At 41.1% G+C, this 57,671-nt stretch carries 53 protein-coding genes and 1 riboswitch (1 of these 54 running past the window's edge); of the genes, 24 read left to right on the top strand and 29 right to left on the bottom strand.

Going from position 1 to position 57,671, the window contains the following annotated elements; translation table 11 throughout:
* Window positions 1-109: 109 nt before the first annotated feature.
* Window positions 110-1,618 (top strand): tryptophan halogenase family protein, encoded by a 1,509-nt coding sequence (locus ABKW31_RS06840; protein ID WP_348615539.1) that lies wholly within the window; start codon window positions 110-112, stop codon window positions 1,616-1,618.
* An 18-nt stretch (window positions 1,619-1,636) separates the two neighbouring features.
* Here ABKW31_RS06840 and ABKW31_RS06835 read toward each other — a convergent pair whose 3' ends face one another.
* The 7 genes from ABKW31_RS06835 to ABKW31_RS06805 all read right to left on the bottom strand — a co-directional run bounded on the left by ABKW31_RS06835 (window position 1,637) and on the right by ABKW31_RS06805 (window position 7,711).
* On the bottom strand, window positions 1,637-2,092 hold the full coding sequence (locus ABKW31_RS06835) for a thioesterase family protein (protein ID WP_348615538.1): 456 nt from the start codon (window positions 2,090-2,092) through the stop codon (window positions 1,637-1,639).
* A gap of 30 nt (window positions 2,093-2,122) precedes the next feature.
* A complete protein-coding gene (locus ABKW31_RS06830) occupies window positions 2,123-2,809 on the bottom strand; it encodes a rhomboid family intramembrane serine protease (RefSeq protein WP_348615537.1) in 687 nt (228 codons plus the stop codon).
* A gap of 95 nt (window positions 2,810-2,904) precedes the next feature.
* On the bottom strand, window positions 2,905-3,501 hold the full coding sequence (locus tag ABKW31_RS06825; RefSeq protein ID WP_348615536.1) for a nucleotidyltransferase family protein: 597 nt from the start codon (window positions 3,499-3,501) through the stop codon (window positions 2,905-2,907).
* The gene (locus tag ABKW31_RS06820) at window positions 3,501-4,508 is read right to left on the bottom strand and encodes an XdhC family protein (RefSeq protein ID WP_348615535.1); all 1,008 of its coding nucleotides are present in this window, start codon (window positions 4,506-4,508) and stop codon (window positions 3,501-3,503) included. The genes ABKW31_RS06825 and ABKW31_RS06820 overlap by 1 nt, the downstream gene beginning before the upstream one ends.
* 3 nt (window positions 4,509-4,511) lie before the next feature.
* Entirely contained in the window at window positions 4,512-5,681 is a 1,170-nt protein-coding gene (locus tag ABKW31_RS06815; protein WP_348615534.1) for an RDD family protein, read from the bottom strand.
* A gap of 12 nt (window positions 5,682-5,693) precedes the next feature.
* On the bottom strand, window positions 5,694-6,875 hold the full coding sequence (locus tag ABKW31_RS06810; RefSeq protein ID WP_348615533.1) for a hypothetical protein: 1,182 nt from the start codon (window positions 6,873-6,875) through the stop codon (window positions 5,694-5,696).
* Window positions 6,875-7,711, bottom strand: a complete 837-nt coding sequence (locus ABKW31_RS06805; RefSeq protein ID WP_348615532.1) for a MoxR family ATPase — start codon at window positions 7,709-7,711, stop codon at window positions 6,875-6,877. The genes ABKW31_RS06810 and ABKW31_RS06805 overlap by 1 nt, the downstream gene beginning before the upstream one ends.
* 186 nt (window positions 7,712-7,897) lie before the next feature.
* Here ABKW31_RS06805 and cysK point away from each other — a divergent pair, with 186 nt between their 5' ends.
* Both cysK and ABKW31_RS06795 read left to right on the top strand, forming a co-directional pair.
* Complete coding sequence (gene cysK, locus ABKW31_RS06800; protein ID WP_348615531.1) at window positions 7,898-8,860, top strand: cysteine synthase A; 963 nt, start codon at window positions 7,898-7,900, stop codon at window positions 8,858-8,860.
* Window positions 8,861-8,962: 102 nt separating this feature from the next.
* Window positions 8,963-9,406 (top strand): hypothetical protein, encoded by a 444-nt coding sequence (locus tag ABKW31_RS06795; protein WP_348615529.1) that lies wholly within the window; start codon window positions 8,963-8,965, stop codon window positions 9,404-9,406.
* An 86-nt stretch (window positions 9,407-9,492) separates the two neighbouring features.
* On the opposite strand, the gene ggt is transcribed toward ABKW31_RS06795, so the two are convergent.
* Window positions 9,493-11,220: a gamma-glutamyltransferase gene (gene ggt / locus ABKW31_RS06790; RefSeq protein WP_348615662.1), complete on the bottom strand. Its 1,728-nt coding sequence runs from the start codon at window positions 11,218-11,220 to the stop codon at window positions 9,493-9,495.
* A 202-nt stretch (window positions 11,221-11,422) separates the two neighbouring features.
* Here ggt and rrtA point away from each other — a divergent pair, with 202 nt between their 5' ends.
* Window positions 11,423-12,034 carry a rhombosortase gene (gene rrtA / locus ABKW31_RS06785; RefSeq protein WP_348615527.1) on the top strand — a complete coding sequence of 204 codons (612 nt, stop codon included), beginning with the start codon at window positions 11,423-11,425 and terminating at the stop codon, window positions 12,032-12,034.
* A gap of 14 nt (window positions 12,035-12,048) precedes the next feature.
* On the opposite strand, the gene ABKW31_RS06780 is transcribed toward rrtA, so the two are convergent.
* Window positions 12,049-14,541, bottom strand: a complete 2,493-nt coding sequence (locus ABKW31_RS06780; protein ID WP_348615526.1) for a prolyl oligopeptidase family serine peptidase — start codon at window positions 14,539-14,541, stop codon at window positions 12,049-12,051.
* 147 nt (window positions 14,542-14,688) lie between these two features.
* On the opposite strand from ABKW31_RS06780, the gene ABKW31_RS06775 reads away from it, so the two are divergent.
* Complete coding sequence (locus ABKW31_RS06775) at window positions 14,689-15,228, top strand: glutathione peroxidase (protein WP_348615525.1); 540 nt, start codon at window positions 14,689-14,691, stop codon at window positions 15,226-15,228.
* A gap of 45 nt (window positions 15,229-15,273) precedes the next feature.
* On the opposite strand, the gene ABKW31_RS06770 is transcribed toward ABKW31_RS06775, so the two are convergent.
* The 5 genes from ABKW31_RS06770 to ABKW31_RS06750 all read right to left on the bottom strand — a co-directional run bounded on the left by ABKW31_RS06770 (window position 15,274) and on the right by ABKW31_RS06750 (window position 20,381).
* On the bottom strand, window positions 15,274-15,873 hold the full coding sequence (locus tag ABKW31_RS06770) for an NAD(P)H-dependent oxidoreductase (RefSeq protein ID WP_348615524.1): 600 nt from the start codon (window positions 15,871-15,873) through the stop codon (window positions 15,274-15,276).
* Between the two features lie 100 nt (window positions 15,874-15,973).
* A complete protein-coding gene (locus ABKW31_RS06765) occupies window positions 15,974-16,738 on the bottom strand; it encodes an SDR family oxidoreductase (RefSeq protein ID WP_348615661.1) in 765 nt (254 codons plus the stop codon).
* 39 nt (window positions 16,739-16,777) lie between these two features.
* Window positions 16,778-17,545, bottom strand: a complete 768-nt coding sequence (locus ABKW31_RS06760) for an SDR family NAD(P)-dependent oxidoreductase (protein WP_348615523.1) — start codon at window positions 17,543-17,545, stop codon at window positions 16,778-16,780.
* Window positions 17,542-18,546 carry an NADP-dependent oxidoreductase gene (locus ABKW31_RS06755; protein ID WP_348615522.1) on the bottom strand — a complete coding sequence of 335 codons (1,005 nt, stop codon included), beginning with the start codon at window positions 18,544-18,546 and terminating at the stop codon, window positions 17,542-17,544. Before ABKW31_RS06755 ends, ABKW31_RS06760 begins: the two co-directional genes overlap by 4 nt.
* Window positions 18,547-18,575: 29 nt before the next feature.
* The gene (locus ABKW31_RS06750; RefSeq protein ID WP_348615521.1) at window positions 18,576-20,381 is read right to left on the bottom strand and encodes an acyl-CoA dehydrogenase; all 1,806 of its coding nucleotides are present in this window, start codon (window positions 20,379-20,381) and stop codon (window positions 18,576-18,578) included.
* A gap of 163 nt (window positions 20,382-20,544) precedes the next feature.
* Here ABKW31_RS06750 and ABKW31_RS06745 point away from each other — a divergent pair, with 163 nt between their 5' ends.
* The gene (locus ABKW31_RS06745) at window positions 20,545-21,519 is read left to right on the top strand and encodes a helix-turn-helix domain-containing protein (protein WP_348615520.1); all 975 of its coding nucleotides are present in this window, start codon (window positions 20,545-20,547) and stop codon (window positions 21,517-21,519) included.
* A gap of 430 nt (window positions 21,520-21,949) precedes the next feature.
* Entirely contained in the window at window positions 21,950-22,258 is a 309-nt protein-coding gene (locus ABKW31_RS06740; protein ID WP_348615519.1) for an isoamylase early set domain-containing protein, read from the top strand.
* Window positions 22,259-22,317: 59 nt separating this feature from the next.
* Here ABKW31_RS06740 and ABKW31_RS06735 read toward each other — a convergent pair whose 3' ends face one another.
* From ABKW31_RS06735 to ABKW31_RS06725, 3 genes are all read right to left on the bottom strand, one after another.
* The gene (locus ABKW31_RS06735) at window positions 22,318-24,279 is read right to left on the bottom strand and encodes a beta-galactosidase (protein ID WP_348615518.1); all 1,962 of its coding nucleotides are present in this window, start codon (window positions 24,277-24,279) and stop codon (window positions 22,318-22,320) included.
* 177 nt (window positions 24,280-24,456) lie between these two features.
* On the bottom strand, window positions 24,457-25,383 hold the full coding sequence (locus ABKW31_RS06730) for an FAD-binding protein (RefSeq protein WP_348615517.1): 927 nt from the start codon (window positions 25,381-25,383) through the stop codon (window positions 24,457-24,459).
* Window positions 25,383-26,132, bottom strand: coding sequence for an electron transfer flavoprotein subunit beta/FixA family protein (locus ABKW31_RS06725; protein ID WP_348615516.1), 750 nt, complete (start codon window positions 26,130-26,132; stop codon window positions 25,383-25,385). Before ABKW31_RS06725 ends, ABKW31_RS06730 begins: the two co-directional genes overlap by 1 nt.
* A gap of 441 nt (window positions 26,133-26,573) precedes the next feature.
* On the opposite strand from ABKW31_RS06725, the gene ABKW31_RS06720 reads away from it, so the two are divergent.
* The 6 genes from ABKW31_RS06720 (at window position 26,574) to fldA (ending at window position 31,423) form a co-directional block, all read left to right on the top strand.
* Window positions 26,574-28,211, top strand: coding sequence for an electron transfer flavoprotein-ubiquinone oxidoreductase (locus tag ABKW31_RS06720; protein WP_348615660.1), 1,638 nt, complete (start codon window positions 26,574-26,576; stop codon window positions 28,209-28,211).
* Window positions 28,212-28,308: 97 nt separating this feature from the next.
* Window positions 28,309-28,704: an H-NS family nucleoid-associated regulatory protein gene (locus ABKW31_RS06715; RefSeq protein WP_348615515.1), complete on the top strand. Its 396-nt coding sequence runs from the start codon at window positions 28,309-28,311 to the stop codon at window positions 28,702-28,704.
* A gap of 80 nt (window positions 28,705-28,784) precedes the next feature.
* The gene (locus ABKW31_RS06710) at window positions 28,785-29,570 is read left to right on the top strand and encodes an alpha/beta fold hydrolase (RefSeq protein WP_348615514.1); all 786 of its coding nucleotides are present in this window, start codon (window positions 28,785-28,787) and stop codon (window positions 29,568-29,570) included.
* Between the two features lie 203 nt (window positions 29,571-29,773).
* Window positions 29,774-30,547, top strand: a complete 774-nt coding sequence (locus ABKW31_RS06705; RefSeq protein ID WP_348615513.1) for a transporter substrate-binding domain-containing protein — start codon at window positions 29,774-29,776, stop codon at window positions 30,545-30,547.
* Between the two features lie 88 nt (window positions 30,548-30,635).
* On the top strand, window positions 30,636-30,845 hold the full coding sequence (locus tag ABKW31_RS06700; RefSeq protein ID WP_348615511.1) for a DUF2788 domain-containing protein: 210 nt from the start codon (window positions 30,636-30,638) through the stop codon (window positions 30,843-30,845).
* 53 nt (window positions 30,846-30,898) lie between these two features.
* The gene (gene fldA, locus ABKW31_RS06695) at window positions 30,899-31,423 is read left to right on the top strand and encodes a flavodoxin FldA (RefSeq protein ID WP_348615510.1); all 525 of its coding nucleotides are present in this window, start codon (window positions 30,899-30,901) and stop codon (window positions 31,421-31,423) included.
* A gap of 60 nt (window positions 31,424-31,483) precedes the next feature.
* Here the strand turns inward: fldA and ABKW31_RS06690 are convergent, their stop codons facing one another.
* A complete protein-coding gene (locus ABKW31_RS06690) occupies window positions 31,484-33,493 on the bottom strand; it encodes a methyl-accepting chemotaxis protein (RefSeq protein WP_348615508.1) in 2,010 nt (669 codons plus the stop codon).
* 271 nt (window positions 33,494-33,764) lie between these two features.
* On the opposite strand from ABKW31_RS06690, the gene fur reads away from it, so the two are divergent.
* A complete protein-coding gene (gene fur, locus ABKW31_RS06685) occupies window positions 33,765-34,184 on the top strand; it encodes a ferric iron uptake transcriptional regulator (RefSeq protein ID WP_348615507.1) in 420 nt (139 codons plus the stop codon).
* 61 nt (window positions 34,185-34,245) lie between these two features.
* Here fur and moaE read toward each other — a convergent pair whose 3' ends face one another.
* The 6 genes from moaE to moaA all read right to left on the bottom strand — a co-directional run bounded on the left by moaE (window position 34,246) and on the right by moaA (window position 37,634).
* A complete protein-coding gene (moaE, locus tag ABKW31_RS06680; RefSeq protein WP_348615506.1) occupies window positions 34,246-34,719 on the bottom strand; it encodes a molybdopterin synthase catalytic subunit MoaE in 474 nt (157 codons plus the stop codon).
* Window positions 34,719-34,976 carry a molybdopterin converting factor subunit 1 gene (gene moaD / locus ABKW31_RS06675; RefSeq protein WP_348615504.1) on the bottom strand — a complete coding sequence of 86 codons (258 nt, stop codon included), beginning with the start codon at window positions 34,974-34,976 and terminating at the stop codon, window positions 34,719-34,721. The genes moaE and moaD overlap by 1 nt, the downstream gene beginning before the upstream one ends.
* Window positions 34,970-35,494, bottom strand: a complete 525-nt coding sequence (gene moaC / locus ABKW31_RS06670) for a cyclic pyranopterin monophosphate synthase MoaC (RefSeq protein ID WP_348615503.1) — start codon at window positions 35,492-35,494, stop codon at window positions 34,970-34,972. The genes moaD and moaC overlap by 7 nt, the downstream gene beginning before the upstream one ends.
* 1 nt (window position 35,495) lies before the next feature.
* Window positions 35,496-36,044, bottom strand: coding sequence for a molybdenum cofactor biosynthesis protein B (moaB, locus tag ABKW31_RS06665; RefSeq protein ID WP_348615502.1), 549 nt, complete (start codon window positions 36,042-36,044; stop codon window positions 35,496-35,498).
* A 41-nt stretch (window positions 36,045-36,085) separates the two neighbouring features.
* Window positions 36,086-36,664, bottom strand: a complete 579-nt coding sequence (locus tag ABKW31_RS06660; RefSeq protein WP_348615501.1) for an NTP transferase domain-containing protein — start codon at window positions 36,662-36,664, stop codon at window positions 36,086-36,088.
* Window position 36,665: 1 nt separating this feature from the next.
* Window positions 36,666-37,634 carry a GTP 3',8-cyclase MoaA gene (gene moaA, locus ABKW31_RS06655; RefSeq protein WP_348615499.1) on the bottom strand — a complete coding sequence of 323 codons (969 nt, stop codon included), beginning with the start codon at window positions 37,632-37,634 and terminating at the stop codon, window positions 36,666-36,668.
* Window positions 37,625-37,791: riboswitch (molybdenum cofactor riboswitch) on the bottom strand. Its footprint overlaps the gene before it by 10 nt.
* A gap of 270 nt (window positions 37,792-38,061) precedes the next feature.
* Here moaA and ABKW31_RS06650 point away from each other — a divergent pair.
* The 4 genes from ABKW31_RS06650 to ABKW31_RS06635 are packed head-to-tail and all read left to right on the top strand — an operon-like array spanning window position 38,062 to window position 42,815.
* Entirely contained in the window at window positions 38,062-38,958 is an 897-nt protein-coding gene (locus ABKW31_RS06650) for a kinase (RefSeq protein WP_348615498.1), read from the top strand.
* Window positions 38,952-39,773 carry an HAD-IIB family hydrolase gene (locus ABKW31_RS06645; protein ID WP_348615497.1) on the top strand — a complete coding sequence of 274 codons (822 nt, stop codon included), beginning with the start codon at window positions 38,952-38,954 and terminating at the stop codon, window positions 39,771-39,773. The genes ABKW31_RS06650 and ABKW31_RS06645 overlap by 7 nt, the downstream gene beginning before the upstream one ends.
* Before the next feature lie 46 nt (window positions 39,774-39,819).
* Complete coding sequence (locus ABKW31_RS06640) at window positions 39,820-41,046, top strand: glycosyl transferase (RefSeq protein WP_348615496.1); 1,227 nt, start codon at window positions 39,820-39,822, stop codon at window positions 41,044-41,046.
* A gap of 8 nt (window positions 41,047-41,054) precedes the next feature.
* Window positions 41,055-42,815: an alpha-amylase family glycosyl hydrolase gene (locus tag ABKW31_RS06635; RefSeq protein WP_348615495.1), complete on the top strand. Its 1,761-nt coding sequence runs from the start codon at window positions 41,055-41,057 to the stop codon at window positions 42,813-42,815.
* A gap of 148 nt (window positions 42,816-42,963) precedes the next feature.
* On the opposite strand, the gene ABKW31_RS06630 is transcribed toward ABKW31_RS06635, so the two are convergent.
* The gene (locus ABKW31_RS06630; protein WP_348615494.1) at window positions 42,964-43,857 is read right to left on the bottom strand and encodes a sulfurtransferase; all 894 of its coding nucleotides are present in this window, start codon (window positions 43,855-43,857) and stop codon (window positions 42,964-42,966) included.
* 303 nt (window positions 43,858-44,160) lie between these two features.
* Here ABKW31_RS06630 and ABKW31_RS06625 point away from each other — a divergent pair, with 303 nt between their 5' ends.
* The 5 genes from ABKW31_RS06625 (at window position 44,161) to ABKW31_RS06605 (ending at window position 52,515) form a co-directional block, all read left to right on the top strand.
* Window positions 44,161-45,507 (top strand): nucleobase:cation symporter-2 family protein, encoded by a 1,347-nt coding sequence (locus tag ABKW31_RS06625; protein WP_348615492.1) that lies wholly within the window; start codon window positions 44,161-44,163, stop codon window positions 45,505-45,507.
* 27 nt (window positions 45,508-45,534) lie between these two features.
* A complete protein-coding gene (locus tag ABKW31_RS06620) occupies window positions 45,535-46,905 on the top strand; it encodes an 8-oxoguanine deaminase (RefSeq protein WP_348615491.1) in 1,371 nt (456 codons plus the stop codon).
* 290 nt (window positions 46,906-47,195) lie between these two features.
* Window positions 47,196-49,667, top strand: coding sequence for a TonB-dependent receptor (locus tag ABKW31_RS06615; RefSeq protein WP_348615490.1), 2,472 nt, complete (start codon window positions 47,196-47,198; stop codon window positions 49,665-49,667).
* Window positions 49,668-49,765: 98 nt separating this feature from the next.
* A complete protein-coding gene (locus ABKW31_RS06610; protein WP_348615489.1) occupies window positions 49,766-51,442 on the top strand; it encodes a cupin domain-containing protein in 1,677 nt (558 codons plus the stop codon).
* Between the two features lie 515 nt (window positions 51,443-51,957).
* Window positions 51,958-52,515 carry a PEP-CTERM sorting domain-containing protein gene (locus ABKW31_RS06605; RefSeq protein ID WP_348615488.1) on the top strand — a complete coding sequence of 186 codons (558 nt, stop codon included), beginning with the start codon at window positions 51,958-51,960 and terminating at the stop codon, window positions 52,513-52,515.
* Between the two features lie 199 nt (window positions 52,516-52,714).
* On the opposite strand, the gene ABKW31_RS06600 is transcribed toward ABKW31_RS06605, so the two are convergent.
* Window positions 52,715-53,479 (bottom strand): hypothetical protein, encoded by a 765-nt coding sequence (locus ABKW31_RS06600; RefSeq protein ID WP_348615487.1) that lies wholly within the window; start codon window positions 53,477-53,479, stop codon window positions 52,715-52,717.
* 331 nt (window positions 53,480-53,810) lie between these two features.
* On the opposite strand from ABKW31_RS06600, the gene ABKW31_RS06595 reads away from it, so the two are divergent.
* Window positions 53,811-53,981, top strand: coding sequence for a hypothetical protein (locus tag ABKW31_RS06595; protein ID WP_348615486.1), 171 nt, complete (start codon window positions 53,811-53,813; stop codon window positions 53,979-53,981).
* Between the two features lie 98 nt (window positions 53,982-54,079).
* Here ABKW31_RS06595 and ABKW31_RS06590 read toward each other — a convergent pair whose 3' ends face one another.
* The 3 genes from ABKW31_RS06590 to ABKW31_RS06580 all read right to left on the bottom strand — a co-directional run.
* On the bottom strand, window positions 54,080-54,439 hold the full coding sequence (locus ABKW31_RS06590; RefSeq protein WP_348615485.1) for a hypothetical protein: 360 nt from the start codon (window positions 54,437-54,439) through the stop codon (window positions 54,080-54,082).
* A 730-nt stretch (window positions 54,440-55,169) separates the two neighbouring features.
* The gene (locus ABKW31_RS06585) at window positions 55,170-55,544 is read right to left on the bottom strand and encodes a hypothetical protein (protein WP_348615484.1); all 375 of its coding nucleotides are present in this window, start codon (window positions 55,542-55,544) and stop codon (window positions 55,170-55,172) included.
* 59 nt (window positions 55,545-55,603) lie between these two features.
* A protein-coding gene (locus ABKW31_RS06580) for an efflux RND transporter permease subunit (RefSeq protein WP_348615483.1) crosses the window boundary here: on the bottom strand, window positions 55,604-57,671 show its 3' portion. 1,040 nt of this gene lie beyond the right edge of the window; only the last 2,068 of its 3,108 coding nucleotides appear in the window; its start codon lies off the right edge, out of view — the gene reads right to left on this strand; it ends in the stop codon at window positions 55,604-55,606.

Below are 57,671 nucleotides of genomic sequence, written 5' to 3'. Positions count from 1 at the left end.
TACCTTTAGTCACTTTAAATCAACAACTATTTGCATACGTATTCACTCAAATATATTGCTAGTAATTAATGTTAATACAATGTATCAATAAATTTAGATGGAGCTTTAATTGAGTAATAATGCTTTGCAACATAACAATGAAATTCGCAACATTATCATAGTGGGTGGCGGGACTGCCGGTTGGATGGCAGCCAATTTATTACAACATCACCTTGCTGAACATGGATTCAATTGCACGTTAATTGAAAGTCCTGATATTCCTACTATTGGTGTGGGAGAAGGCTCAACACCACAACTTAAAAATTTCTTTACTACTTTGGGTCTTAGTGAATCGCAATGGATGCCAGCATGTCAAGCAACCTACAAAGTGGGTATTCAATTTAATAATTGGTCGAGTCAGGCAAATAATTCTCATTATTTTCATCCCTTCCCTTCAATAGTCGATAAACATACGGCACGCGTTTTCTTGCAGCAGTGTATAGCCAAACAACAAGGGCGAATGGCAGAAGCACACCCAGATCGTTATTTTTTAGCAGCGCAACTGGCCAAACAAGGGTTGTCGCCCAAAGTGAAACAGCCACCGGCCTTGGGTTTAAATTATGCCTATCACTTTGATTCTGCTTTGCTCGGCCAATATCTACAAAAAATTGCGTTAAAACAGGGTATTGATTATCTGCAAGGTAAAGTGGTCGGGATTAATAAACACCCCAACAACGATATTAGTGAGGTGGTACTTGAAGATGGCCGACAGGTAGGTGGAGAGCTTTTTATCGATTGCAGTGGTTTTCAAGGCTTATTGATCGACAAGTTGCTGGGTAACACCTTTGTTAATTACAACAATCAGCTATTTAATGACAAAGCTATTGCCCTACCCTCTGAAAAACTGCAGCCCTTAGCTTCACAAACACAAGCGACGGCCCTCAATAATGGGTGGGCATGGCAAATTCCCTTAACAAATCGTACTGGCAATGGCTATGTTTATGCGAGTCATTATTGCAATGCTGACAAGGCAGAAACCGAACTAAGGCGTCACTTAGGCATGCTAAACCATGCAAATGAGGCAAAACATCTCAGCATGAAAGTGGGTAGACTGGCACAACATTGGAAACACAACTGTTTGGCTGTAGGTTTGTCTCAAGGCTTTATTGAACCGCTTGAAGCTACCGCCTTGCATTTGGTCCAACACACAGTGGAGTCATTTGTTGGTGCTTTTTTAGCCGGCAACTTTAGTTCGCAACACCAAGTTCAATTTAATCAGCGGATCAATAATCGATTCGACGGCATAAAAGATTATATCGTCGCACACTACAAAATAAATAATCGTAACGACAGTTTATATTGGCAAGACAATCGAGAAAATGACGATATATCAGCTTCACTGCGTGCCCTGCTCGACTGCTGGGATAAAGGCGGCAATTTAATCGAAGAAATTAATCAACAACAAATCGCCGCTTATTACCCAATTGTGTCGTGGTTTTGTCTATTGGCAGGGTATGGACGATTTTCTCAGGCAGGACCTACTGCAATGGTTGATCATACTCAACTTACAGGAATGGATGGCACCTTACAAAGTCTCAGCTTGCTATTTAAAGATCATCAGCAGGCACTAACTTTTTAGACTCCGAGTAAACACTTTTTAATACAGGTCAATGGCAGCTTGATTGATTATAACAGGCGCGCTTGGCACGCTTAATTGCTCCTTAAACCAAGGGCTAAGAGGAGTTTTCTGAAAGTGTGTTGAATCCACCATAACGTAGGTTATCTGTGCTTCAACCACAACCTGTTTAGTGCCATATTGGCGCATAGTAAGTCCACAGCGATAGGATGTATTACCTAAATGCAGAACCTGAACCTCAATTTCAAGCACATCGTCAAAACGTGCTGAAGAGCGAAAATCCATATTCAGGTTGACCACCTGATTATCTAATCCTTGGGCTAATAAAGTTTGAAACCCACCTATCTTGTGGCGCATATATTCAGTTAATGCAAGGTCAACATAATCCGCATAACGGGCATTAAATACCACTTGCTGGGCATCACACTCACCATAACGCACTCGCACTAAGAGGCTAAACTCATTTTTATTTTGCAAACTTGTATTCCCTAAAATGATTGTTCTTTGTTACGATTTTTCGGTTTCGTTATTGCTTTGTGGAGTTTGTTGCTCCGCTTCCAGACCTTGCTGCCATTCATTTCCAATGACTGGGTCATCTTCATTTACCAGCTCCCAGTGATACTGTTTTACTGGGGGTAAGGGATCAACACTACGCCATAAAAACGCGGCAATAACGCCTGCTAATGCACCAAAAAAATGATATTCGAAACTAATATACTCTTCCCGTGGGAATATGGTCATTGTCATACCACCATATAATAGAAAAACGATCATCATGATGGCTACCGAGCTTTTGTCGCGCCGAAACATACTGGCAACCAGAATAAAAAAGAACAAACCATGAGCAATACCACTAGCGCCGATATGATTGGCTTCTCTAGCAAAAAACCAAACGCCAAGACCTGACAATAGCCAAATCAAACATAATACGCGCCACCAGACTTTGGGGTAACCCACAGCCAACATGGTACCCATAATAATTAAGGGTAAGGTGTTATTAAATAAATGCTCCAGTGAACCGTGCACTAAGGGCGCGGTAAAAATCCCCACCAAGCCACTCGGTGTATTAGGGTGAATGCCCATCCAAGTAAGGGACCAGTGAAAAAGCAGTTCGGCTGACTTTAAACACCATAGTAGCGACACCAGCAACAGGGTGTTTAATAAAATACGGCGAAATCGATTATTTTCTTTCATGCATTGTATATAAGGCAGATTTGAACTTTTTAAAGCATAAGACTGCAATATAATCCCTGCCGCGATCAAGAATATCTGTATTTATGCTGAGTCTTCTACTTTAACAAATGCTCTTCGGCCCAACTTAGGTCTTGCTGAGTGTCGATATCAAAGGTGGCACTGGGTAGATCAACAGAAATGACTTGCTGATGATGTTGCAGCAACAGACTTTTTGCCCCTTTATCACCTTGCAAACAGGCTAATTCTTGAAAGAATTTTCGCGGAAATATACTCGGTGCGCCCAGTATTTCATTATACTTAGCGCTAATAATTGCGTTAGGATAATGCTGATGCATCTCTAGCAGGCATTTAATATCCTTGGCTTGCAAGGCAACTTGATCGCCTAAGCCGATTAATAAATGGCTGGTGTCTTTATGCAATTGTGTAACAAAATCAGCTAAGCTACTGCCCATGCCTTGTTGCCAATTAGACGCAAAAAAATAATCGACAATAGGTTTAATTTGCGCCTTAATCAGGGTCTCATTTGCTCCAAGAACCACAGTTAAGCCACTAATACCCGCTAACAAACGTTGATTTTCGTAATAACTTAAGATGGCATGTTGCAAAATAGGCTGCTTATGCAACAAGGCTAACTGTTTAATGCCGTTAAAACGCTGACTATTGCCAGCGGCCAGTATTACCGCTTGTATCATTAATTTACCAGCATGTGGTTAATTGATAAGCCATCGCTGTGTTCAAGATAAGCATGGACTTCGGCAATCATCGATAAGGCGATTGATTCAGGTAATTCACCACCTAAGCGCAAACCCACTGGATTGGCTAAAGGATAATTAAGCTCTTCAACACTTAATTTAAGGAATTCTAACACCCGCTCAGTTCTATGCTTTGGGCCTAACAACCCCACATATTTTGTCTGGCTATGTTGTAATAATTTTAAGGCCTGAGCATCCAATTTTACATTGTGTGTGAGCACTAGGGCCGCATCTATCTGTTGCAACCAGTCCGCGTGTTGATATTGCTCAAATGTATCACGGTAAGTATGCAGAGCACCGTTAAAATAGCCTGTGCGAGCATAGCCAGTGCGTGGATCCAATAATAGGACCTGCCAACCTAGCTCTGCTGCCATGGCCACTACGGGACGGGCGTCTAGCCCACCACCAAAAACGGCTAAACAATAAGCAGGTCGCAGCAACTGTTCAAAATAACGCTGTTCATCTCTTTGCTGAATACCACTTTGTAACAACTCATACTGCATTTTATCTGGCAATGCCTGATTATTTGGCTCTGCAGTATCTAGGGCCTGAACATAGCCACAGTTCTGATTAGAGATTAAACATTGGTCTAACAACTCTAGCTGCAAATAGTTATTTTTTGCACTCACTGGCTGTAACAGAATCTCCACCATACCACCACAACCAATACCCAGTTGCCAGGCAATATCTTCTTCTTCACGCATGTCATATTTTATAATCCGATTATGACCATCCTCCCAGCAACGTCTGGCTTGGCGCATAATATCTGATTCTAAACAACCTCCACTGAGCATACCAAAATACTGGCCAAGATCATTAATCATCATCATGGCACCTGCCTTTCGATAGGAAGAGCCTGCCGTATTGATAATGGTTGCAAGAACCCATTGTTGGCTGTCTTTGGATAGCTGCCAGTGCGCCAGCAGCTTGTCTAATTGATTAGCCAAGGTTTATTCAACTACTACAGAGGGTTGCGACTCAGCCACAAAATCAACTTTCGCCACCCGCAAATCAATCACTAGGGTTTCAGATATTTTGTCTTGAATAGCTTGACGATTAGGATCCCAGTACACTTGCAGAAAACCAAGTAAGCCAGTCGCAAATCCCGCACCGTAGCCCCCATAACGGCCGAAGCTTTCCCATAAATTAGGCTCTTTACCATCTAATTTAATCACTTTGATACCTAATAATTTTTTGCCTGGCGTTTGGCCTTTCCACCAAGCGGTAAAAATAGAGAAGTAAAATGCTGCCCAGCCAAAGCCTATGCCCAAATCTTCCATTATGCCTTCTAACCAAGAAATAACAGTCGCTTTACCTTTATCTTCATTTTGTTTATCAACACTATCACTTTGCTCATCTTGTTCATCTTGCTCTACTGGATTTTGACTATCTGTTATCGATGAACTTGCTTGCTTGGTGTCGTTGCGGTTTTTACTTTTCATTTCAAGCTGGGTTTGCCAGTCAGCCAGTAAGGCAGATTTTTCTTCTGTGCTTAACTGTTGGTTAGCAATATCGACTATACCTTCTAATAGATCCATTGCTTCGTTTGACGGCAGTTCAGCCTCATTTAGAACATCGACTAACTCATTGCCGAGGGATTGCCAGCATAAATAGTTATTAGCACATTCTCCATTATCTACTTTCTCAACCAGCTCATTGGCCGCTAAAATATATTTGGCGGTGACAGCCACAACAACTAAGGCATTTGCCCCTGACAGACTTACTTCTTCAGAAGGTTGGAACCCATTCGGTTTATTGGAGTTAAAAGAGTCAAATATCCCTAGAGCAAATACAAACAATAACGTTGCTGCAACAAAGCGCAGAGCAAGCCGAGCAGCATTAAAGCGTTTTTTAAGCTTTAAACGCTTACCCGCGCGAAAGAAGGTCACTGCGGCCACGCCCGCTAACAAAAAGCTGGCTGACTGAGATAACAGGGTAATCAAAAAGACATCAATACCAATGGCAATACCCCGCTTTAGCGGCCTTGCCAGCGCGGTACCAAATAAGTCGGCCGAAACATGAAACGCATAAGGCGTAACAATTTGGCGTGTTTCTTTGTGAGTAAGATGTGGTTTATAATCTTTACGATCTTCTACCACTTCATTTTCTGCTTGCATCATTTGCTCAATATTTTAATGGCGCTTAACTAAACTTTTAATGCCCTCACTAAGACCGTCAAGTGTCAGTGGAAACATGCGTTCATCGAGTAACTCGCGCATGATTGTAATCGAATGATAGTAATTCCAATAGTCCCGTAATTGTGGATTAAACCAAACCGCGTGATCAAAGTGGTTTAACAAGCGTTGCATCCACACCGAACCGGGCTCTTCATTCCAATGTTCTACACTGCCGCCAGGATAGGTTATTTCATAGGGCCCCATAGTTGCATCACCCACAAAAATCAATTTGTAGTCACGCCCATATTTGTGGATCACCTGCCAAACAGTCATGGTTTCCCGGTCTCGCCGTTTATTATCTTTCCACACGCCTTCATAAACACAGTTGTGAAAATAGAAGTACTCCAAGTGTTTAAATTCAGTTTGCACAGCGCTAAACAGCTCTTCACATTCCTTAATGTGGGCATCCATGGAACCACCCACATCAAAAAACATCAAAACTTTAACTGCATTGTGGCGCTCTTTAACCATATGAATATCGAGTAAACCGGCATTTTTTGCCGTAGCACCAATGGTGGTGTGAATATCTAATTCTTCGGTGGCACCGGTTCGCGCAAACTTACGCAATTTTCGTAAGGCTAATTTAATGTTACGGGTGCCCAGTTCAACGTCTCCAGCAAGATTTTTAAAATCACGTTTTTCCCAGACCTTTGCGGCCGAGAAATTACGGTTGCCTTCCTGCCCCATTCTCACGCCAGAGGGATTAAATCCATTAGCACCAAAAGGTGATGTCCCCCCGGTTCCGACCCACTTATTGCCGCCTTGATGACGTTTTTCTTGCTCTGCCAAGCGTTCTTGCAGTTTTTTCATTAACTCATCTAGGCCACCCATCGCTTGGATCTTGGCTTTTTCTTCCTCACTAAAATAACGATTCAGTGCATTGTTTAACCAATCTTCAGGGATATCTTTAGAAAACAAGTCAAGACTCTGTACCCCTTTAAAATAGTCGGCAAAGGCCCGGTCGAACTTATCATATTGGCTTTCGTCTTTGACCATAATCAACTTTGACAGGTGATAAAAATCATCGATGTTGGCAAAGATAACGCCTTTGTCTAAGGCTTCGAGTAAATCGAGCAATTCTCGCAAACTCACGGGTAATTGATAATCGCGTAACTTAAAGAAAAAATCGACTAACATTAGCGACGTGCCATAAAGACCAGTTTTTCGAACAAATGAATATCTTGTTCGTTTTTAAGCAAAGCGCCATACAACGGTGGAATCGACTTTTTACCGTCTTTATTTTGCAGCGCTTCCACTGGAATATCTTCAGCCACTAATAATTTCAACCAGTCAATCAATTCAGATGTCGAAGGTTTCTTTTTCAAGCCTGGAATGTCACGTAAACCAAAAAAGGATTCTAAGGCCTGATTGAGCAAATCCTTTTTGATATTGGGATAATGCACGTCAACAATACGGCGCATTTCTTCTGCATCAGGGAACTGAATATAGTGAAAAAAGCAGCGACGTAAAAAAGCATCGGGTAACTCTTTTTCGTTGTTTGAGGTAATAATCACTATAGGTCTTTGCTCGGCTTTTACGAGCTGCTGAGTTTCGTAAACAAAAAACTCCATTTTGTCCAACTCAAGCAATAAATCATTGGGAAACTCAATATCGGCTTTATCAATTTCGTCTATTAACAAAATAGTCCGTTTATTGGCTTCAAATGCCTGCCACAATTTGCCTTTGACTATGTAATTGGCAATATCATGTACTTTACTATCACCTAACTGTGAATCTCGTAAACGCGATACCGCGTCATATTCATACAGGCCCTGTTGTGCTTTAGTGGTTGATTTTATGTGCCATTGAATTAAATTTGCATCTAAGCTTAAGGCGAGTTGCTCAGCCAACATCGTTTTGCCAGTGCCGGGTTCCCCTTTAATTAATAGCGGTTTTTCTAGGGTGATTGCGGCATTAACAGCGAGCTGCAGCTCGCGACTAGCGATATATTTTTCGGTTCCTTTAAACGACATTATTTACCTCAAATTCAATTTAACAAATGATTAACCATAAGATATAGCGAAATAGCACTTTGAATTTACTCACTTCGCCTTAATCTTGTCATGGTAAAACAGAATTGTACTCAATGCGTATCAATAATAATGATAAATTCATATTGATGGAAAAAGAGTTCATCTAAAAATAGCAAGGAAATAAAAATGCAAATTTACGACGATAATTCACAAGCCATTGGTAAAACACCTCTGGTCAAACTCAACCGTGTTACTGGTGGCAATGTCTATGCAAAAATAGAAGCGCGCAATCCTAGCTTTAGTGTCAAGTGCCGCATTGGTGCCAACATGATTTGGGATGCAGAGAAAAAAGGCATTCTATCTGAAGGTAAAGAGCTGGTAGAAGCGACTAGCGGTAATACCGGTATTGCTTTAGCCTTTGTTGCTGCGGCAAAAGGCTATAAATTAACCTTAACGATGCCCAGTTCAATGAGTCTAGAACGCCGTAAGCTGTTAAAAGCATTAGGGGCTAACTTGGTCTTAACTGAAGCGGCTAAAGGCATGAAAGGTGCTGTTGCTGCTGCAAACGAAATCGTTGCCTCTGATCCTAAAAAGTATATTCCTTTGCATCAATTTGATAACCCAGCTAACCCAGAGATCCATGAACTAACTACGGGTCCAGAAATCTGGAATGATACTGATGGTGAAGTTGATATTTTTGTCGCAGGCGTTGGCACAGGCGGCACCATTACTGGTGTCAGTCGATATCTAAAAAGTAAAGGTAAAACCATTACTTCGGTAGCAGTTGAACCAGCAGATTCACCGGTTATTACGCAAGCAAAAGCTGGTTTACCTTTAACCCCTGGCCCACACAAAATTCAGGGTATCGGTGCTGGATTTATTCCAGGTAACTTAGATCTTTCTTTGATTGATGCGGTTGAACAAGTTACCAACGAAGAATGCATGGCAATGTGCCATCGCTTAATGAAAGAAGAAGGTATTTTGGTGGGTATTTCCTCAGGGGCAGCAGTTGTTGCTGCAAAACGCTGGGCAGAGAAACCAGAAAACGCCAACAAAAAGATTGTTGTCATATTAGCCAGTGCGTCTGAACGTTATTTAAGTAGCCCACTTTTTGCTGGCGAGTTTTCAGAATCTGAAAATGTTCAATAGTTAAGTTTGTAATATCACACACAAAGGGAAGCTAATGCTTCCCTTTTGTTTAACGATTCGTTATAAAACGTGGCAGGTATTACCACACAGAGTATTGTTTCTATGATTTTCAGATTTGGGCTAGTATTGCTACTATTAACTGCATTTTCCGGCTGTGAAAAAATAGAGAAAAAGGAAGGCTTGGGCAAATACGGCATGATGGACTCCAATCTGCCTGAATTTGCTGCCATTGAATTTTTTGACCACATTTTTCATGATGCTAATTTAGACGAGGCCCTAAAGCTCAGCAGTCCATCATTAAAACGACTTATCGAGTCTTATCACACTAATCGTAATGTGCAGCGACATGTCTTAAATCTTCGTTTCGACAAAGTCACTATTACCCCACACACCGGTAGCGCAGGACGAAACGAGTTTTCTAAAGAATCAAAAGTCATTATATTTTTTGAAGGCGAGCTAAACGGCAAAATACTCAAAGATATGCGTATCGTTGATTTGATTCGTGACGGTAATCAATGGAAGGTAGATAAAGTTAGCCTCAAGTAAATTAGGCAGCTAAAAAGTGTTGCAACTGCAACTTTGGCAAGAGCTCTGAAGAATGAGGATCACTCTTCTGCAGAGCTCAGGGTGATTTACAAACCAACTGCGACACCTTCCCTACGTGGGTCAGCACCGCCAATAAGTTTATTCTCTGTGATTTGAATGCCATGTAAACCGCTATTCAAATCTATAATCTTCACCTTATGGCCCTTGGCTTCCAACCCCTTAGCTAAACCCTCTGCGGCGGTATCTTTTTCTAATGCTGTATAGTCATTTCTGTCTGTAACATGGGGCAAGTTTATTGCTTGTTGAATATCTAGATCCCAATCCAATACACCTATTAACGTTTGTGCTACATAATTAATAATACGACTACCTCCGGGAGAGCCTAACAACAGAACTAACTTACCCTCTTTATCAAATACCATAGTCGGACTCATAGCACTGCGAGGCCTCTTATGTGGTTCAATTCTATTAAGTACAGGTCTATTGTAGCGATAGGGGTTAAGTGAAAAATCGGTCAGTTGATTATTCAATAAAAAGCCTTCAACAAATACGCCTGAACCAAAGGCAAATTCGATACTGGTAGTCATTGATAAGGCGTTGCCTTGGCTGTCTACTATTGAAAAGTGACTGGTGTTAGGCAGCTCATAAGCATTGTCTTGCGCTACGTTTAACATGGCATAAGGCTGTCCAGCAATGGCCCTTCCCATGTCTTTGTCGATCTTGATTTTCCGCGCTCTGTCACCTAAATAACTCTGACTAATTAGGGCACTAAAAGGCAGTTGACTAAAATCAGGGTCTGCAATGTACATCTCTCTGTCCGCATAAGCTAATTTTGAGGCCTGGGTAAATAAATGCATAGCCTCGAGGGAATTCGGTGAGTAATTAGCTAATTCGAAAGGTTCTAACATGCGTAAAATTTGCAAGACAGTCACGCCACCAGAGCTCGGTGGTGCCATACCACACACTTGGTGATCCTTATAAGATCCACAAACAGGCGAGCGTTTTACCGCGCGATATTCAGCAAAATCTTCTGCCGCCAACAAACCTGGATTGATCGTAGTAAATTGCACAGCCTTAGCCATATTGACCGCAAGCTCGCCCTGATAAAAGCTATCAGCGCCGTTTTGGGCAATGTGCATAAAAGTCCGCGCCAAGGCACTATTTTTACGAATTTCCCCCTTAATAAGCGCTTGACCGTCAGGATAAAAATACACCGAGGAGTTTCTAAATTGTTTCAATCCCGGATGAATATCCGACGCCAATAATTTTGCAAGGCGCTCAGACACTCTAAATCCTTGCACTGAGGTATCAATAGCATCATTGAATAATTCACTCCAAGCTAAGTTACCAAACTCCTTATGAGCCAACTCCAGAGCTTTTAGTACACCCGGTACCCCCACAGATTTTCCGCCGACAACGGCATCAATCCAAGCCATGGGTTTATCTTTACCGAGCATAAACATATCAGGCGTGCTGGCTTTAGGAGCCGTTTCTCGACCATCAAAGGTATGCAATTTTTTTGCTTTATTGTCCCAATATAAAATAAAGGCTCCCCCGCCAATACCAGAAGACTGTGGTTCCACTAAAGTCAACATCGCTTGTATTGCAACGGCGGCATCAATAGCGCTGCCGCCTTTCGCCAATATATTTTTACCCGCCCAAGAAGCATATGGATTGGCTGTAACAGCCATATATGAATTTGAGCTAAAAGCCTGTTTTTCTTGTCTGCCAGTATTCGCCTCTGGCTCTCTGTCTTCTCTTTGCTGGGCCAACAATGATTGCGCAAAAAAAACTGATAAGCTAAAAATTAACATGTACTTGGATATTGACACACCAACCTCTTTTCGATTTACCCTAATTAAGACAACACTAACGATGGACCTCTGTTTTTGCAATCAAACACATAGACTAATAAAGTAGATTTATAGACAATTAACGCTTTCTTTTTGATATTTCATATTGCAAACACTGACTTTTGGTTAGTATAAGCACACTTTATTCTAGCGTGATGAGTTGATGCTTAACCTCCCCCTTAAACTACAGCATGTATTAGGCCCCTTATTGCTTATCATTTTATGTACTGTACTGTTTCTATTTGAACCTCAAGCAAGTCATTATTTGGCCTTTGACCGCATACAAATTGAACAATTACAGTGGTGGCGTTTACTCACCGGTAACCTGTTGCATACTAACGCGAATCATCTGCTGTTAAATTTGACCGCGGTCGCCTTACTCTGGGCACTACACGGCCAGTATTTTCGGCTAGCGCAATACTCCTTAATGTTTTTCATTCTGTGTATCAGTACCACCTTGTTGATTTACGGTTTTGCCAAGCAGTTGCAATGGTATGTTGGCCTGTCTGGAGTATTACATGGTGTTTTCATAATCGGTGCCTATTTTGATATTAAACAAGGCATGAAAACAGGCTGGTTGTTGCTAATTGGAATATTGATAAAAGTGGGGCATGAACAAATTTTTGGAGCGAGTCAAGATATCGCTGATTTAATTAACGCAACAGTGGCTATTGATGCTCATTTATTTGGCACCATCAGTGGCTTGACAATTATTGTTATTTTGTACGGAAAACTCAGGCTAACAGAAGGCCTCAAAGAGAAAATATCTCAGTGAGGCTTGTTATGTTATTACAGGTTCTGTTCAAACAACTTGTATATACGGCGATATTCATCCAACCACGAACTAGGCTCGACAAAACCATGTGATTCGACTGGGTAGATAGCAGTTTCAAAATTTTGTTTTTCAAGTTCAATTAATCGTTGTACTAGGCGCACAGTATCAACAAAAAATACATTGCTATCCACCATAGGTGCATTGATTAACAGGGGCTTTTGTAAACCCTCAGCAAAATAGATCGGTGAACTACGCTCATAGGCGATAGGATCGACATCTGGGGTATTTAAGATGTTCGAGGTATAACCGTAGTTGTAATGCGCCCAATCGCTGACAGGTCTTAAGGCTGCCCCTGCCTGAAAAAGATCTGGCGCAGTAAACAAAGCCATAAAGGTCATGAATCCACCGTAAGAACCACCATAAGTGCCAACTCGTTGTACGTCTACATCAGCATTGGCGACAAGCCAATTAACGCCATCCCGCAAGTCTTCAATCTCAGGTTTACCCATGTGGCGGTAAATCGCAGTGCGCCAGTCGCGTCCATAGCCAGCAGATGCTCGATAATCCATATCCAGTACTACATACCCCTGCTCCACTAACATATTGTGGAACATAAATTCGCGAAAATATCCTGACCAACCTAAGTGTGAGTTTTGTAAATAACCGGCTCCGTGGCTAAATACGACGGCACGGCGTAAGTCTTCGTCATTCCTTTTCGGCTTAGCATAAACCCTAGAATATATTGGCTGGTCGGAGTTTGACGATTTAATAGCTACGATATCAGGAGCTAACCAATCAATCGCTAAAAAGCCATCGCTGACAGTATGGGTTAGCTGCACTGTTTCAGGCTTGTCGAGTTGTTTAACATATAACTCTGGTGGCATGGTTAACTTAGAATGAGTTAAGAGCAAAGCCTGCTCATTCGGACTTAATACATAATCAGTCATACCATTTAAGTCGGTTAAGGCTTCAATATCACCGCTGATTAAATTAACTCTATAAACTTCGTAAATACCGGGATGTTTTTTATTAGCCTGAAAATACATGTACTGATCATCAGTCGATAAGGTCAGGCTATCCACTTCAAAATTTCCTTGAGTCAGCGCTTTAGCTTTGCCTGAATAAGGTTTTAAATAAAGATGGGCGTAAGCGCTTTGTTCGGATAAATAATACAAGCTGTCACTGCTATGTAACCATCCAAAACTATTAAATTGATAATTAATCCACGCATCATCATGTAAACGATGCTGGGTAACCAGCTGCGCATCGGCCACATCAACGGTCGTCAGCCAACGGTCTTTATTATCAGCGGCCGCGACCATAAGGGCCACTTTATCACCTTGTGTATTCCATTGAATCGCACTCTGTGACCAGCGCCAATCATCTATTAACCTGATGACTCGCGGTAGGCGGTTTTCTTGATACGTTTCTCCCTTAGCCAGCGCATTTTCCCGTTTTACAGAGGCCAAAACATCTTCGTTATAACCCGGCAATGCCGTGTAAGGCAGTTTTTGTACGCTATGTTCAACTAAGTTGAGTAGCCATAAAGTTTGCTCAACCGGATGAGCATCCGCTACACGCTGACGCACATCATCGGTTTTAATTCGGCCATTTTCATTAATATAATTAGGCATAATGTCATTATCATCACGCTCTTGATTATCAACTTGTGTTACCAATAACAGCCATCGCCCATTAGGCGACATACTGGCTTCCACTGTTTCATGATCTTTAGGAAAATAAAATGGCAGAGGCCGTAAACTTGAATTTTGCGCCTGTAATTGTTGTTGTTGCTCGAAGCGCAGTTTTTGTTCTGAGCGTTTTTTGTCGATGACCTGGATTAAACGTTGCTGCTGTTCAGCAATGTAATCTTGTGGTACTTCTAGCGCAGTTGGCTGTTGGGCAAATTGCCAACTTGCTCGTTGCTCACGAAATCCATTGATGGGGTCTAAAACTATAATGCTGTCACCCGCTTGAAAACTTAATTTACCATCAAGTAGAAAGCGTAAATTGGATGGTTTACTACTATCTTGAGTGAGTTGCCTAATTTCACCTGTTATTAAATTTTTATAAAACATATTATCTTCAAAGATCCAAGCGCTGAGTTTTTTGTCGACGCTATTAACCCGATTTTTATAAGCGACATTGTGTTGCACCGCTAGACCGACCACCTGACCATTGCTGCTATCATTTAAACTTTTTAACCACAAATCCCTTAAGGGAGTGCCTTGTTGCTTGCGTTTATAAATAACGTGTTGGCTGTCATCAGACCAATATGCCTGCTCTGGTTCATTACCAATCCAATCGGGATCAGCCATGATTTGTTCAAGGCTAAGACCTTGCTTTGCCATAGGCACCATTTGAGAGCGAATAGTTTGCGTAGCTAAGGCTATTTGACTCTGTGGCGTAGTATTGTTAAGCACTGTGGTTGAGTTTTCATTGGCAGCACAAGCAAATAAAAAGCTTGTAATACCCACAACCAAAGCACACCGTTTAACATGGTGCATAGTTATTATCCCAAATTATGTTTACGTCAGATTTTAAAAGTATTATGCAACCTTTCGCTAATCTACAAGTAAAAAGAAATGTAAGTTAATGATCCAAAATCACTTTTTCATTATATTGATCAACAAACACGCAAAGCTAGGAAAATCATGAAAAAAGGTCTTATCGCAAGTTTATTATTATGTTCTGGTTTAGCTAACGCAGCTGACTGCCCAGATTTACTTAAGTTTATGAAACGTAAACTTAATTCTCAAGAGACCGTCAATATGTGTGAGGCTTATCAAGGCAAAACAGTATTGTTTGTCAACACCGCCAGCAAATGTGGTTTTACCCCACAATTTGAAGGCTTAGAAAAGCTTTACACTGATTATCAAGACAAAGGATTAGTGGTCTTGGGTTTTCCATCCAATGATTTTAAACAAGAATTCTCGGATGAAAGTAAAACTGCAGAGCTTTGTGAATTGACTTATGGGGTCAAATTCCCGATGTTTGAGACAATAGCGGTACGTGGTGATGACGTTGACCCGCTTTATCGCATGTTAGCTAAGAAATCTGGCACCACACCTAAGTGGAATTTCTACAAATACCTGATGGACAAAAATGGCAATATTGTTGAGTCATATGCTTCATCAACCAAACCCACTGATACAGATTTTATTGCCAAAATAGAAGAAACCTTGAAAAAGTAAGCTAGGCGCCTCAATTTCCACACAGAGCTTGAGGCGCATTAACTATTAAGCAGACAAACGCTCGATACTTTGCTCGGCTGAATTCCAGGCTTTATTGGCCGCCTCCTCGCCCATGGCTAAGCCCTCAGCGTAGATAAATGTCACGTCAGTTAAACCTAAGAAAGCAAATACATCTTTCAAATATTGGCTCTGACTGTCTTTGGGAGTACCTGCATACATGCCACCACGCGCTGCCAAGATATAAACTTTTTTATCCGTCAGTAAACCTTGTGGCCCTGTCTCAGTATACTTAAAAGTGATCCCAGCTCTAGCCACGCGGTCGATCCACGCTTTAAACGTGCTAGGTACACCAAAATTATACATCGGCATGCCTATTACAATGGCATCAGCCTGTTGTATTTCATTAATAAAGGTATCAGACAATGCAGCCAATTTAGCTTGCTCAACAGTGCGAGCAGATGCTGCAGTTCCCCAAGCCGTCATTTCTTCGACGGTTAAATGTGGAAGATCTGTATCAGCCAAATTACGCTGATTTACAGAGGTATACCCCTTACTTTGTAAACGCTCAATTAACTTTTGACTCAGTTTATTTGAGTTGCCTTTTTCTTGGTTTAAACTGCTATTGATGACTAATACATTTTTCATAATTCGCTCCAGTGATTGCTTAAATCGAATTTTTACCCATATTAAGTCGAAAAAAAAGCGCATAAAATGCGCTTTTTTGTTCTAAAAAATAGAATAATATTTAACTTAGATAACCACCGTCTACGGTAATGGTAGTTCCTGTGGTGTAACTGGAGGCATCAGAGACTAAATACAAAACAGTACCTGCCATTTCTTGGGGCTGTGCAGTTCGTCCCAGTGGTATTTGCATCAAAGCAGTTTTCAGAATCTTTTCATTTGACGTTAAAGCAGAGGCGAATTTGGTTTCAGTTAAACCCGGTAACAAGGCATTAACGCGAATATTTAGCGGACCACATTCTTTTGCGAATGCCTTGGTCATACTGATCACTGCAGCCTTAGTAATAGAGTAAATACCTTGCATCGGTCCAGGTGAAATACCATTAACTGAAGCCGTATTTAGAATAACTCCCCCGCCTTGCTCCTTCATCATTTTGCCCGCAGCAATAGACATAAAAAAATAACCACGAATGTTTACATCTACCGTTTTATCATAAGCGGCCAAATCAGTATCCAAAATGTGCCCAAAATAAGGATTTGCGGCGGCATTGTTAACCAGTATATCGATACGACCAAATTGCGATTTTATATTGCTAAAAATCGTCTCTATCTGAGCCATATCGCCAACGTGGCAAGCCATTGCTGCTGCTTCGCCACCATCGGCACGAATGCTTGCAGCAACCGCTTCACAGGCATCAAGCTTCCGACTCGAGACAATCACTTTTGCACCATAAGCGGCCAAAAGACGTGCTATAGCTTCACCAATACCACGGCTCGCTCCGGTTACTAAAGCAACTTTTCCCGTTAAATCAAATATGTCTTTGTTCATCATTTTTCCCACTTTTTAATCTAGTTTCGGCAGTTGCTGTTAGGCTAACATACCGCCATCCAACACCACTGACTGACCGGTCATAAAACTTGACTCATCACTACATAGCCAAGCCAACGCGCCAGCAATCTCTTCAACTTCACCTAAACGTTTCATCGGGTTGGCTTTTATCATCGCATTGCGCACTCGTTCATCGACATTCGCCAAAACATTCTCGACCATAGGGGTACGAATAAAACTCGGACATACCGCATTAACGCGAATATTCGCTTTAGCATATTCAACAGCAGCAGACTTAGTGAGACCCATAACACCATGTTTAGTGGCCGAATATGCAGCAATAGTCGGTGCCGAATGCAAACCTGCCACTGAAGCGATGTTAATTACGTGACCGCCACCATTGTCTAACATTTGAATAATGGCTTGTTTCATACAATACCAAACACCGGCTAAATTAACTGCGACGTTTCGATGAAAAACGGCATCATCAACCAAATGCATAGGAGTCGGCTTATGATCGATACCCGCATTATTTATGGTTACATTTACTGGACCGTAAGCTGCTTTTGCTTGGGCAAACAAAGCAATAACGGAATCAGAGTCGCTGACATCTGCCGCAATAAAAGTGGCAACGCCGCCCTTTGCACAAATTTGTTCAACAATCGCCTCGCCTTGCTGACGATTTTGGTCACTGACTACAACTTTAGCTCCACGACTGGCAACCAACAGAGCGGTAGCGGCGCCTATGCCTGACGCACCTCCAGTGATCAGAATATGTTTATTTTCTAAATTACCAACGGATTTCATTCTGCATCTACCTTAAGCACTAGTTTGCCCATATTTTCACCTTTAAATAACATTAGTAGGGTCTCTGGAAAACGTTCTATACCTTTAACCACATGCTCTTTAGCCTTAAGCTTACCTTCTTTTATCCAGCCAGCCATTTCAGCAGCTGCTTTAGGATAGTTTGCCACGTTATCGAACACCACTATACCTTCCATTCGCGCCCGGTTTACTAACAAGGTAAGGTAATTAGACGGACCTTTTACAGGGGTGGTATTATTGTACTGGCTTATCGCGCCACAAATAACGATACGCGCCTTCATGCGTATTTGCGTCAATACATCATCCAGTATTTCACCACCAACATTGTCAAAAAATACATCAACGCCTTTAGGGCAAAGAGCTTTCAAAGACTTCTTAACATTTTCGCTTTTATAGTCGATTGCTCCATCAAAACCAAGTTCATCAACAAGGTAGCGACATTTATCTGCACCACCGGCAATACCCACCACTTTACAGCCTTTTATTTTGGCTATTTGGCCAACTACCGTGCCTACGGCACCTGCGGCGCCAGATACCACTACAGTTTCTCCTGCCTTTGGCAGACCAGTCTCAAGTAAACCAAAATACGCTGTCATTCCTGGCATGCCTAATACACCCAAATAGCGTTCTAGTGGCGCCAGAGAAGGATCAATTTTATGCAAACCTTGGGTATCAACCACAGCATATTGCTGTACACCACAATGACCATAAACATAGTCTCCAACCTGAAACTTCGGATCATTGCTTTTCAGTATTTGCCCCACCGTACTGGCTCGCATCACTGCGCCAATTTGTACTGGCTCAATATAAGACTTACCGTCATTCATCCAGCCACGCATAGCAGGATCTAAGGAAATAAACGCCACTTTCACCAATACTTGTTTGTCCGCTAACTCAGGTACCTCGGTTTCAACATAATCCCAATTATCTCGCGTCGGGGTACCTACTGGACGAGTTTTTAATAAAAACTGTTTGTTTTTCATTGTTAGTCCTATTTTATCGGTCGCTTTAATTAAAACCACGCTTCTTGCATGGCAGCACAAGTATCTTCCAGCTCGCTTAACAAACGAATATCACGAGCAATAGTTGGTAACTCCCAGTGGACAAAATATTTAGCCGCCTGCAGCTTACCCTGATAAAAATCCCTGTCTTCAGCACTCAAGTTTGAGGAAGTTAATGCATTTTCTGCCACATTTGCTTGGCGTATCCACAGCCAACTCATCACAATCTGGCCAAAGACATTTAGGAAACAACTGGCATTAGCCAGTAAAACAGCTTGTTTATCAGAGGCCAATCCCTGAGCTAATCCCGGAATTAAAGCACTCATTTGTTTAATATAAGGACTTAACTCAGTCACTAAAGCCTGACTAACTTGTCCCTCAACTTGTGCAAAGTCTTTAAGCATAATGCTTTGCAATTGTTTGAGGCCAGCGCCATTGGCCTGCCACAATTTACGGGTTAGTAAATCCAAGGCTTGGATGCCATTTGTTCCTTCATGAATAGGATTTAAACGGTTATCTCGCCAGCACTGCTCGACCGGATACTCACGTGTATAACCAGCCCCGCCTAAGACTTGAATAGCTAAATCATTGGCTTTGGGTCCATATTCAGAGGGCCATGCTTTGACCACCGGCGTTAATAGGTCGAGTAATTCTGCTGCATCAGCTCGTGCTGCTTGATCTTCGTGAGTATGAATATCATCCACCAAACGTGCCGCATAAAAACACAGCGCCATCGCACCTTCAACATAGGATTTTTGCGCCAGTAGCATGCGTTTAACATCACCATGCTGAATAATAGTAGCGGGTTTATCAGTTGGTTTATTGTTTGGTGCCACACGACCTTGAGTGCGTTCTTTGGCATAGGCTAAAGAGAATTGATAACCTCGATAACCAATCATTGCTGCGCCAAAGCCAACACCTAAACGCGCTTCATTCATCATTAAGAACATGTAACGCAAACCTTGATGCTCTTCACCCACTAAATAGCCATGACAATCATCTTTTTCACCGAAATTCAGTACGGTTGACGTAGTGCCACGGTACCCTAGTTTATGAATTAAACCGGCTAATGCTACATCGTTTCTATCGGCTATATTTCCATCTTCATCTAAACGGAATTTAGGCACCACAAATAATGAAATTCCTTTAACCCCCGGAGGCGCGCCTTGGATTTTCGCTAATACTAAATGCACAATATTTTTAGACAGCTCATGATCACCGCCAGAAATGTACATTTTATTACCTTTAAGGCGATATTCACCGTTTTCTGTCTTATACGCAGTGGTATGAATATCCGCTAAAGATGAACCGGCGTGGGGTTCCGTCAAGGCCATGGTGCCAGTGAATTCTCCACTTAACATGCGCGGCATAAAAGCAGCTTTAATTTTTTCTGAAGCAAAATTACGGATAACATTAGATGCCGCGGTGGTTAAAAACGGGTAACCCGTGGAAGAAGGATTAGCCGCCATAAAGTAACCTGCTGATGCGGTCATAATGGTTTCTGGCAATTGCATACCACCTTCAGCAAAATCATAACGGGCAGCCATTAAGCCAGACTCTGCATAAGCATCAAAAGCAACTTTGACCTCACTTATCATGCTGACTTTTTCACCATCAAAAGTGGGTTCGTTAGCGTCCGCTTTTGCATTATGCGGAGCAAATTTTTCAGTCGCAATTTTATTTGCTGTGGCTAAAACAGCGTCAAAGGTTTCTTTATTGTGCTCGCTAAAATGTTCGCGCTGACACAAAGTTTCGGTATCGAGCACTTCGTATAGCTGAAAATGCAATTCTTTTTCTTTGATAAGTTCAATATTCATTCTGACTCCCATTCATCGGTAACAGTGAGTAATCCACGAACTAGCTTGCCAAATAATCTTACTGACAATAATTGTCATTTATGACATATTAATGGTGATTTCAGTCATCAATAAGTGTTTATTATGATCCCTCAACAATGCCATTTATACCCGTCGGTAAATTGTGTTTAATGTCACCATATTAGGCTTTAATCAAGCCTATGCCAGTGCGATTACCGGCGCATTAGATCTTTTTGCATTGGCCGGTGTAACTTGGCAAAGAATGCAAGGTATGACGCCAAGCCCTTTTTTTGAGGTGCAAATAGCAACACTCAAAAAACAGTCCGTTAAGTGTATTAACCAACTAGAAATTAAAAGCCACATTGCCATCGAAGATGTAAAACAAACAGATTTATTACTTATTCCAACTATTGGCGGTTCGTTATTGTCTGTTATCAACCAAAACCGGGCACTTTTACCGCACATTAGACGTCATTTTGAAAATGGCTCAGATATCGCAAGTAATTGCAGTGGCGCCTTTTTTTTAGCAGAAGCAGGCTTGTTAAATGGTAGAGAAGCCACTACCCACTGGGGTTATGCCGAGCTATTTAAAAGCCGCTATCCTGAGGTGAACTTATGTGCTGAAAAGCTGATAACTTCATCGCAAAATATTTATTGCTCTGGCGGTGGTATGGCATGGTTTGACTTAACCTTGTTATTAATTGAGCGCTATTGCGGTCATGATGTTGCCACCACTACAGCCAAAGCCCACGTGATAGATTTATCCCGAGGAGAACAAGCCGCTTATGCTTCTATCCGCGCAAAAAAGTACCATCAAGATCCTGAGATATTACACATACAAGAATGGTTAGAAGCGCACTTTACTGAGTCAATTCAAGTCAGCCAACTTGCTGCTCACGTTAATTTAACTGAGCGCACGCTAAATCGACGTTTTAAGCGCGCTACTGAACAAAATCCTTTAGAGTACTTACAATGTTTACGGGTAGAAGCCGCTAAAAAATTACTGGAAAAATCCCACGATAATGCTCAGCGTATCGTAAATCATGTGGGCTACGATGATTTGAGCTCTTTTACCCGTTTATTCAAAAAACATACAGGATTGTCCCCCAGTCAATATGCTAAAAAGTTTAAACGTTAAATGTCGATAATTTTACTAGCTCGATATACAAAAATTGAGGTCACAAAAGATTCATCATATTAGTGTACCCTTCCTGTAAAAAATTAATTTAGCCGCTTTGTACAAGTGTTTGTCAAATAAGCACAATTATTGCTCTACTTTTATTAACTTTATAATTTTGCACCCTTAAACGCGGATAAAATCCTAATTTCCAACCTTTAAAAAACAGAAATTAGTGAATTTAATGAATGATTTAGGCAAAAACAGTGCTTTAAAAAACGAACTAAGCAGGCGTGCACCAAAATAACTCACACTGCGTTAATTTTGTACAAAATCGAGATAATTAAATTAATTTAGAAATGTTATTTTATTACAGAAAGATGGCTTTAAAATCATATTTGATGTATATTTAAACAATTATTGTAATTTTATTACCAAACGGAGAGCTAATATGGCCTTTAAAAAGCAGTACTTAAAATCAAAAGCAGTGTGTAAAGTCACCTTCAAAATCACTAAAGATGAAGCTCATGAGGCTGAATCAGTGCGTTTAGTGGGTGATTTCAATAATTGGGATACAACTTCGGCTCCCATGAAAAAATTAAAAGACGGTAGCTTTACAACTACGGTTGAACTAAACAAAGACGCTAAATATCAATTCAGATATCTACTTAACGATCAAGAATGGGAAAACGATTGGGCAGCTGATGAATATCTGCCCTCACCTATTTCCTTTGCTGAAAACTCGGTAGTTAACGTTTAAGCTATTCAGGCTAAGGCTTCCACAATTGGTAGCCTTAGCCTACTTACCTAGTCAAAAATCTACTTAATGATACTTGATACTGCCGGGATAGAGTGGCCAACAAATTCAACGGTATGTTGATTAAAGTTTTGTACTAAACAATGATCGCCTCTGTGACTCAGTCTGACCCCTTCTGCTAATTCTTCAGTTGTTATTTCGAGTTCAACACAGCATTGCTTTACCAATGTACTAATTAACTGTTGCGACAATGCACCTACAACCATTACTTTATCTAACTCAGTTACCGCTGCTTTGCCACTCATAGGTCCCTCACTGTAATGATAGAGTGCCTTGGCTGTGATTAATTCATAAGACTCACACCACAGTTTTGCTTGGTATTGGTTTTCATCGACCTTGTCGAATGGCACAATCTCTTGGGTTAAGGTGGGACGTAAAGAATCAAAATTAGCCAGTTTAATCCCCACCATCTCAGCAATAGCCGAAAATTGTCCATCTTTGGGGACCAAACCTGACTCGGTACGAAAGGCCGTTCGCGGACCAAACATCATTTTAGTGGTTTTCGCTGTTGCTTTTAATACCTTAGCAACTTCATCAGAGACTAGAGTTAAGGCTGGAGCGATCACTAAACTATAGGTGTTTTTTGTTAAATCAAGTGGATGGATAATATCGACATCTAAACCCAAGCGCCTAACGATTGAGTAAAACTGATAAAATTGTGCCCAGTAACTGAGTTTAAGATTATGCGGCTGTTGGTCATAAATCCACATGCTTTCATAGTCATGTAGTATGGCAATTTTGGCTTTAATAGGTACTAACGGGTACATCTGTGTACTAAGTTCAGATACTTCCTTATGGCCACGATCGGCACGTCCATCTTGTTGACGCAAACCTGAATGCATGATTTCTTGCGCCATGTGCGATGCGCGCCAACGAAAATAAATCACACTTTGTGCACCATGCGCCCATGCTTGAGCTGTCCATAGTTTTACCGCACCATCTGCCGGTAGCGGATTATATTGCGCCCAATTGGCATGACCACACTGTTGTTCCATCACCCAAAAATCGGTACCTCCTTTTAATCCGCGATAAATATCGTGGTTTAAGCTAACAAGATCAGGATGTCCTGTGCGTGCATAGCGGGTTTTAATCTCTTCAGATTCCCATGTAGCAAAATATTCCAACATACCAATGGGATAACTATCCCAGGCCACAAAATCTAAGTTTTTGCTGGCTTTATATAAATCAAACTCACTGGCAAAAATAACGAAGTTATGAGTAATAAAACGCTCAGGCGACAAGGCACGGATGATGTCAATTTGTAGCTGTTGAAAATCAATAATCATATCTGAACAGTAGCGTTTAAAGTCGAGTACCTGAGATGGGTTCGCCTGACGCACTGCGGTCAAATTGGGTGAACTTATTTGCGACCAACTTGAATATGTTTGACTCCAAAATACCGTTCCCCATGAGGCATTCAAAGCATCAAGACTGCTATATTTGTTTTCTAACCACTGCTGAAAACCGATGACACTAGTAGCGGAATAAGACTGCGCGGTGCCCTCATGCCCTAATTCATTATCCGTTTGCCAACCTGCAACACTAGGATGTTTGCCATAACGTGTTGCCATAGCAGTTACTATGCGCTGACATTCTTTGCGGTATATCGGACTGGCGTGATCATAATGACGGCGAGAACCGAACTTTTTAACTTGATTATTTTCATCTACCGCTAAAATTTCAGGATAGCTTTCTACTAACCAAGCAGGTGGTGTGGCCGTAGGCGTACCTAATACAACCTTTAGTCCGGCTTGCTGATATATATCAATCGCGTCATCGAGCCATTGCCAATCAAACTTGCCGGATTGCGGCTCTATTTTTTGCCAACTAAACTCGCCAATTCTAACAAAAGCTAAGCCTAACGCTTTTTGTTGCTGAGCATGTATCTGCCATTGTGTGGCTTCAACGTGTTCTGGGTAGTCGCATACACCTAAGGTTAAGCAAGGTAGAGAAGCGTGATTCATAGATGTCTCAATATAGGATGGAAAAAACAGCAGTACCTAGCAGGGTACGACTCGTCAATTAACTTGAAGCGCAGTGCCTTCAAACTTTAGCCTAATTATATGATAAATAACATATAACAAAAAGCCACAAAAGAGACCTTTTGTGGCTTTTTTAACTGCGAGAAACGCGATTTTAGCTTAAAGTGCGGCTTCTAATTCGGGTAGAACCGTGAAGAGATCACCGACTAAACCATAATCTGCCACTTGAAAAATTGGTGCTTCTTCATCTTTATTGATGGCAACAATCACTTTTGAGTCTTTCATACCGGCTAAATGTTGAATAGCGCCAGAAATACCCACAGCAATATACAATTGAGGTGCAACGATTTTGCCAGTCTGACCAACTTGCATATCGTTCGGCACAAAACCAGCATCTACTGCGGCGCGAGAAGCCCCCATTGCTGCACCTAATTTATCTGCAATACCTTCAAGAAGCTTAAAGTTCTCACCATTTTGCATACCACGACCACCTGAAATAATCACATTGGCAGCAGTGAGTTCTGGACGCTCTGACTTGGTTAACTCAGCCTTGACGAAACTCGACTTGGTCGCATCTTTAACCACCGAGCAGGTTTCAATTGGCGCTGCATTACCTGTCGCGGCAGCATCGAAAGCTGCAGTACGTACCGTCATTACTTTAATAGCATCAGACGACTGTACAGTTGCCAAGGCATTACCTGCATAGATGGGACGCATAAATGTATCTGCACTGATAACTTTAATCACATCCGATAGTTGAGCCACATCAAGTAAGGCGGCAACCCGAGGTAAAAAGTTTTTACCTGTTGTGGTAGCAGGCGCTAAAATATGAGAATAAGCACTGCCTAATTCAGCCACCAACTCAGCGATATTTTCCGCTAATTGATGCTGATAATGTGCGTTATCAGCCACAAGTACTTTGGTCACACCAACTACATTAGACGCTTGTTCAGCAACACCTTGACAGCCTGAACCGGCAACAAGGGCAGTTACATCTTTATCAATTTGGCAAGCAGCATGGATCAACTTTAAAGAGTCTGATTTCAGCTCTTGGTTGTCATGTTCTACATAAACTAAAATAGCCATTAGATCACCTTCGCTTCATTTTTTAATTTATCGACTAACTCAGCCACATCGGCAACTTTGATACCACCTTTACGTTGGGCTGGAGCTTCAACTTTTAAAACTTTTACATTTGAAACCAAATTCACACCAAAATCACTGGCAGCTTTAACGTCAAGAGGCTTTCTTTTGGCCTTCATAATATTGGGTAGCGAAGCATAACGTGGTTCATTTAAGCGCAAATCAGTCGTGACTACCGCTGGCAAACTCAATTCAACTGTTTGTAAACCACCATCAATTTCACGGGTTACTTGCACTTTGCCCTCTGCAACTTTAACTTCTGAAGCAAACGTACCTTGTGGCATGCCGGTTAACGCAGCAAGCATTTGGCCTGTTTGGTTATTATCTGAATCAATTGATTGTTTACCCAATATGACCAAGTCAGGACTTTCCTGCTCAACCACTTTTTGCAGTAACTTGGCGATTTGCAACGAATCAAGTGCCTCAGCGGTGTCTATTTGTAGACCCCGATCGGCACCGAGAGCCAATGCCGTACGAATTTGTTCTTGGCAGGACTTATCTCCGATAGATACCACCACTATTTCTGTAGCAACACCCTTTTCTTTTAAGCGCACTGCTTCTTCAACTGCAATTTCACAGAACGGATTAAGTGACATTTTTGCGTTAGTTAAATCGACAGCCGAGTTGTCGGGTTTCACCCTAACTTTCACGTTATAATCAATAGCACGCTTGATTGGCACTAGAATTTTCATTATTACCTCTATCTATAGATATCGATTGTATTAATAAGCAGTATTAATGCTTAGCTAAGTTGACGACAATTTACGTAATGTTAACGTAAACGTCAACTTACATGGTTTACTGGGCGTTTCATTTGTAACTACATTTTGACAATTGCTATTGTCGCGTATGATATAGACCCTAATAATGCAAAAAAACGTATTAATAAGCTAACACAGGCTTAACATTATATAATTAAATCTTTGTTTTTAAAGTATTTTTGCTTTTATCGGCTTAAACATACACTCGACACTGGTTTACAACTATGTAATGTTTAAACGACTAAGACCTACCTAATGTAGCTTAAAAATACGACATATTTGGCTTATTAGTTGTCATTTTAGTGCTTAGTTCAGTATTTTTTTAATGAATAGATAAATATAAAAGAGGAACACATGGTGGAACGAGAATCGATGGAGTTTGACGTAGTAATAGTCGGTGCCGGTCCAGCCGGGCTGTCAACCGCCTGTCACTTAATGCAATTGGCCAAACAGGCCGAACAAGAGCTAATGGTGTGTGTGGTTGAAAAAGGCTCTGAAGTAGGCGCACATATTTTATCGGGTGCCGTGTTTGAAACAAAAGCCTTAGATGAATTGTTTCCCGATTGGCAAGAGCGCGGCGCACCGCTCACTACAAAGGTAACAGAAGACCACATTTATTTACTCAAAGATGAGAACAAAGCCACTAAACTACCTAATGTAATCGTGCCTAAAACAATGCATAACGATGGTAACTACATTGTCAGTATGGGTAACGTTTGTCGCTGGTTAGCCACTCAAGCAGAAGAGTTGGGTGTTGAAATATTTCCAGGTTTTGCTGCAGCGGATATTGTATATAACGAAAACGGAAGTGTCGGTGGTGTTATTACCGGCGATATGGGTATCGATGCACATGGTAAGCCAAAAGATTCCTTTATGCCCGGTATGGAGTTGCGAGCTAAATATACCGTGTTTGCAGAGGGTTGCCGAGGACATTTAGGCAAGCAACTGCTCCAGAAATTTGAATTAGACAAAGACGCTTCGCCGCAGCACTACGGCATCGGTTTTAAAGAAATTTGGGACATTGATCCCGCCAAACACCAAGAAGGTCTGGTGGTACACAGTGCCGGTTGGCCGCTGAATGACGCCACAGGTGGCGCTTATCTTTATCATGCCGAAAACAATCAGGTATTGGTTGGTTTGATTATGGATTTAAATTACAGTAATCCAAATCTCAGTCCTTTTGATGAGTTTCAGCGTCTAAAACATCATCCAGTATTCAAACAATATTTAGAAGGTGGTAAACGCATATCTTATGGGGCTAGAGCTTTGGCTAAAGGTGGTTTTAATTCATTGCCCAAAATGACTTTTCCTGGTGGTTTGTTAGTGGGCTGTGATGCAGGCACCTTGAATTTTGCAAAAATCAAAGGTAATCATACGGCCATGAAGTCAGGTTTACTGGCTGCCGAAACATTATTTGAAACCTTACAAGATAAAAATGACACAGGTGGTAAAGACTTAAGTGCCTATGCCGACAAATTCAAACAATCTTGGTTATATAAAGAACTATTTAGTTCGCGCAATTTTGGACCAGCCATTCATAAATTAGGTACATTTTGGGGAGGGGCATTTAATACCCTCGAACAAAATATCTTTGGCGGTAATATGTTTGTCACTTTGAAAGACAATCATTATGACCATAAACAACTAAAATTAGCCGCTGATTGTGCAGTGCCGAACTATCCCAAACCGGATAATGTGCTGAGTTTTGATAAACTTACTTCAGTATTTTTATCCAATACAAACCACGAAGAAGAGCAGCCGTGTCATTTACAATTACTTGATTCAGCTGTGCCCATTACGGTCAATTTGGCAAAATATAACGAACCAGCACAACGCTATTGTCCGGCTGGTGTCTATGAAATAATCGATAATCCAGCGGGCGAAAAAGTATTGCAAATCAATGCGCAAAATTGTGTGCACTGCAAAACTTGTGATATTAAAGACCCAAGCCAAAACATAAATTGGGTTGTACCCGAGGGTGGCGGTGGTCCCAACTACCCTAATATGTAATTACATTTGTCTTTACTTAACTATAAAGCGAGAATGTTCTCGCTTTTTTTTAATTTTCACACCTTGTCAGATCATATTTTTTACTTAAAGAGGTCCTATGTCAGAATTTTTAGCGATTTTAACTCACGGAAGAAAATTACAAGGCGCGGTAAAAGACTTAAGTATAGTAGAGCTTGAATCTGTGGCACAAAAACTGAGTACCATCATTGCAGTGAGAAAACAGAAAGAAGCAGAGCAACACCAACACGAATTAGTCAAGAAAGCAAAGTTAGCCGATATATTACAGCAGATGCAAGATGCAGGCATTGGCATGGCTGACCTGCAACAAGACACACAAAAAAAGTCGTCAAAACCACAGAAAAAACGTCCTATCAAATATAGCTTAAAAGATGAAAATGGCGATAATCATCAATGGACAGGTATAGGAAGGATGCCTAAAGTTTATGCCAAAGCCATTGCTAGCGGAAGAAAACTAAGTGATTTTTCAATCTAGTCAACCAGACTTCGCTCAGTTTTGATTCTGGTTACAATCCTATTTAATCTAAAAAATCTTTCCAATCAAGGTAACAGCACGTGTCAAAGATTCATTATCAAATTTATCCACTTGAAGAAAAAAAACCATGGGTAGTTTTGATTCATGGTTTATTTGGCAGTTTAGATAATCTATCAGGATTGAGACGCGGTCTGGTTAAGGACTATAATGTTTTGACAATAGATTTGCCTGATCACGGTAAATCGGCGCGCACCACAAAATTCAGCTTTGACGAAAATGCCTTATTAATAATCGAATTAATAAAGCGACTTAAGCTCGAAAAAATTAGTATTATTGGCCACTCTTTAGGGGGCAAAATAGCAATGAAAATAGCACTAAATGCGCCAGAAATGGTTGAATGTTTAGTTATTATGGACATCGCTCCAGTCGCTTATTTACCAAGACACGATGCGGTTTTTTCAGGTTTACAGAGTGTTCCTCTAGATAAGATTACCAGCCGTCAAGATGCTGATAGCTTTTTAAAACAAAGTGTAGAAGAAGCGTCAACACGGCAATTTTTATTAAAGAGTCTTTATCAAGACGAGAATGGTTGGCACTGGTATTTTAATCTGCCGTTGTTAAAAAGAGATTATGCTGAAATTATCCAAGAAATTTATGCTGACACTCCCTACTATGGTCCTACACTTTTCATAAAAGGTGAATTATCAGACTATTTATTACCGCAGCACAGAGAAAAAATTCTTGCTTTATTTCCCAACAGTCAATCAAAACTAATTGGCGGCACTGGCCATTGGTTACATGCTGAGAAACCCACTATTTGTCTTAAAATGATTAACTTGTTTTTTAAAAAAACGATGCCATCTTAGTTGATGAGTAACAGGTTAAAAGAACGCAGTTATACTTTGAATTATGTCTACAACTAATCAGGTAGCCTTGTTGGGATTGAATTTATCCTTTGGTTTACAGCCATATTATTGGGTATATACTTTGCTGATTAGAGCATAGTTAATCTTTAAGGTGAAATTCATGATGTCGCTATGCCAAACTTTATTAACCATGCTTGAATTGCATGAAAGGTAAGTCAATTTTGCACACTTTTTTCAAGCTAATCTGTTTTATTGCCATGTTTACTCTGAGTAAAGTTTGTTTAGCTCAAGATACTATTGTTTTTGGGGTAAACTCACCTGGTTCGCCGCCCTACTTATATCTGACTAAAACGGGTACCGAATATCAGGGTGTCATTCCAGACGTATTGAATAAACTCAAACAATTGCACGGCTATAAAATACAATACATTGACTCTTTCCGTAAACGCACCGAGTCGTTTTTATACAAGGGTGAAGTGGATGGCTTTTTATCTAGCAGCCATTGGCTTGAGTTTCCAAATCAACTAATTCACACCATACCCGTGCTAGAACACAAAAGTTATTTATACGGCAATCAAGCATTTGCCGAAGGTTCCACCCTCGACAACTCACCTCGTATGACATTATGTACCCGTAGAGGCTACATATATCCTGCTTTAAACCCTTATTTCGACAATGGAAAGTTCATCCGTGTCGACTCAGACAGTCAGCTCAGCATGCTCAATATGGTGAAAATAGACCGCTGCAACATAGCTGTAATGCATGAATTTAATGCCATGGCTATTCTGGCTTCAGATGCGTTCAAAACAACTCATTTATATAAGTCAGACTTTACTACTGACATTGTTGAATTATCGATTTTCTTACGGCCAGAATTGACTGAGATCAAACAGCATCTCGATGTCATTATTACAAACATGAAAAGTACTGGCGAGCTCGCTAACACCTTACAAAAACATATTGAAAAATCATTGTAATTTGACTTAAAAGCCACGAGATAATTTTAAAGCGATGAAGCTTATGCTACTATTCCGCGGATTTTAAATTGGGTGATAGTTACAATAGATGTTAAACAAATATTATGAACAAATCGAAGCGTTTGGATTAAATATTACACTCATAGGTTTGTTTTTATTGATGGGCTATGTGGTTCATGATCTGTTAAAAAAAAATAATGTGCCCACAATAGGCAAAGTAGTCGTTTATTTCGTATTGTTTTTAGGAGCAGCTGGTTTTGTATTCAAAGGCATCATGCAATATGTCATTGAACACTAAAACAAACCGCTAATTAAAATCAGTAAAATTAGATAATAGAGGTTAGGTATATAATGGCGAGTGTGGGGCTATTTTTCGGCAGCGACACAGGCAATACAGAACATATTGCCAAAATGATTCAAAAAGAATTGGGTAAGAACCTGATTGATGTGCATGACATAGCCAAAAGTAGCAAAGAAGACATTGCTAAATTTGACTTACTATTGTTTGGCATTCCAACCTGGTATTACGGAGAAGCACAATGTGATTGGGACGACTTTTTCCCAGAACTTGAGCAAATCGACTTTAATGATAAGTTGGTTGCTATCTTCGGTTGTGGAGACCAAGAAGACTATGCTGAGTATTTTTTGGATGCCATGGGCATGGTCAGAGACATCGTTGAAGCAAAAGGCGCAGTCCTGATCGGTCAATGGCCGACAGAAAGTTATGATTTCGAAGCATCGAAAGGCATGGCTGACGACCATCACTTTGTTGGTTTAGGCATTGATGAAGATCGTCAACCTGAACTGACGGAACAACGCGTTAAAGCATGGTGTAAGCAAATTCATGAAGAGATGTGCTTAGCTGAATTAGGCTAAGATTAGCATGTTGGAAATATCTTAAAAAAGGAGCCCTAGGCTCCTTTTTTAATATCATTGCTAAAGTTTAAATTTAGCCACTACCTTTTTTAATTCTTCCGATAATTCATCTATTTGTTTAATTGCATTATTTGATTCACTCGTACTGGTTGCGCTTTGCTGTGCAATATCCACAATAGATTGCAGGTTGCCGGCCATTAAATTTAATAATTGATCTTGTTGCTGAGTATCCTTCGCGATCTTTGTATTAATAGCAGAAAGTTGCTCTATAACCTGAGTGATATGTTCAACGTCATTACTAACTTGCTCGATCATTCTGACACTTTCATTAGATTGCTCATCGCCTAATGACATAGCATTAACTGCTTGCTTAGCATCATCCTGTAAAGTAGTAATAACTCCCTCAATTTCTTGCGTGGAAGCTTGGGTTTTGGTGGCTAAATTACGGACTTCATCGGCAACAACCGCAAATCCTCGACCTTGTTCACCTGCTCTAGCAGCTTCAATCGCCGCATTTAAAGCTAACAAATTAGTTTGCTCGGCAATACTTTTAATAACATATAAGATCGTTACAATGTTTTTACTATTTTCATCTAAACGATGAATAACAGAAGATGATGCCTTAGCCTGTTGCGCCTGAATAATAACTTGCTGCTTGGTTTGAGCGACCAAATCGGCTACGACTTTACCTTGTTTAGCAACCGCTTTTAACTGCTCAGTAGAATTGGTAATTTGAGTTAGATTCCCGAGACTGGTATCTCTTACTTTACCGGTGTTACTCGTCGTTTCAAGCACGTGCTCGCGCTGCACCGCGACTTGTTGTAAGGTTTTACTTCCTAAGGCCACACTAAGAGTAACGGCTTCGCTTAAAAGTTTTTCTTTTTCATCTATTTGCTCAACCACATGATGCAAACTCGCACTAAGCTCATTGACCGCAATGGATAAAGTAGCAAATTCATCATCACCAATCACTCGTGCCCTGTGGGTTAAATCACCGCTGCCTAAAATAGCTAAACTCCGATTTATGCGGGCTAAGGGTATCGCAATAGAGCGTGTGACCCATGTAGCAACAGCCAGAACTAAAACGAGAGTAACGACAAAAATACTCAGCCCCAACCAAATATTGGCACCAACAGTGGATAAAATATTGTTTTGTCCTTCTAAGGTATCATCATTAATCTGCTTAAAAAGCTCCGCGAGTAAATTGATGGCTTGCTCAAAATCGGCGTCAGCCAATTTTTGCATATCTTGCGCTCCCATTGATGCTTCAATACGTTGTTGTTGCAATGCAAACAAACCAGTATTGGTAACGAAGCCTTGTTTGAAATTTTCATATTCAGAGTTAAAGCTCTCTACTAAGCCATCTGTATCAATTCCTTGGGCTAAACGATTAAAATAATCGACATCAACTTGGGCATTACTTAAACCAAACTCAACGTTCTCTTTTTCTGTCAAGTAAGCTGATAAATCCACAATTTTAGTAAAATCTTTTAAGCCTCGATTTAAGGTATTAATTTTGTTATCTATATTTGCGCCTGTGCCCAATAACCGAGCGAAGTTAGGCGACTTATTCTCTGTATACGACAAATCCTGCATCAACGCGCTAGCTTCATCACCGTGGCTCATAATAGTTGTATTGAGAACCATAATCTGCTGTTCCAATTGCAACTGTTGTTCACGGTTTTCATACATAAGGTCTGCATGTTCTAAATAGGCATAGGCTTGTATTTTACCTTGTTCAAAAATGTCATTATTGTTGGCTATTTTTTCTGCTAATTCTTCGAACTGCTGTTTGGTTTGTCTCATTAACAAATTGAATCTGTCTCTATTCTCCTTCAACAGATTGGGCTCAGTTAGAAAAAAACCTTCCGTTGACTCTTTTGCGAGCGACAACATGCCAGTTTGTACTTGCAGCATTTTTGCCTGTACAGGCATTTTTTGCTCGACAACACTGCGAGCAGAGTCACTGATTTGGTTTAGACCTAAATAAGAAACGATGTTGGTCACCAATAACATGGCCGAAATTATCGCAAAACCCAGTATGATTTTGCGCAGCACCGTTAAGTTCATATGTAATATCCTAATTTGACGCCAAAGATAACAATATCAGGCCTTTGTTACTGTATCGACAGAAAAATAAATAGTTCAATAAAAATAACACCTTACTATCTTTTTTAACAAACATTCATGGTCATTTTCATTACTTTTATATTTTAAATGGTTAAAGCTTAGTCGCTTATCTTGTCGATCACAGATAATTAAAGGCTTAGTGGCTAATTCGCGCTTTCAAATCCCGTTGAGTACCTTATAATGGAGCCACAACTCATTTATTAGTAAGCCAATGGATCAAAATAAAGAACTAAAAAAAGCAGGTTTAAAAATCACCCTGCCCCGCTTAAAAATACTTGAAATATTACAAGAGCCAGCCAACCAACATATTAGTGCTGAAGATGTTTATAAGTTACTTATCGAACATGGCGAAGACATAGGCTTAGCAACGGTTTATCGTGTGCTCAATCAGTTTGATGATGCGGGTATACTAAATCGTCATCATTTTGAAGGTGGAAAATCGGTTTTTGAAATAAGTCATAAAAAACATCATGACCACCTCGTCTGTTTAAAGTGTGGAAAGGTGATTGAATTCGAAGATGATGTGATAGAAAAGCGCCAAGAAGAAGTCGCTAAACGTCACAATATAAAATTAACCCACCATAGTTTATATCTATATGGTGAATGTGAAAACGAGTGTGACGAAGATTAAACGAGTTATACCGCTAATTTAGTGCGCTGAGGCTAGCGCACTTTTTTCTGGATAGGTAAAACTACCACCGCTTTATAGCTTCATTATCAGAACTTTTTGCTTCAACCCAAACGTCACCAGCATCGCTGAGTTCTTTTTTCCAAAAAGGCGCGCTGATCTTTAAATAGTCCATGATAAATTCGGCGCCAGCAAAAGCAGCATGACGATGTTGGCTGCTTACCCCGACCAAAACTATCTGATCATTAATGCATAAGTGCCCAACTCGATGGATCACCGTAACATTACCCAAAGGCCACATTTCTTTCGCCTGCTTAACTATATTGACTAAAGCAGACTGTGTCATCGCCGGATAATGCTCTAAAAACAATCCATTAAGCTGACTATTTTGATTAAAGTCTCTCACTAGACCAACAAATAATACCACTGCGCCATTATTGGCATTGAGTTGCCTTAAGCGCTGATATTCACTTGCCATATCAAAGTCATGCTCATGCACCCTAATCATGTCATCGTCAGCAAAGGATTTACCCATCATTAACCTCCTGTCACAGGTGGAAATAACGCGACTTCATCATCAGCACTAATTAAGGTATTTTGCGTTGCCATAGTTTGATTGACCGCAACTAAACAGTTGTCGGCTCGAATAAGCTCCTCCCAATGTAGGCCCTTATCGGATAAATAAGTAAACAAACTAGCAACTGTGTAGGGCTTTACTAAAGTGGAAATATCCACAGTTAGTCTCTCGGTATTGAGCCTCTCACGCAGTTGACCAAAAAATAAAATGCTTAACATAATTTAGCGGCCTCGTCCTGCGCCCGCCAGATCCCACTTTTGCCACCCTCTTTGTGCAGAACTTTGATGTCAGAGATCACCATACTTGGATCGACTGCTTTACACATATCGAACAAGGTCAATGCGGCGACAGAGACGGCAGTTAAGGCTTCCATTTCGACCCCTGTCTGCCCTGATAATTTGCACATCGCTTTAATCTTAACGCTGTAGTTTTTTGGTAGTAGTTCAAAATCCACTTGTACTTTACTCAACATCAAAGGATGACATAGTGGAATGAGTTCACTGCATTTTTTTGCTGCTTGAATACCAGCAATTCTGGCTACGGCTAACACATCGCCTTTTTTATGTTGGTTGTTTATCAACATGTCAAAGGCCGGTGCAGACATACTAATTTTTCCTTCTGCCACCGCGATACGGGAAGTCATGGCTTTATCGGTCACGTCAACCATAGCCGCCTTACCTTGTTGGTCTACATGAGTTAAACCTTGGTCTTTATCTTGGGCGTTTAGTTTTGACATTTTAACCTCGATGCTCACAAGGCATTTGCACTGACTGCTTTAAATGTACGATAAAGTTACACGGTTTATGCGTTGATTTAAGCTGCTGCTGCAATATGCCATGCCACCCAGTTTTGCATGCGCCGGTAGAACCTGGTAAACAAAAAATAGCAGTGCCATTAGCCATTCCAGCCAAGGCTCTTGATTGCACCGTAGAGGTACCAATTTCAGTAAAAGATAAATAACGAAATAACTCGCCGAAACCCTCAATATCTTTATCAAACAAGACACTTAATGCCTCTGGAGTGGTATCTCGCGACGTAAAACCAGTGCCTCCTGTACAGAGCACAACTTGAATATCCTCAGAAGCAATCCATCGTGAAACAGCAGCACGTAATTGATATTTATCGTCTTTTAAGATGATATGTTCGACTACATTATGCCCATCAGCTTGCGCGGCCTCGACTAAAAACTGACCAGAGGTGTCGTTGTCTGACGTGCGCGTATCTGAAACCGTGAGTACGGCTATGTTTAATTGCTGTGGTACTTGAGTATCTTGCTTACTCGTCATACTAATACCTTATAAAAAGTTGGAATATTATTGGATACTTATTAAGAACAATGTAAATCCCAGGTCTGTGGCTCATTGACATTAATAAGTTCATCATATTTGTCACAGATTAAGGACTGAGCGCTTAACTGTGTCATCAGCGCTTTAATTGACCAATTTTGGCTTCGTTCAATTTGCTCGGTGACGATATTAATTACCTTTGCGGTATAAGGCAGGTAACAAGGTAAAAAACAATTATTGAGATAGGCAGCACTGTGGTGCTTTCGACCAAACAATACCAATTCATTCAAGGTGACAAAAGACAGATTAGGCATGTCTACCGGAACAAACAAGAGTTCTTGTATAGATGATTGCCCATCGATATTTTGCAGTACAGCATGTATGCCAGACAAAGGTCCACGATGTGAATAGATATCGGCAATACCATTCAAATGTTGGTCACCGCTCACCACAACTTGTGCACCATCTATTTGCGCCAACATTTTCCAGCAATGCGCAATCATAGTGTTTTTAAACCTTGGAGCGTAGCGCAAGGCTTTGTTTTGACCCATACGACTAGACTGTCCACCAGCAAGAACAACGGCCAATATTGAGTCAGTGTTTAATGCACATAACGCCACATTAGCCGCCTAACATTGCCAAATGTTTCGTCGCACCAGTTAAGCCCTCTTGTAACCAGTGAGTGGCTTCTTTGTCGCCAAGTAAGCTAATCAGCTCTTGGCGCAAACCAGCTTCATCTCCGGCAGAAATATAGCGACGAATATCTAAACCTTGTTCTGCAAATAAACACAGATGTAACTTGCCTGTGGCCGATATACGCAAACGATTACAAGAAGCACAAAAGTCTTTACTGTAGGGCATAATTAAGCCAATTTTACCTGCATAATCAGGATGATAAAACTCTTGGGCCGGTCCTGCCGCTTTACCACGGATCACTTGGCACCAACCTGATTGTAATAATTGGTTTTTTAAGGGTTCTGCGGAAACATGGTTTTGTTGAAAAAACGGTTGGTTATCACCGGTTTGCATTAATTCAATTAAACGCAGACTGATGGGGCTTGATTTGACCCACTCCAGAAAACCATTAAATTCTTTTTCATTGTACTGGCGCATGAGTACAGCATTAACTTTGACTTTTAAACCCAAAGTTAAACCTTTTTCTATACCAGCTAATATGGAGTCTAAGCTATCGTGACCTGTGATCGAGGCAAACATACGTGGGTCGAGACTATCAATACTGATATTAATAGAGTCTAATCCCGCGTCAACCCACTGTTCGACACATTTGTCGAGTTTGTAACCATTACTGGTCATGGCCACATGCTCAATGCCAGGGGTAGCTGCACATTGCGCAATAATTTGTGGTAAATCTTTACGTAATGAAGGTTCGCCGCCGGTAATGCGTACCTTACTGGTACCTAATTGTGCAAAGGTCTGCACTATGGTCGCTATTTCTGCGACACTTAAAAAATCTCGATCCGAATCGCATGCATAACCATCAGGCAAACAATAGGTGCAACTAAAGTTGCATACATCAGTGATCGATAGGCGCAAATAATGAAAGCGCCGCCCAAATTTATCTTCCAACATGTTTAACACCTTTCCAAAGTAAAGCTCTAGACTGTTTCTAGCAGCTTTGGGGAGGCTGTTCGATTTCTCTTACAACCCTGGCAATACCCGTTATGGGATTGCGGCCTGTTAACCTTGTCAATGATTTAGGTCAATAGGCTCGGAGTTAGTTTAAAGGACCTTAAGTCCGCTAATAATTTTTAGTAATCTCTTAGCATCAAGGGATTAAGCTATGTTGTATCACATACTGAATACCTCAAACTAGTAACAAGAGCGAAATTCGACAAATAAAATTTCAAACCTATCCTACTTTTGGTTTCAACGAGTTTTATTGGCGCTGGTATATTCACAATGTGGCACGTATGTTGTACCCCACTATCCTAGTAACACAGTACTCACCTTAATTTGCATAGCGTAATAATGCTGACTAATGGAAAACCACAGGCCCATGATTGACCAATTTATCAATGAACATAAGCTCGGTAGTGCATTTGTTAACACCGCCAATGAATATTATATTCCATTGGCAAATAGAATTGCTTTGCACCAAAAAGATGCAAAAAAGACATTTTGTGTGGGAATAAATGGCTGCCAAGGTTCAGGGAAATCAACTCTTGGTGATTTCTTAGGGACCTATTTGTACCAAATACATGCTCTAAAGGTAGTCATATTATCACTGGATGATTTTTATCTCGACCAACAGCAGCGCCAACAACTAGCGAGTACAGTCCATCCTCTATTCAGAACCCGTGGTGTGCCTGGAACTCACAATACTGGGCTCATGCATCAGGTATTAGAAAAATTAAGTGGCGCAGGTAATACATTAGCTTTGCCTAAATTTAATAAAGCGGCAGACAACCCTTATCCCACAGATCAATGGGCTACTGTCTCCCCTCCCGCTGATGTTGTTATATTAGAAGGGTGGTGTTGGGGTGTCGAAGCACAATCTCAAGCCGATTTGCGTAAGCCAGTCAACCAATTAGAGTCACTTGAAGATAGCGATGCTGCGTGGCGTAATTACGTCAACGAACAGCTGTATACCCACTATCAACCACTATACAAACTGATGAATTATTGGCTTATGTTAAAAGCACCGGATTTTTCAAATGTATATAATTGGCGTTTGGAACAAGAGCAAAAACTGGCTGCATCATTAACTACCATGGCTCATTCAAACGTAATGAATGCTGCGCAAATAGAGCGTTTTATTCAATTCTATCAACGCCTGACTGAACATGGTCTAGCTACATTGCCAACACGTTGTAATGAAGTATTTGAATTAGACTCTAAACGCACAATCATTAAGCATCACCTAGCTGCACAGCTAACGGGAACCTCATGTTGATTGAACAAAAACCTGTCATATTTACCGATCTTGATGGCACCTTACTCGACCATCATGACTATAGTTTTAGTGCCGCACAAAAAATGCTGGCTAAACTTGCCAGCGCGCAAATAAGTGTTGTACCCAATACCAGCAAAACCCGTGCTGAAGTTGAATTATTGCGAGACAAAATGGGCTTGAGCGGTCCCTTTATTGTAGAAAACGGCGCCGCTATTTATTTACCCAAATCTTTTTTACCCATTGAGCCGGATGGTATGGAACAGATAGGAGATTATTTAAGATTCGCTTTTGCTGCTCCCCGAGAAAAATGGCTAAAACTATTACTATCAGTTGATACACAATTTAAAGGTTTGTTTCGCCATTTTGCCGCTATGACAGTTGAGCAAGTATGCGAAGCAACAGGCCTAAGCTTTACTGACAGTGAACTTGCTATGCAACGGGAATTTGGTGAGCCAATCGAATGGCTTGGCAATGAGCAACAAAAAAACTTGTTTTTGCAGGCCTTAACCGACTTAGGCGCGACCCCTGTAGAGGGAGGTCGCTTTATTCATCTCAAAGATCAATGTGACAAAGCACATGCAATGAACTGGCTAATGGCACAATTAAAACGCCAATTTGTGCAACATAATTGGGTTTCAATTGCATTAGGCGATGGTCAAAATGATGTCGCGATGCTCGCGGCAGCTGACTATCCGGTGCGCATTGCCTCACCCGTTAATACATTGCCTGAGTTTAAAACACACAAACCCATCATCACCAGCACGCTTACAGGACCGGCTGGTTGGTCAGAATGTCTGGAGAGCTTACTTTTTTAACCATGTCCTGAGAATTTTTAATAAACCTTAACTAACTGGAGGCAACATGGCCGACTTTTATCAAAATGGCATAGTGACTACCTTACATAACTTGTCTGATCGTCCTATAGAAGACGTAGAAAAAGAATTACTCAAATTTTCAAAAAAACGCCCTATGGGGCTTATCCTACCCTCCCTTTATTCAGAGCTTGAAGGTCCGGCCCTTAAACACATTGTGGATGAACTTTGTGATGTGCCCTACTTGTCTCAAATTGTCATTGGATTAGATCGTGCCGATTTAGAACAGTATAAACATGCTCTCAGTTTTTTCTCACGCCTGCCTCAGCATCATCGAGTATTATGGAATGAAGGTCCTCGTTTACAAGCCTTGGATGAAAAACTTAAACAATTAGGCTTGGCACCAAAAGAGCTCGGCAAAGGTCGCAACGTTTGGTATTGCATGGGCTATGTATTGGCCTCTAACAAAGCTGAGTCGGTAGCCTTACACGACTGTGACATTCTAACTTACGATCGTTCTTTGTTAGCTAAACTGATTTACCCTGTGGCTAATCCACAATTTAACTATGAGTTTTGTAAGGGGTTTTATGCTCGAGTAGCTGGCGGAAAAATAAATGGTCGTGTTTCGCGTTTATTAGTGACTCCCCTAATAAAAGCCTTAAAAAAAGTGCTAGGGCCAAGTGCCTATTTAGATTATATGGACAGTTTTCGCTACCCATTAGCCGGAGAGTTTTCGTTTCGTAAAGATGTACTCAATGATATTCGTATACCCAGCGACTGGGGATTAGAAATAGGCGTATTGTCTGAGATGCATCGCAACTATTCATCTAATCGCTTATGCCAAGCAGATATTGCCCAAACTTATGATCATAAACATCAAGATTTATCGGCTCATAATGATCAGGGTGGTTTGTCTAAAATGTCCATTGATATTACCAAATCACTGTTTCGTAAACTGGCGACGCAAGGTGAAACCTTTAGTATGGAATTATTTCGCTCACTCAAAGCCACCTACTACCGTATCGCCTTAGACTTTGTTGAAGCCTATCACAACGATGCAATCATGAACGGATTAGCCCTTGATATCCACAGTGAAGAAAAAGCAGTGGAGTTATTCGCGCAAAACATAATGAAGGCCGGAGAGAGCTTTTTAGATAATCCCATGGAAACGCCTTTTATTCCAAGTTGGAACAGAGTGGTCAGTGCTATGCCTGATGTCCTTGAAAAACTAAAAGAAGCGGTTGAGCAAGACCTAAATGAATTCCAAGCGGGTTGAGGTAATACATGTTATCCATAGTTGAACAACTTAAAGAGCGGGTAAATCACCATTTAAGTGTAATTTATGCCGACATCACGTTGGCTGACCCTATTGAAGATATTGTAGAGCAATTACTCGTTACCATGAACATCGAGCAAAGCGATAAGTTGCAGGTGCCTTTGCGACATCACAATAACTGGGATCAAAAGGATATTGTACTGATCACCTATGGTGACAGTATTGAGCAAAAAAACCTGCATCCTCTTAAAACTCTTAAATATTTTCTTAGCCAATATTGTCAAGACACGATCAACAGCGTGCACATATTGCCGTTTTTTCCGTATAGCTCTGATGATGGTTTTTCAGTTATCGACTATTCAAGCGTCAATGAAGCCTTAGGTAATTGGGATGATATCAAGGCTATAAGCACAGACTTTAGATTAATGTCTGATGTAGTCATTAATCACTGCTCAGCGCGCAGTGCATGGTTTAATAACTTTATCAAAGGTGAAGGGCCTGGTAGTGACTTTTTCTTCACTGCTTCGCCCCTTGATGATTTATCCCAAGTAGTTCGGCCGCGCACTTCAGACTTATTGCGTTTAACCGAAACCGCTGAAGGTGAAAAGTACGTATGGTGCACCTTTAGTCATGATCAAGTGGATTTTGACTTTCGTAATCCTAAGGTCTTATTAGCATTTGTTTCGATAATGCGTCAATACCTTGATGCTGGGATTCGTATCTTCCGTTTAGATGCGGTGGCTTTTTTATGGAAAAAGCTAGGCTCGCCCAGCATCAATTTAGAAGAAACTCATGAGGTTGTTAGGTTACTCCGCACCCTGATTGAACACGCTGTCGCCGATGCCGTTATCATTACGGAAACAAACATACCCAATCGCCAAAATTTAACCTATTTTGGTAATGCCAATGAAGCCCATGGGATCTATAACTTTTCCCTTCCACCATTATTGGTTAATACTTTAGTCACCGGTAATTGCCGACATCTTAAAGCGTGGTTAGGTAGTATGCCTCCAGCGCAAAACGGCACCTTCTTTTTTAATTTTATCGCTTCGCATGACGGTATAGGACTGCGCCCTGCAGAAGGACTATTGAGTGACGATGAACTCAGTAGCCTAGTAACGACCATGCAGAATTTTGGTGGTCGAATTTCATGGCGTATGGCCGAAAATGGCGGCCAAAAAGCCTATGAAATTAATATTGCCTTATTTGATGCTTTGCAAGGTACCACTAAAGGGCAAGATAAGTGGGGCTTGGAACGTTTTATTTGTGCCCATAGCATTATGTTTGCATTGGAAGGTATTCCTGGTTTGTATATTCATAGTCTATTAGGCACTAACAATGACTATGACAAGCTCAAAAACACCAGTCAAAATCGCTCAATTAATCGACACAAATGGGATTATGATGCATTAAAAGAAGCCTTAGACAGCCCCTATAGCCAGCACAGTAAAGTGTTAAAACGCATGTCACACTTGATTAGTGTTCGTAAAAAACAAAGCGCTTTTCACCCCAATGCCGTGCAGTTCACCTTGCAACTAGGCGAACAAATATTCGGCTTTTGGCGACAAAGTATTGATCGTCGACAGAGTATTTTTTGTGTGTTTAATATTTCTGATCAAGAACAAACGGTGCGCCTGAGCGATATTAATCTTATCGGCACCGATAACTGGATTGATCTGCTCACTGACCAAGCAATTCGCCACGAAGATCTGGAAATTGTGTTAAGCCCCTATCGCAGCGTTTGGATAAGTAATCGTGCGGGCCAATAAGCGCAGGCGATTATTTGTCTTTTAATAAGGCTAGGGACAATTGCGTTCTAGCCTTATTAATCTAAAGAGGGCACCAGCATAATTAATCGATATAAAAGCGTTTTCAGCCTAAGCAATGGCTGCGTTTATGCAAACAACACATTGAGTGCTAGTCGACAGCAATAGGAAGTTTTGCATTGGCGCCCCACTCGCTCCATGAACCGTCATAAACCGACAATCTGTCATACCCCAATTCACTAGCTACTAAGGCAATAATACAAGCTGTCACGCCTGAACCACAGCTGCTGACGATATAGGCTCCCTCTTTGATGCCGCGCTCGTTAAATAGTTGTTTTAACTCAGCCTTAGATTTAAGGTGCCCCTGTTGGATACACAAGGTAAAGGGTAAATTTATCGACGAGGGAATGTGCCCAGAGCGCAAACCGGGCCTTGGCTCTGGAGATGTGCCCTTAAACCGACCTTCAGAACGCGCGTCAATCACTCTAATTTTCGACAAGTGCTTAACGATTGCCCCACTTGATACAAAACTACGCGGCTTAGCCAAAGCTTGAAAATTGCCGATGTCTTTGCCGATTAAAAAATGATTATCTACCGGATAACCTTTACTTAACCAGGCCGGCAAACCGCCATCCAATACTTGCACATTGTCATGTCCCATCGCTTTAAACATCCACCAAATACGCGGTGAACAATACACACCTTTGCTGTCATAAACGATAATATGACTATTAGCATTGATGCCTAATTTTCGCGCTTCACGCTGAAAGGTTTCTTCATCGGCCATAGTATGCGGGTAAGGTGATTGTTTATTACAAAAGACATTTTCAAAATCAAACCAAACTGAGCCGGGTATTAATCCCTTAGGAACGGGTTCAGCCTGACCGGTGGCAATATCAGCCATACTGGTATAAAGCACAATGATATTGCGTGCATCTAAATGTTCTTCAAGCCAATCAACTGAGACTAAATTCGATTCCAACTGCATCATAATAGTTAAATCCTGTTGTGTGCCGACTCGACCATAACACTTTAGCAGTGCCATAACGTGACAATTCTTCACGTAGTTTAGCAGTCAATTAGCCACTTAGCTCTTAAGCTAACTCAAGCGTCTTCAAGGTTTCATCTTGCTTATCAATGGCTCTGCACTAATTTAGCGCTTTGGCAAGAAATTCTAAATCTAAAATAAATTCAACTTAAATATATTTTCCATATTAATCAATAATTTAGTTATTATTTTTCTAACTTGACTAAGTGGTCAAATAATTGCTTTAGCTTAGCAATACGCCGCTGATTGGCCGCTTTTCTCAGTTAGCTAATCAGAGTTATCCATAAAAAGAAGCTTAACATGCCGCACAACAACGAAATATTGTATGGACTACACGATAAACCCAAGATATCACATTGTATAACCGCTGCTATTCAGCATGTTATGGCCTGTTTTATTGGAATTATTACCCCCACATTAATCATTGGCAATGCCCTAGATCTTCAAGCCGAGATCCCTTATTTAATTAGTATGGCATTAATGGTATCCGGGGTTTCGACCTTTATACAGGCCAAGACTTTTGGCCCTATAGGTTGCGGATTAATTGCAGTACAAGGCACCAGTTTTACCTTTATTGGTGCTCTCTTGGTTGCAGGGTTTATGGTCAAAGAGCGCGGCGGCTCTAACGACGATATCTTGGCCATCATGTTTGGAATTTCATTTTGGGGCGCGTTGGTAGAAATAGGCCTAAGTCGGTTTATCGACAAAGTAAAAAGTATTATTACTCCCCTTACGACTGGCATTGTGATCACTACCATCGGTATTACCTTAATAAAAGTTGGCATGACAGATTTAGCCGGTGGTTATGGTTATGCCGACTTTGGCTCACCTGAAAATTTGTTGTTGGGCACCACTGTGCTGTTTATTGTCATCGTCTTTAATGCGTCTAAGTTTCCTATGTTCAGACTTTCAGCTATTTTTATTGGAATGTTTAGTGGCAGCGTTATTGCCTGGTGGTTTGACTTACTCAACTATGACTCAATGGTGGAATTACCACTGGTCAGTGTGCCTATTCCGTTCAAATATGGATTCGATTTCCAGTGGGAAGTGTTTATTCCAATTGCCCTAGTTTATTTTTTAAGCGCCATAGAAACTGCCGGCGATTTAACTGCTAATAGTTTATTTTGCCGCCAACCTATTAGTGGTCCTTTGTATATCAAAAGAGTCAAAGGTGGCATCCTTGCTGATGGGATTAATTCGATGTTAGCAGCGGTATTTAATAATTTTCCTAATACGACCTTTGGCCAGAACAATGCTGTAATTCAAATGACCGGAGTGGCCAGTCGCCATGTCGCCTTTTATATTGCTGGATTTTTAGTGCTTTTAGGTTTATTTCCAGCGGTTGGTGCGGTGATCCAATTAATGCCAAAAGCTGTGTTAGGTGGGGCAACATTAGTGATGTTTGCTACCATTGCTGTAGCAGGAGTAAAAATATTAACCACTGAGCCGATTGACCGTCGCAGCAGTTTAATTATTGCTACCTCAATGGGTCTAGGTTTAGGGGTAATGATGGTGCCCGACGCCCTAGCGCAGTTGCCGCCATTAGCCAAAAACATACTATCTTCTTCTGTCACGGTTGCGGGCTTTTGTGCAATATTGATGAGCTTAGCCATACCTAAAACATCAAGCCAGCAACAAGACATTTAAGTTAAATATCATAAGGACAATACCACAATGCTTTCTTTTTCCACCGCCAACGTTTGGCTTAAATCACCGGCCGCCGTTTTCACCGCCAACAACGAGGATGCTAAAGGGGGCGTTGTCATTCGCGGTAATACTATTATTGAATTAGTGGCCAGTGGACAAACGCCCAAGACAAGTATTGACCATTATGTTGACTGCAGTAATCTGGTTATGACACCGGGTTTGATCAATACCCATCATCATTTTTACCAAACCTTAACCCGCTGTGTTCCGGGCGCCCTGAATAAACCTTTGTTTCCTTGGTTAACCTTTTTGTATCAGGTATGGAAAAACCTAGACCCTGAGATGCTGTATACGGCGACTCAGCTTGCTGGCTTAGAACTGATGTTATCAGGCACCACCACGGTGGCCGATCATCATTATGTATTTCCTAAGGGGCTTGAAAATGGTATCGATATTCAAGTCGAAGCGCTCAAGGTGTTGGGCTGTCGAGCTACATTAACTCGCGGCTCAATGAGTTTAGGCCAGAGTCAAGGTGGTCTTCCACCAGATTCAGTCATTCAAACAGAAGATTTGATCTTAGCAGATAGTCAACGCTTGATTGACACGTTTCACGACCGATCTGATGAGGCCATGATTCAAATAGCCTTAGCCCCTTGTTCACCGTTTTCTGTGTCCAAAACACTGATGCAAGATACCGCGCAATTAGCCGCAAAAAACGATGTCAGACTGCACACCCATTTAGCCGAAACAGAAAATGAAAATACGTTTTGCTTGAAAAAATACGGTATGCGCCCCTTAGACTATTTAGAATCTTGTGACTGGCTGCATGAGCGAACTTGGCTTGCCCATGGTATCCATTTTAATCCTGCAGAGATCAAGCGTCTCGGTGCAGCGAAAGTCGGCATTGCACATTGTCCCAGCTCAAACATGTTGCTGGCGTCAGGTATTTGCCCTACCGTAGCGCTAGAACAAGCAGGTTGTAACATTGGTCTTGCCGTAGATGGTTCAGCCTCCAATGATTGTTCAAATATGATCCAAGAAGTTCGCCAATCACTGCTGCAACAGCGATTGCGTTATGGTGCTGAAGTCATTACTGCCGAACGTGTATTAAGCTATGCAACTAAAGGATCCGCTGCGGTGTTGGGCAGACATACAATCGGACAAATAAAAGTGGGTTATCAAGCGGACTTCGCTTTTTTTAGCACCAATGAATTACGTTTTTCCGGCGTAGGTGATCCTATCGCTGCTTTAGTTACGTGCGGCGCACATCAGGTCAGTAAACTGATGGTAGGCGGTCAGTGGCTTATTGAAGATGACAAACACAATCAGATTTTACAGGATCAAATTCATCAGAAACATCAGCAACTCGCCAAAATATTACAGTCAAAAGTGCCCTAGACACCCACTCTCACTCGCTTCCATTTTGGTGCACCTTACAGCTCATTGAACAGCTATGGTGCACCAGCTCTAAAACTTCAAATTTAACACATATTTTTAGCTTGCATGAAACGGGTAAAAAAATTTATTTTATTTATAAATATCAATTAATTACCTAGCAAAATTTTTGTTGACCAGTTGGACAAGTAATTGGCATCCTTCGTGCAAAAACAGATTAGCAAAAAAATTGCATTCGTTAGAAATGTAAATAAAACACACTTTAGACTATGAGAGCACCAGGGGAACTAAAAATGACCGTTAATAAATTTATTTGTACACCACTAGCTAAGGCTGTTGCACTAAGCTTAGCAATGACAGTAACAGGTCATGCCTTTGCTCAGGAGCCTGATGCAGCAGATAGAAAAGACAAAGATATTGAGAAGATTGAAGTAACCGGATCACTCGGTAGCTTACCTGGTCAAGATGTAGAAGCCGTATTTGGTTTTGGTAAATCGATACTAGAAACACCGCGCTCAGCTTCAACTATTAGCCAAGAACAAATGGAACGTTTCTCTATTGGCGATATTGATGAACTTGTAGCCTTTGCTCCCGGTACATATACTCAATCATTTTTCGGTGTTGCAGGCTCATTAGACGTCAGGGGAACGCCGGGCGAAGCCTACTTCCGTGGTATGAAACGCTTAGATAACCCAGGTAACTATCCAACTCCGATTGGAGCGTCAAGCCGAATTGATATCGTGCGTGGTCCAGCCTCCCCCATTTACGGTCCGGCGAAAATCGGCGGTTATTTAAATTTTAATCCAAAGTCTGCTAGTGCCAGTCGTGGTCAATATCTAGAACAGAATACTGGTGCTTTTTCTTACACCACAGGCAGTTGGGATAAAAGTGTACTTTCTGCTGAAATAGGTGGTCCAGGTTCAATTGGCGACAAGAAAGGTGGCTTCTACTTATATGGAGAAGTTGAAAATTCTGGTAGCTACTATGATAACAGCGGCACAGACCAAAGCATTTTGCAGGGCTCGTTTAACATCGACGTCACTGAAAACTTACGTTTCGAAATGGGCGGCATGCACCATAAATACGACGGAAACCAAGTTGCTGGTTGGAACCGTTTAAGCCAAGATTTAATTGATAATGGTACCTATATCACAGGTACCGCAAAACCACTCGACATGAATGGTGACGGCTCTATATCTCACCAAGAATACTTTTCATTGAATGGTGCAGATAGTGGAAGTATCAACCCATTTATCTTTCTTCCATTAGGCACTATCGAAGATGATTCTTTTTTCTTTATACCAGAAATGGCACTTGTCAATCCCGGTACAACAAAATTAAAAGGCAATCAAACATTAGTTGCACCTGACGATGTACTAGAAAACACAGTTGATACCCTGTATTTCGATATCATGTATTACACCGAAAGTGGTTGGGAAATTAAAAATCAATTATTTTATGAAGCCTATGACAACTTAAACGAAAATGCCTATGGTTTCGCTCAGATGCATGATACGTCGGTGGTAGAAAATAAATTAATATTTGCCAATGAATTTGAAACCGACTCCATGATCGCTCAAGTACAATTATCCCCATCAATTCGCCACACTGAATTTATGCACGCTGATGATTTTACAAATGAATACTTTAACCGTCGCGATTTGACGGGTCCTTCAACCGCAGTAGATAGACGTTTATTGGCAACTCGCATCGGTAAAGATTTTGATAACTATGATGTGGGGCATTATACCGATTACGGCATAGCTGCAATGACCGATTTAACATGGGATTTTGGCCTTAACATCGTACTTGGATTGCGTTATGACAGTATTGATGTAAAAACAACCACCCGTGGTGATTTGTTATTAAACCAAGTTCCAGTAGCTACTGCAGAAGACACTTTTACCGGTACTTCTTGGAATACCAGTATTTCATACAAATTTGAATTTGGTCTGATCCCATATGTTACTAAAGCCAAGCAAGCAACCCTAGTCGCTGGCCAAGGCGCTGAAATCGGTTATGGACAATTAATTGACGGCGACGGCAATGCCTTTAACGGCGCGTTTGATACGTCCACTCTAACTGAATATGGTGTTAAAGGGTCATTCTTAGAAGATAGTTTATATTTTGCCCTAGCTTCTTACGAGCAGGAGAGAACGGATTTTAACGCCCAAGCTATCGTTACTAACGCTACGACCCAGAATAAGGGTACTGAGTTTGAGCTTCGTTGGGTAGTTGATGACCAATTGGTGGTTACTGCTGGTTATACCAACATGAAGGTATATAACTTAACGGCTTGGAACAACGGTAACGGTGGTTCATTATTCGGATTTTTAGGTATCAATGACTTACCTGGTGTGAACGATCCATCCATAATGTTGGGCGGTAACCCCATTGGTGTAACGCCAATCCTTAGCGCTGCTGATGGTGGCAGTATAGAAGACGCCCGTAAACAAGGTATACCTGAAAACATTTATACGGCTACTGCAACCTATGACTTCCAAAACGGATTTACGGTTAACACCAGTATCATAAGTGCTGATTCAACTTATTCAGGTTTCTCCAAGAGCGTATTGTTGCCATCTTATACTTTAGTCAATGCTGGTATTTCATACTCAACGGATACTTGGACGGCAAATCTTTCCATCAAAAACTTAACGGATGAAAAGTATTTCCGTGCTAACTTCCCTGACTTGTTTGGCGCACAGATTGTATTACCTGAGCTGCCCACTAGTTATCAAGCGAAGTTCAGCTATAAGTTCTAAATTAGGCAGTTAAACGTCTACGTTTAATTGAAGTAATCAATTATAAAGGGATAAGACTGATACTTTCAGGCTTATCCCTTTTTTGTAAGAGAGAGCTCATGAAATTAAGTAAAACACTCATAATCGCTGCTGCGCTAACAACACTATTTGCTTGCTCGGGTGAGGATAAGGCACAAATAACAACCACAGAGACATCAGCGGCCATTGAAATAAAAGTCGTGGTAGTAAACATGTTTGAAATTGGCGAGGACCAAGGCGATAAAGCCGGAGAATTTCAACTGTGGAAAGCCGGACAGAAACTAAATACCTGTTTGCCCTTCCCCGCTTCTTATCATGATATCTGTTTAAATCCTGAAACTGGTGTACTGGGTATTGTGACCGGAATGGGCACAGCCCGAGCGGCCTCAGCGATAATGGCTCTTGGACTTGATCCGCGTTTTAATTTAACCAAGGCATATTGGCTAGTCGTGGGTATTGCTGGAGTGGACCCACAAGATGCTTCTATTGGCTCAGCCGTGTGGGCGAATTATCTAGTAGATGGCGATTTAGCTCACGAGATAGATGCGCGCGATATGCCAAACGATTGGCAGACTGGTTATTTTCCATTGTTTCAGCAACAAAAACTCAGTCCTGCACAGGTTGAAGATCCCGCAGCTTATCAAGATAGTCGCAATGGCGAAGTGTATAAGCTCAATACTGCATTAGCGGACTGGGCCTATGCCTTAACCAAAGATGTGCCACTGACTGACTATCCTGCAATGCAAGAGCTGCGCAGTAAATATGTTAATTATCCCAATGCACAAAAGCCACCCTTTGTATTACAAGGCGACCAATTGGCTGCAGCAACGTTTTGGCATGGCAAACATCTCACGCAATGGGCTAATGATTGGGTGAGTCACTGGACCAAAGGACAAGGTAATTTTGTGACTTCTGGCATGGAAGATACAGGTAGTTATCAAGCCATGACGTATTTACACAACGCCCAAAAAGCCGATAAATCACGGTTTATGGTCTTACGTACCGCCAGTAATTATTCGATGCCTCCTGATAGCCTGACAGCCATAGACAATTTAATTGCTGAAGGTAAGGGTTATGCGGGCATGCAATCATCTTTAGAATCTGCTTACGCGGTTGGCAGCAAAGTGGTTGATACTATAGTGGCAAATTGGGCGCAGACAAAAATGAGCCAACCATACGAAGTCAATACAAGTGTCACTATGTCCGAGCATGCTGAGTCAGAAAAAACAACTGCCGAACCTACTCAAGCCAAGCCAAATAAAATGATTACTCAAGAACTGGTCAAAGCCCTTAACCTTGAAGCCCATGTTGAAGGTGGTTACTTTCGACAAACCTTTAAAGCAGACCATAGGCCTATGATCCCAACTGCCAGTGGTCCACGGGTGACGATGACATCTATCTATTATCTCCTCACTGCTGAGTCGCCCATTGGTCATTTTCATATGAACCAAAGTGATATCATGCATTATTTTCATATGGGCGATCCTATAACTTATTCACTGATACACCCCGATGGTCAACTAGAAACTATTGTTATGGGATCAGACCCAAGTCAAGGACAAGTCATGCAGATGATGGTCAAAGGGGGGATTTGGAAAGCCTCACAGATCCCAACAAATGGCCAATACGGCTATGGTTTAATTGGCGAAGCAGTAGCGCCCGGATTTGAATATAGTGATATGCAATTAGGTGAAAAAGAACCTTTAATGATGCAATTCCCGCAACATATCAGCTTAATTGAACAATTAAGCCATTAAGCCAACTTTTAGTCTAGTATTGAGCAACATTACAAAATCAGTAATGTTGCTCTTGCCTATTAATATTCTCTCGTGTGAAATCTGCGTGCATACTTAAGTTTGAAGCTCACACCACTATTAAGAAACCGCTCTGAGCGGTTTTTGCTTTATGATTTTTTGGGTTTCTACATCATTATTAGCCATTTTGCGGATTCAACTATCTTAAAGCGGACAGTTACACCACTAGCTGAGAATTGGAAGTTTGTGCCATTTCCTGCCGTTCGCCAACATTCATCTGAATTGGTGCTTCTAGCAGAAAGCAGTCGTGCAGTTTTTTACAGAGTGTCGGGTTAGACCGAGTAAATCCTAGACTAAATCATCATGAAGACCGCATTTAGAATGTAAGCAGATTGTCAGAATAATTTACAAATATAAAAATGATTATATTTTTGTGCTACTAACTTATTGAATGTTAATAGATAATTAATTGAGGTCCAATTATTGCTGTAAAAAAATAAATCTATGAGGCTGTTATTATGAAAGTTAAAAAATTATTAAATTATTTTCTAGGTCCAATTTGTATTCTATTTTGGATTAATTCTGTTAACGCTACACCTATCTTACTTGGCACTTCAGTAAAAGCGACTGGAATACAAAACTTGGCTATTTCTGGACAGCTGTATCACGTTACTTTTAGTGATATCTCCTCATACGCGAACACATTTACCACACAACCAACATTTATAAATGATCAGGTTGGAGCAAACATAGCCGCTCAAGCTATTCTTACAGTGCTAAACAATAACTCGGTTACAGGTATTAGTAATTTAGTGGACCTATCAGTTAACGGGAGCCTCTGGGTGCAGATACCTTACCAAGTTGATGGCAATTTCGTATTTTCTGAATTGTTATTACTGCCTACTGCAAACGGTCAGTGGCAAACGTACCCGACATTTCCTGATGACATAAATATTGTTTACAATAATGTGTCTTGGGTTTCATTTGCGCATTCTGTGCCTGTTCCTTCAACTACAATTCTGTTTTGCACAAGCCTTTTATGTATTATGTTAAGAAGACGACTTATTAATAGCTAAGTTTGACGAGTCGTTTTTGGGTTAAAAAACGCCAGTCACTGTTAATATGACCAATACTAATCTGTTAACTGGAAGTATAAAACGATTGGCGAATCGTTAATGGATACCAGCTGGAATTCGGCTTAAACCCTCTGACTGTCTGCTTTACTCAGTAAACCAGTAATAACCGAGAAAGTCGTCCACTGTCTCCTGAACGCTCTTACCAGTGATACAAATCGACGTTTGGAAGTATAAAAAGTTCTTGGTCTGGTAGTTCAAAACGAATTGATACTGCCTCCTCGATAGTTACAAAAAAGTCGGCTACTGTTTTCTTTTGGTATAAATGCACTCCTTTTACAAAGCTCATGATCTCGTTCATATAAGCAAACTTATTGTATTGATATGAAGTTTGATTTCTTTGCAACTCGTCGCTTACCCAATATTCCGTCTTCGTTCCAGACTCTATCTCCAAAACTATCTGACGTGATTTGTATCCCAATATCATTTTTGTTTCTTCAGTAACTTCCAGATTTTTAATAGAAAGCTCTTCAAAACCCTCTGGTTCTGCTTCGTTGTTTACGCTGAACTTCATTACTCCATTTTTAAACAACGTGTACTCTTCATTAGTCTCAGCGAAATACCATATTTTATCGATTTGCTTTGCATCACGGTAGATATGCAGCCAATCTCCATACTCGTTAAAACAATATGTTCTTTCACGCCCATAATTTTCAGAACTATTTTTTATTAAGAAATCGATATTTTCTTGTTGCCCTTTATTCTCTGTATCTAACCCCTTATACGTTATTTTGTAGTCAACACATCCAACAAAGGCGCCGCTTTTGAGAAGAGCTGTATTCGTAGTTGAATCCCCTGCCTTTCCTTGAGTTAATTTTGATTGATGCTTCAGGTAGGTTTCTTGTGCATTTGCAAAGGGATTAATTAGTAGCGCAACAATTATTGCAACAGGTGAAATGAATTTCATATTCTTCCTTGATGGATGTTTTAAAGGCCTTTATAAGTGCTTGTACGAGTCATGTGAGAAACTTTTCACTTTCTATGCGAAGGTTATCAAATTTTCTCTTGAATATCCTTCAATCCAAACGTTTGAATCGCCACTATTTCAAAAAACATTAAACAACCACAATCAGGCGAAAGCAAGAACCTTCGTGCAACGTCTGCTTTCGATTAGGAATCATCGAGAAATGGGATACTGTCGAGCGGCAGAAACACGCTCCTTACAGACGATCGCCTGAGTGCCAAAAACTATCATGTGGTATAATTACAAGATTCATTACTTTCTAAAGTGTTAGTTTATGACCAAAGATCACAAGGCGAAAGGCATTTTAAAGTACGTCAAAATTAACGATACGATTGATGATGAAGCATCTTTGTTATCAGCAATTGAAGAAGATGACGAGTTAATAAAGCTAGTTTGCGAGCGTGAACACCAAGAAGAAATCGAAGTTGACATAGCTGATTTGTAACGGATAACTTGACGGCGTTCATTCCTCACAAATGTAGGTCGATCTCGTACTATGAACATTGAAACTTTGCCAGTACAAGACTGTTTTTCGCTCAACATCTATGCTTTTTCACAACCAGTTGGACGACTCCGCTCGTCTACATTAGTTTTGCTGTAAGTATTCCCCCCATACTTTGCCATAACATACGTATAAATTTGTCTAAACTCATCATGATTCATATCGCCTGACTCACAAGATTGTTTTACTAGGTCTACCAACACTTCGTCATCTGGATGTCTTAACGTTTCTGCGAAGGTCATTTCGTATTCAAGATCCCCTACCAAGTTTGGGTCTCCATGAAAAACTCGCATTAATGCGGCACTGTACCCCAGACTAAAAGTCGATAGTATCACCAACATGCCAGCCGCAGACTGGAAGTAAGTAAGATTTTGAAATGTTTTCTGTATTTTTTTCAACATAATATTTCCCTATTTGAAAATCAGATTACAAGAATTTTATGTTTTCAACAATTAAAAAGTGTAGAGAATGGGTAAAATAAAACGTCATCTATCATCTGCAAATAACCTAAACCCTACCCCGTGTTTTCTAATCTGCGAAGATTGCGTATTTCGGTGAAAACAGACAGTCATTTCGGTTTTATCCGATCGCGACATAGCGGAAAACCCGCTATGTCAGGATTAAATTTAGAATATACGGTAAACTCGGAAGGGATATTCGATGCTTGTCCTTCTTCAAATGCATCTACTCGCAAAGTTATCTTTGAGTCTGCTTCGGCTCTTGTAAGGTATGCAAATGTTTGAATTGTTTCTTCAATTAAGTAACCGTCCTCCGTCAGAGTTTTTCAAAAGTCGCTCTTGATGACAATTGCATCAATACGAGAGGTAGACGTATTTCTAGACATGCTCGCGGTGAAATTTTCACTTGTCGATTGTCTGCTTTCTCAGTATAGGCGACCTTCCCGGCCAATTAATCGTATGACTGGTTTCGCTCAGGCTTCAGCTGAACCGAAAATTTGTGCCAAAAGGAGATATACGCGTTTCAAATTTGCAATAGCAGCCTTCTACAATACCAAACACTCGCCATTTATATATTAATGCCAAGACGTTATCGGAAGCAGGCATTGCTCTATAAGTAATTACCTAAGAACTTCGGATAAAAATTCCACTGATGGTTCTCCCCTCAACAGTTCTAAAAACTGTAACGGATAGTGATGGGGTGATGATCTCCTTCACTGACTCGAATCAATACTTTTGCGCCGTCATTGATAATAATGGCAGCCACCATTTTATTTCCTCCAGACGGAGTGAATGATGCCTCACTTTTCTCTTTGCTTGCTAATACGACAAGTTTAGCGACAAGCTCAGTGGTTGGATATGCTTCACCGTGATCTCGTACATAAAGACTTACTGACTTTTCCTCTCTGACCAGCTCAAATACCATGTCATGCGCCTCTTTGACCACACCGCCATGTATCGGCTCTAAGCTGCCATGTGCCAATACATTTGATACAAACATTGCTGAAGTTATTAGCGCTATTAACCCTAACTTTATTATTGCTTTCATATTTTAAATACACTCCATTTTTGGCGAACTTCAATAAGGCGTCGCCAAAATAAACCTATTTACATTAATTCGTCTGACTTACGTTTTTGCCAAAGCATGGTTGCCTTACCGCCAAACTGCCGATACAGCAAAGGCGTCAGCAAAGTGTCTAATAAAGTTGAAGTTAATAATCCTGAAAAGATAACCACCGCAACAGGATGCAGGATCTCTTTACCAGGTGCATCAGCAGCCATTAATAATGGGATGAGCGCAAATGCGGTCACCATGGATGTCATGATCACAGGAGCCAACCTTTCTTGCGCCCCTCTAACAATTAACTGGGTGTTAAATTGTTCTCCTTCAAATTTTATCAGGTTGAGATAATGACTCAGTTTTAATATACCGTTGCGCGAAGCAATGCCGGTAAGTGTAATAAAGCCAACAACAGATGCAACCGAAAGTGGAGTGTGCGTTAACCACATGGCTGCAACCGCACCTAATAGTGCCATGGGTAAACTACTCATAATAATACTAGCAAAAACTAGGGATTTATATCGCATGTACAACACTAAGAATATGAGTGCAAACGATATGATTGATAACAACACTAATAAACGCATAGCTTGCTCTTGCGCCAAAAATTGCCCTTCAATACTGATAAAGCTATCTGCGCCTAATTCCACTTCATTGACTTGCTCGCGCACCGCTGACAGCAGTTGCCTTACATCTACTCCCGTGCTGTTTGCATATACGACAAGCCGACGTCGACCGTTTTCTCTTAGGATTTGGTTTGGCCCATCGCTTAAACTAATGTCAGCGATGTTTGCGATGGGAATAGCACCCGCGGGAGTGTCTATCAGCGCAGCGTTAAGTGCCTGTGGGCTTCTCGCTTTTTCATCTAAACGCATCACTAATGCATAGCGCTTCACACCATCGATGATGTCCACAACGTGCTCGCCGTCCGTTAATAACGCTAAACGCTCTATTGCCTTACCGGGACTCAAACCATATTGTAAAAGCTTATCTGGTCTTAACCTGACCGACACTTGTGGAATAAGCACTTGTTTTTCCACATTGATATCAACCAGCCCAGGTATGGTTTGTAATGTCTGCCTGATTTTTTCGGCATTGATGCGAAGCTCGTCTAAATTGTTACCAAACACTTTTATTGCTAACTGTGCTCGCACACCCGAGAGCAGATGGTCGAGTCGATGGGAAATAGGCTGCCCAATTGCCACTTGCGCGGGCAATACGCTTAATTTTTCTCGAATTTCAGCCAATACTTCTTCCCTAGAGCGTTCCGATTCAACTAAATCAACATCAATTTCAGAGGAGTGAACACCTTCTGCATGCTCATCGAGCTCGGCTCTACCAGTGCGTCGCCCCACTGCGCTGACCTCATCAACCGATAACAACAAAGACTCGGCTAAATGCCCCATTCTGTTGGATTCAGATAGTGAAGTGCTTGGCTGAAAAATCATCCCTAAAACCAAAGAGCCTTCATTAAATGCGGGTAAAAATGCACGAGGAAAGAAGGCAACGGACGAGGCACTAATAAGGGCTACCAGACCGCTTACTAATAATATTGAGCGACGTTTGGGTAATGCCCATAAAAGCCATAAACTCTGCCATTTCTTTAGTACAGTGACTAAAAAGCTATCGCCTTTATGCAATTGCTTCATCTGTGGTAATAAATAATAGCAAAGCACCGGCGTCACAGTCATCGAGACCAGTAAAGACGCTAATACCGAAATAATATAGGCTCCACCTAATGGCGCAAACAAACGACCTTCGATACCTGGCAGTGCAAATAATGGCACAAAAACAAGCACGACAATTGCGGTCGCATAAACAATACCTGAGCGCACTTCAACGCTTGCTCGCCATATTACGTCAAAAATAGGAAAAGGCTTTTCTTGCTTGGCATTTTGTTTCAAACGGCGAAGAATATTTTCTACATCGACGACGGAATCATCAACCAACTCCCCGATGGCTATGGCTAAACCGCCCAAGGTCATTACGTTAATAGTTTGTCCCATCCACTTAAAAATCAGCACCGTCAAAGCAAGCGATAATGGAATAGCAAGTAAAGAAATAGCAGTGGTTCGTGTTGATAGCAAAAACGCAAACAGCACAATAACCACTAGA

Origin of the sequence: Paraglaciecola sp. 25GB23A (assembly GCF_040012495.1) — a bacterium.
Classification (GTDB): Bacteria; Pseudomonadota; Gammaproteobacteria; order Enterobacterales; family Alteromonadaceae; genus Paraglaciecola.
This window is presented reverse-complemented; position numbering and strand designations above follow the sequence as displayed.

Excerpts from the sequence above, each read along its gene's own strand:
- ABKW31_RS06635 (WP_348615495.1), top strand. The coding sequence starts at position 41,055 with ATGTTATCCATAGTTGAACAACTTAAAGAGCGGGTAAATCACCATTTA.
- moaD (WP_348615504.1), bottom strand. The coding sequence starts at position 34,976 with ATGTTAAGCATTTTATTTTTTGGTCAACTGCGTGAGAGGCTCAATACC.
- ABKW31_RS06630 (WP_348615494.1), bottom strand. The coding sequence starts at position 43,857 with ATGGCACTGCTAAAGTGTTATGGTCGAGTCGGCACACAACAGGATTTA.
- ABKW31_RS06605 (WP_348615488.1), top strand. The coding sequence starts at position 51,958 with ATGAAAGTTAAAAAATTATTAAATTATTTTCTAGGTCCAATTTGTATT.
- ABKW31_RS06755 (WP_348615522.1), bottom strand. The coding sequence starts at position 18,546 with ATGAAAAACAAACAGTTTTTATTAAAAACTCGTCCAGTAGGTACCCCG.
- ABKW31_RS06830 (WP_348615537.1), bottom strand. The coding sequence starts at position 2,809 with ATGAAAGAAAATAATCGATTTCGCCGTATTTTATTAAACACCCTGTTG.
- moaA (WP_348615499.1), bottom strand. The coding sequence starts at position 37,634 with ATGTTGGAAGATAAATTTGGGCGGCGCTTTCATTATTTGCGCCTATCG.
- ABKW31_RS06610 (WP_348615489.1), top strand. The coding sequence starts at position 49,766 with ATGAAATTAAGTAAAACACTCATAATCGCTGCTGCGCTAACAACACTA.
- fur (WP_348615507.1), top strand. The coding sequence starts at position 33,765 with ATGGATCAAAATAAAGAACTAAAAAAAGCAGGTTTAAAAATCACCCTG.
- ABKW31_RS06810 (WP_348615533.1), bottom strand. The coding sequence starts at position 6,875 with ATGTTAGTCGATTTTTTCTTTAAGTTACGCGATTATCAATTACCCGTG.
- ABKW31_RS06725 (WP_348615516.1), bottom strand. The coding sequence starts at position 26,132 with ATGAAAATTCTAGTGCCAATCAAGCGTGCTATTGATTATAACGTGAAA.
- ABKW31_RS06805 (WP_348615532.1), bottom strand. The coding sequence starts at position 7,711 with ATGTCGTTTAAAGGAACCGAAAAATATATCGCTAGTCGCGAGCTGCAG.
- ABKW31_RS06690 (WP_348615508.1), bottom strand. The coding sequence starts at position 33,493 with ATGAACTTAACGGTGCTGCGCAAAATCATACTGGGTTTTGCGATAATT.
- ABKW31_RS06730 (WP_348615517.1), bottom strand. The coding sequence starts at position 25,383 with ATGGCTATTTTAGTTTATGTAGAACATGACAACCAAGAGCTGAAATCA.
- rrtA (WP_348615527.1), top strand. The coding sequence starts at position 11,423 with ATGCTTAACCTCCCCCTTAAACTACAGCATGTATTAGGCCCCTTATTG.
- ABKW31_RS06590 (WP_348615485.1), bottom strand. The coding sequence starts at position 54,439 with ATGTTGAAAAAAATACAGAAAACATTTCAAAATCTTACTTACTTCCAG.
- ABKW31_RS06770 (WP_348615524.1), bottom strand. The coding sequence starts at position 15,873 with ATGAAAAATGTATTAGTCATCAATAGCAGTTTAAACCAAGAAAAAGGC.
- ABKW31_RS06625 (WP_348615492.1), top strand. The coding sequence starts at position 44,161 with ATGCCGCACAACAACGAAATATTGTATGGACTACACGATAAACCCAAG.
- fldA (WP_348615510.1), top strand. The coding sequence starts at position 30,899 with ATGGCGAGTGTGGGGCTATTTTTCGGCAGCGACACAGGCAATACAGAA.
- ABKW31_RS06825 (WP_348615536.1), bottom strand. The coding sequence starts at position 3,501 with ATGATACAAGCGGTAATACTGGCCGCTGGCAATAGTCAGCGTTTTAAC.
- ABKW31_RS06645 (WP_348615497.1), top strand. The coding sequence starts at position 38,952 with ATGTTGATTGAACAAAAACCTGTCATATTTACCGATCTTGATGGCACC.
- ABKW31_RS06600 (WP_348615487.1), bottom strand. The coding sequence starts at position 53,479 with ATGAAATTCATTTCACCTGTTGCAATAATTGTTGCGCTACTAATTAAT.
- ABKW31_RS06705 (WP_348615513.1), top strand. The coding sequence starts at position 29,774 with ATGAAAGGTAAGTCAATTTTGCACACTTTTTTCAAGCTAATCTGTTTT.
- ABKW31_RS06700 (WP_348615511.1), top strand. The coding sequence starts at position 30,636 with ATGTTAAACAAATATTATGAACAAATCGAAGCGTTTGGATTAAATATT.
- ABKW31_RS06765 (WP_348615661.1), bottom strand. The coding sequence starts at position 16,738 with ATGAACAAAGACATATTTGATTTAACGGGAAAAGTTGCTTTAGTAACC.
- moaB (WP_348615502.1), bottom strand. The coding sequence starts at position 36,044 with ATGACGAGTAAGCAAGATACTCAAGTACCACAGCAATTAAACATAGCC.
- ABKW31_RS06795 (WP_348615529.1), top strand. The coding sequence starts at position 8,963 with ATGATTTTCAGATTTGGGCTAGTATTGCTACTATTAACTGCATTTTCC.
- ABKW31_RS06740 (WP_348615519.1), top strand. The coding sequence starts at position 21,950 with ATGGCCTTTAAAAAGCAGTACTTAAAATCAAAAGCAGTGTGTAAAGTC.
- ABKW31_RS06620 (WP_348615491.1), top strand. The coding sequence starts at position 45,535 with ATGCTTTCTTTTTCCACCGCCAACGTTTGGCTTAAATCACCGGCCGCC.
- ABKW31_RS06715 (WP_348615515.1), top strand. The coding sequence starts at position 28,309 with ATGTCAGAATTTTTAGCGATTTTAACTCACGGAAGAAAATTACAAGGC.
- ABKW31_RS06750 (WP_348615521.1), bottom strand. The coding sequence starts at position 20,381 with ATGAATATTGAACTTATCAAAGAAAAAGAATTGCATTTTCAGCTATAC.
- ABKW31_RS06760 (WP_348615523.1), bottom strand. The coding sequence starts at position 17,545 with ATGAAATCCGTTGGTAATTTAGAAAATAAACATATTCTGATCACTGGA.
- ggt (WP_348615662.1), bottom strand. The coding sequence starts at position 11,220 with ATGTTAATTTTTAGCTTATCAGTTTTTTTTGCGCAATCATTGTTGGCC.
- moaE (WP_348615506.1), bottom strand. The coding sequence starts at position 34,719 with ATGATGGGTAAATCCTTTGCTGACGATGACATGATTAGGGTGCATGAG.
- ABKW31_RS06720 (WP_348615660.1), top strand. The coding sequence starts at position 26,574 with ATGGAGTTTGACGTAGTAATAGTCGGTGCCGGTCCAGCCGGGCTGTCA.
- ABKW31_RS06585 (WP_348615484.1), bottom strand. The coding sequence starts at position 55,544 with ATGAAAGCAATAATAAAGTTAGGGTTAATAGCGCTAATAACTTCAGCA.
- ABKW31_RS06815 (WP_348615534.1), bottom strand. The coding sequence starts at position 5,681 with ATGATGCAAGCAGAAAATGAAGTGGTAGAAGATCGTAAAGATTATAAA.
- moaC (WP_348615503.1), bottom strand. The coding sequence starts at position 35,494 with ATGTCAAAACTAAACGCCCAAGATAAAGACCAAGGTTTAACTCATGTA.
- ABKW31_RS06735 (WP_348615518.1), bottom strand. The coding sequence starts at position 24,279 with ATGAATCACGCTTCTCTACCTTGCTTAACCTTAGGTGTATGCGACTAC.
- ABKW31_RS06650 (WP_348615498.1), top strand. The coding sequence starts at position 38,062 with ATGATTGACCAATTTATCAATGAACATAAGCTCGGTAGTGCATTTGTT.
- ABKW31_RS06615 (WP_348615490.1), top strand. The coding sequence starts at position 47,196 with ATGACCGTTAATAAATTTATTTGTACACCACTAGCTAAGGCTGTTGCA.
- ABKW31_RS06780 (WP_348615526.1), bottom strand. The coding sequence starts at position 14,541 with ATGCACCATGTTAAACGGTGTGCTTTGGTTGTGGGTATTACAAGCTTT.
- ABKW31_RS06595 (WP_348615486.1), top strand. The coding sequence starts at position 53,811 with ATGACCAAAGATCACAAGGCGAAAGGCATTTTAAAGTACGTCAAAATT.
- ABKW31_RS06775 (WP_348615525.1), top strand. The coding sequence starts at position 14,689 with ATGAAAAAAGGTCTTATCGCAAGTTTATTATTATGTTCTGGTTTAGCT.
- ABKW31_RS06640 (WP_348615496.1), top strand. The coding sequence starts at position 39,820 with ATGGCCGACTTTTATCAAAATGGCATAGTGACTACCTTACATAACTTG.
- cysK (WP_348615531.1), top strand. The coding sequence starts at position 7,898 with ATGCAAATTTACGACGATAATTCACAAGCCATTGGTAAAACACCTCTG.